50 protein-coding genes and 3 tRNA genes (1 of these 53 running past the window's edge) are annotated in these 57,671 nt (G+C 68.0%); 38 read left to right on the top strand and 15 right to left on the bottom strand.

Features of this window, described 5'->3' with window-relative positions; all coding sequences use genetic code 11:
* Window positions 1-26 precede the first annotated feature (26 nt).
* Window positions 27-932, bottom strand: coding sequence for an NAD(P)/FAD-dependent oxidoreductase (locus L687_RS27285; RefSeq protein WP_021198975.1), 906 nt, complete (start codon window positions 930-932; stop codon window positions 27-29).
* A gap of 57 nt (window positions 933-989) precedes the next feature.
* Between L687_RS27285 and L687_RS27290 the strand changes: the two genes are divergently transcribed.
* From L687_RS27290 to ccsB, 5 genes are all read left to right on the top strand, one after another.
* Window positions 990-1,394, top strand: coding sequence for a MerR family transcriptional regulator (locus L687_RS27290; protein ID WP_031206901.1), 405 nt, complete (start codon window positions 990-992; stop codon window positions 1,392-1,394).
* A gap of 63 nt (window positions 1,395-1,457) precedes the next feature.
* A complete protein-coding gene (locus L687_RS27295; protein WP_021198977.1) occupies window positions 1,458-2,108 on the top strand; it encodes a TlpA family protein disulfide reductase in 651 nt (216 codons plus the stop codon).
* Between the two features lie 16 nt (window positions 2,109-2,124).
* Window positions 2,125-2,910: a cytochrome c biogenesis CcdA family protein gene (locus L687_RS27300; RefSeq protein ID WP_021198978.1), complete on the top strand. Its 786-nt coding sequence runs from the start codon at window positions 2,125-2,127 to the stop codon at window positions 2,908-2,910.
* A 52-nt stretch (window positions 2,911-2,962) separates the two neighbouring features.
* Window positions 2,963-4,747 carry a cytochrome c biogenesis protein ResB gene (gene resB, locus L687_RS27305; RefSeq protein ID WP_021198979.1) on the top strand — a complete coding sequence of 595 codons (1,785 nt, stop codon included), beginning with the start codon at window positions 2,963-2,965 and terminating at the stop codon, window positions 4,745-4,747.
* Window positions 4,748-4,751: 4 nt separating this feature from the next.
* Window positions 4,752-5,726, top strand: coding sequence for a c-type cytochrome biogenesis protein CcsB (gene ccsB / locus L687_RS27310; RefSeq protein WP_021198980.1), 975 nt, complete (start codon window positions 4,752-4,754; stop codon window positions 5,724-5,726).
* Window positions 5,727-5,846: 120 nt separating this feature from the next.
* Here the strand turns inward: ccsB and L687_RS27315 are convergent, their stop codons facing one another.
* The 3 genes from L687_RS27315 to L687_RS27325 form a co-directional block, all read right to left on the bottom strand.
* Complete coding sequence (locus L687_RS27315) at window positions 5,847-6,437, bottom strand: 2'-5' RNA ligase family protein (RefSeq protein WP_021198981.1); 591 nt, start codon at window positions 6,435-6,437, stop codon at window positions 5,847-5,849.
* A 131-nt stretch (window positions 6,438-6,568) separates the two neighbouring features.
* Window positions 6,569-8,449, bottom strand: coding sequence for a YhgE/Pip domain-containing protein (locus L687_RS27320; RefSeq protein WP_021198982.1), 1,881 nt, complete (start codon window positions 8,447-8,449; stop codon window positions 6,569-6,571).
* Window positions 8,446-11,247: an MMPL family transporter gene (locus tag L687_RS27325; protein ID WP_021198983.1), complete on the bottom strand. Its 2,802-nt coding sequence runs from the start codon at window positions 11,245-11,247 to the stop codon at window positions 8,446-8,448. Before L687_RS27325 ends, L687_RS27320 begins: the two co-directional genes overlap by 4 nt.
* A 131-nt stretch (window positions 11,248-11,378) precedes the next feature.
* Between L687_RS27325 and L687_RS27330 the strand changes: the two genes are divergently transcribed.
* Complete coding sequence (locus tag L687_RS27330) at window positions 11,379-12,002, top strand: TetR/AcrR family transcriptional regulator (protein ID WP_021198984.1); 624 nt, start codon at window positions 11,379-11,381, stop codon at window positions 12,000-12,002.
* A 42-nt stretch (window positions 12,003-12,044) separates the two neighbouring features.
* On the opposite strand, the gene L687_RS27335 is transcribed toward L687_RS27330, so the two are convergent.
* Window positions 12,045-13,028 carry an o-succinylbenzoate synthase gene (locus tag L687_RS27335; protein ID WP_021198985.1) on the bottom strand — a complete coding sequence of 328 codons (984 nt, stop codon included), beginning with the start codon at window positions 13,026-13,028 and terminating at the stop codon, window positions 12,045-12,047.
* Between the two features lie 40 nt (window positions 13,029-13,068).
* Window positions 13,069-14,088: a GNAT family N-acetyltransferase gene (locus L687_RS27340; RefSeq protein WP_021198986.1), complete on the bottom strand. Its 1,020-nt coding sequence runs from the start codon at window positions 14,086-14,088 to the stop codon at window positions 13,069-13,071.
* Between the two features lie 119 nt (window positions 14,089-14,207).
* Between L687_RS27340 and L687_RS27345 the strand changes: the two genes are divergently transcribed.
* The 11 genes from L687_RS27345 (at window position 14,208) to L687_RS27395 (ending at window position 23,974) form a co-directional block, all read left to right on the top strand.
* Window positions 14,208-14,540 (top strand): PadR family transcriptional regulator, encoded by a 333-nt coding sequence (locus tag L687_RS27345; RefSeq protein ID WP_031206907.1) that lies wholly within the window; start codon window positions 14,208-14,210, stop codon window positions 14,538-14,540.
* Window position 14,541: 1 nt separating this feature from the next.
* On the top strand, window positions 14,542-15,546 hold the full coding sequence (locus L687_RS27350; RefSeq protein WP_021198988.1) for a permease prefix domain 1-containing protein: 1,005 nt from the start codon (window positions 14,542-14,544) through the stop codon (window positions 15,544-15,546).
* Window positions 15,547-15,556: 10 nt separating this feature from the next.
* Window positions 15,557-16,477, top strand: a complete 921-nt coding sequence (locus tag L687_RS27355; RefSeq protein ID WP_021198989.1) for a 1,4-dihydroxy-2-naphthoyl-CoA synthase — start codon at window positions 15,557-15,559, stop codon at window positions 16,475-16,477.
* Between the two features lie 28 nt (window positions 16,478-16,505).
* A complete protein-coding gene (locus tag L687_RS27360; RefSeq protein ID WP_021198990.1) occupies window positions 16,506-17,660 on the top strand; it encodes an AMP-binding protein in 1,155 nt (384 codons plus the stop codon).
* Window positions 17,661-17,686: 26 nt separating this feature from the next.
* On the top strand, window positions 17,687-18,478 hold the full coding sequence (locus tag L687_RS27365) for a class I SAM-dependent methyltransferase (protein ID WP_021198991.1): 792 nt from the start codon (window positions 17,687-17,689) through the stop codon (window positions 18,476-18,478).
* 61 nt (window positions 18,479-18,539) lie between these two features.
* A complete protein-coding gene (locus L687_RS27370; protein ID WP_021198992.1) occupies window positions 18,540-19,718 on the top strand; it encodes a sensor histidine kinase in 1,179 nt (392 codons plus the stop codon).
* Window positions 19,715-20,350, top strand: coding sequence for a response regulator (locus L687_RS27375; protein WP_021198993.1), 636 nt, complete (start codon window positions 19,715-19,717; stop codon window positions 20,348-20,350). The genes L687_RS27370 and L687_RS27375 overlap by 4 nt, the downstream gene beginning before the upstream one ends.
* A 103-nt stretch (window positions 20,351-20,453) precedes the next feature.
* Entirely contained in the window at window positions 20,454-21,215 is a 762-nt protein-coding gene (locus L687_RS27380; protein WP_021198994.1) for an ABC transporter ATP-binding protein, read from the top strand.
* Window positions 21,212-22,672, top strand: coding sequence for an ABC transporter permease (locus L687_RS27385; protein ID WP_021198995.1), 1,461 nt, complete (start codon window positions 21,212-21,214; stop codon window positions 22,670-22,672). The genes L687_RS27380 and L687_RS27385 overlap by 4 nt, the downstream gene beginning before the upstream one ends.
* A gap of 18 nt (window positions 22,673-22,690) precedes the next feature.
* A complete protein-coding gene (locus L687_RS27390; RefSeq protein ID WP_021198996.1) occupies window positions 22,691-23,350 on the top strand; it encodes a 2-phosphosulfolactate phosphatase in 660 nt (219 codons plus the stop codon).
* Between the two features lie 138 nt (window positions 23,351-23,488).
* On the top strand, window positions 23,489-23,974 hold the full coding sequence (locus L687_RS27395) for a DUF3054 domain-containing protein (RefSeq protein ID WP_021198997.1): 486 nt from the start codon (window positions 23,489-23,491) through the stop codon (window positions 23,972-23,974).
* 7 nt (window positions 23,975-23,981) lie between these two features.
* Here the strand turns inward: L687_RS27395 and L687_RS27400 are convergent, their stop codons facing one another.
* The 4 genes from L687_RS27400 to L687_RS27415 form a co-directional block, all read right to left on the bottom strand.
* Window positions 23,982-24,470: a SprT-like domain-containing protein gene (locus L687_RS27400; RefSeq protein ID WP_021198998.1), complete on the bottom strand. Its 489-nt coding sequence runs from the start codon at window positions 24,468-24,470 to the stop codon at window positions 23,982-23,984.
* A 46-nt stretch (window positions 24,471-24,516) separates the two neighbouring features.
* A complete protein-coding gene (locus tag L687_RS27405; protein WP_021198999.1) occupies window positions 24,517-25,044 on the bottom strand; it encodes a hypothetical protein in 528 nt (175 codons plus the stop codon).
* Between the two features lie 157 nt (window positions 25,045-25,201).
* Window positions 25,202-26,062 carry a spermidine synthase gene (locus L687_RS27410; RefSeq protein WP_021199000.1) on the bottom strand — a complete coding sequence of 287 codons (861 nt, stop codon included), beginning with the start codon at window positions 26,060-26,062 and terminating at the stop codon, window positions 25,202-25,204.
* A 30-nt stretch (window positions 26,063-26,092) separates the two neighbouring features.
* Window positions 26,093-27,379: an LCP family protein gene (locus L687_RS27415; protein ID WP_021199001.1), complete on the bottom strand. Its 1,287-nt coding sequence runs from the start codon at window positions 27,377-27,379 to the stop codon at window positions 26,093-26,095.
* 150 nt (window positions 27,380-27,529) lie between these two features.
* Here L687_RS27415 and L687_RS27420 point away from each other — a divergent pair, with 150 nt between their 5' ends.
* From L687_RS27420 to L687_RS27440, 5 genes are read left to right on the top strand one after another with little or no spacing between them, the layout of a single operon-like run.
* Window positions 27,530-28,819 (top strand): sugar ABC transporter substrate-binding protein, encoded by a 1,290-nt coding sequence (locus L687_RS27420; protein WP_021199002.1) that lies wholly within the window; start codon window positions 27,530-27,532, stop codon window positions 28,817-28,819.
* A gap of 15 nt (window positions 28,820-28,834) precedes the next feature.
* On the top strand, window positions 28,835-29,809 hold the full coding sequence (locus tag L687_RS27425) for a carbohydrate ABC transporter permease (RefSeq protein ID WP_021199003.1): 975 nt from the start codon (window positions 28,835-28,837) through the stop codon (window positions 29,807-29,809).
* A complete protein-coding gene (locus tag L687_RS27430; RefSeq protein ID WP_017828171.1) occupies window positions 29,806-30,639 on the top strand; it encodes a carbohydrate ABC transporter permease in 834 nt (277 codons plus the stop codon). The genes L687_RS27425 and L687_RS27430 overlap by 4 nt, the downstream gene beginning before the upstream one ends.
* On the top strand, window positions 30,636-32,147 hold the full coding sequence (locus L687_RS27435; RefSeq protein WP_021199004.1) for a glycoside hydrolase family 3 N-terminal domain-containing protein: 1,512 nt from the start codon (window positions 30,636-30,638) through the stop codon (window positions 32,145-32,147). Before L687_RS27430 ends, L687_RS27435 begins: the two co-directional genes overlap by 4 nt.
* Before the next feature lie 15 nt (window positions 32,148-32,162).
* Entirely contained in the window at window positions 32,163-33,029 is an 867-nt protein-coding gene (locus L687_RS27440; protein ID WP_021199005.1) for a MurR/RpiR family transcriptional regulator, read from the top strand.
* Between the two features lie 102 nt (window positions 33,030-33,131).
* Here L687_RS27440 and L687_RS27445 read toward each other — a convergent pair whose 3' ends face one another.
* Window positions 33,132-34,052: a sugar kinase gene (locus L687_RS27445; RefSeq protein ID WP_021199006.1), complete on the bottom strand. Its 921-nt coding sequence runs from the start codon at window positions 34,050-34,052 to the stop codon at window positions 33,132-33,134.
* A 163-nt stretch (window positions 34,053-34,215) separates the two neighbouring features.
* On the opposite strand from L687_RS27445, the gene L687_RS27450 reads away from it, so the two are divergent.
* The 6 genes from L687_RS27450 to rpoC all read left to right on the top strand — a co-directional run bounded on the left by L687_RS27450 (window position 34,216) and on the right by rpoC (window position 47,401).
* A complete protein-coding gene (locus L687_RS27450; protein WP_021199007.1) occupies window positions 34,216-35,889 on the top strand; it encodes an ABC transporter substrate-binding protein in 1,674 nt (557 codons plus the stop codon).
* An 88-nt stretch (window positions 35,890-35,977) separates the two neighbouring features.
* Window positions 35,978-36,982 (top strand): ABC transporter permease, encoded by a 1,005-nt coding sequence (locus tag L687_RS27455; protein WP_017828176.1) that lies wholly within the window; start codon window positions 35,978-35,980, stop codon window positions 36,980-36,982.
* A 34-nt stretch (window positions 36,983-37,016) separates the two neighbouring features.
* Window positions 37,017-37,982, top strand: a complete 966-nt coding sequence (locus L687_RS27460; RefSeq protein WP_021199008.1) for an ABC transporter permease — start codon at window positions 37,017-37,019, stop codon at window positions 37,980-37,982.
* Complete coding sequence (locus L687_RS27465; protein WP_021199009.1) at window positions 37,979-39,697, top strand: ABC transporter ATP-binding protein; 1,719 nt, start codon at window positions 37,979-37,981, stop codon at window positions 39,695-39,697. The genes L687_RS27460 and L687_RS27465 overlap by 4 nt, the downstream gene beginning before the upstream one ends.
* Before the next feature lie 245 nt (window positions 39,698-39,942).
* On the top strand, window positions 39,943-43,446 hold the full coding sequence (gene rpoB, locus L687_RS27470; protein WP_021199010.1) for a DNA-directed RNA polymerase subunit beta: 3,504 nt from the start codon (window positions 39,943-39,945) through the stop codon (window positions 43,444-43,446).
* A 79-nt stretch (window positions 43,447-43,525) separates the two neighbouring features.
* Window positions 43,526-47,401 (top strand): DNA-directed RNA polymerase subunit beta', encoded by a 3,876-nt coding sequence (rpoC, locus tag L687_RS27475; RefSeq protein ID WP_021199011.1) that lies wholly within the window; start codon window positions 43,526-43,528, stop codon window positions 47,399-47,401.
* Between the two features lie 212 nt (window positions 47,402-47,613).
* Here the strand turns inward: rpoC and L687_RS43235 are convergent, their stop codons facing one another.
* Complete coding sequence (locus tag L687_RS43235; protein WP_268741822.1) at window positions 47,614-47,748, bottom strand: hypothetical protein; 135 nt, start codon at window positions 47,746-47,748, stop codon at window positions 47,614-47,616.
* Window positions 47,749-47,835: 87 nt separating this feature from the next.
* On the opposite strand from L687_RS43235, the gene L687_RS27480 reads away from it, so the two are divergent.
* The 10 genes from L687_RS27480 (at window position 47,836) to L687_RS27515 (ending at window position 54,622) form a co-directional block, all read left to right on the top strand.
* Window positions 47,836-48,765, top strand: a complete 930-nt coding sequence (locus L687_RS27480) for a PfkB family carbohydrate kinase (protein ID WP_021199013.1) — start codon at window positions 47,836-47,838, stop codon at window positions 48,763-48,765.
* An 86-nt stretch (window positions 48,766-48,851) separates the two neighbouring features.
* Window positions 48,852-48,936 (top strand) — tRNA-Tyr (locus L687_RS27485).
* A gap of 150 nt (window positions 48,937-49,086) precedes the next feature.
* On the top strand, window positions 49,087-49,722 hold the full coding sequence (locus L687_RS41790) for a DUF2510 domain-containing protein (protein ID WP_021199014.1): 636 nt from the start codon (window positions 49,087-49,089) through the stop codon (window positions 49,720-49,722).
* A 39-nt stretch (window positions 49,723-49,761) separates the two neighbouring features.
* Window positions 49,762-50,253 carry an FBP domain-containing protein gene (locus L687_RS27490; RefSeq protein ID WP_021199015.1) on the top strand — a complete coding sequence of 164 codons (492 nt, stop codon included), beginning with the start codon at window positions 49,762-49,764 and terminating at the stop codon, window positions 50,251-50,253.
* 46 nt (window positions 50,254-50,299) lie between these two features.
* Entirely contained in the window at window positions 50,300-51,100 is an 801-nt protein-coding gene (locus L687_RS27495) for an enoyl-CoA hydratase/isomerase family protein (RefSeq protein WP_021199016.1), read from the top strand.
* Window positions 51,101-51,217: 117 nt separating this feature from the next.
* Window positions 51,218-52,252: a hypothetical protein gene (locus L687_RS0121215; RefSeq protein ID WP_052514684.1), complete on the top strand. Its 1,035-nt coding sequence runs from the start codon at window positions 51,218-51,220 to the stop codon at window positions 52,250-52,252.
* Entirely contained in the window at window positions 52,249-53,043 is a 795-nt protein-coding gene (locus L687_RS27500) for an inositol monophosphatase family protein (RefSeq protein ID WP_021199017.1), read from the top strand. Before L687_RS0121215 ends, L687_RS27500 begins: the two co-directional genes overlap by 4 nt.
* 121 nt (window positions 53,044-53,164) lie before the next feature.
* On the top strand, window positions 53,165-54,373 hold the full coding sequence (locus L687_RS27505) for a M23 family metallopeptidase (RefSeq protein ID WP_021199018.1): 1,209 nt from the start codon (window positions 53,165-53,167) through the stop codon (window positions 54,371-54,373).
* A gap of 68 nt (window positions 54,374-54,441) precedes the next feature.
* Window positions 54,442-54,513: transfer RNA gene (locus tag L687_RS27510), tRNA-Thr, on the top strand.
* 35 nt (window positions 54,514-54,548) lie between these two features.
* Window positions 54,549-54,622: transfer RNA gene (locus L687_RS27515), tRNA-Met, on the top strand.
* 313 nt (window positions 54,623-54,935) lie between these two features.
* Here the strand turns inward: L687_RS27515 and L687_RS27520 are convergent.
* From L687_RS27520 to L687_RS42115, 3 genes are all read right to left on the bottom strand, one after another.
* Window positions 54,936-55,202: a hypothetical protein gene (locus L687_RS27520; RefSeq protein ID WP_021199019.1), complete on the bottom strand. Its 267-nt coding sequence runs from the start codon at window positions 55,200-55,202 to the stop codon at window positions 54,936-54,938.
* 979 nt (window positions 55,203-56,181) lie between these two features.
* Window positions 56,182-56,886, bottom strand: coding sequence for a DUF7662 domain-containing protein (locus tag L687_RS41795; RefSeq protein WP_021199020.1), 705 nt, complete (start codon window positions 56,884-56,886; stop codon window positions 56,182-56,184).
* Window positions 56,886-57,671, bottom strand: the 3' portion of a protein-coding gene (locus tag L687_RS42115; protein WP_084487267.1) for a tyrosine-type recombinase/integrase. 327 nt of this gene lie beyond the right edge of the window; only the last 786 of its 1,113 coding nucleotides appear in the window; its start codon lies beyond the right edge, outside the window; it ends in the stop codon at window positions 56,886-56,888. The genes L687_RS41795 and L687_RS42115 overlap by 1 nt, the downstream gene beginning before the upstream one ends.

Raw genomic sequence — 57,671 nt, forward strand, 5'->3', positions numbered from 1 at the left:
GCGCCCTTCGCGCGATTCGAGCGCGGTCAGTGCTCAGCGGCCAGCAGCGACTGGATGATGCCGACCGCCGCGAGCTGACCGGCAGCCGCGGCCAGCAGCACTGAGGCCATGGGCCCGGGAAGGGTCGCGCGGTGCGCGAGGTCGCCTGCAGCGAAGACGCCGGGGCGCGAGGTGCGTCCGAACTCGTCGATCTCGATGCACCCGGAGTCGAGCATTCCCAGTCCGAGCTGGGCGGCGAACGGCGACCGCTGGCGCATCTCCCCGGCGGAGATGAAGACGCCGTCGACGACGCTCTCGTCGGTGTCCGTGTGAACGCGGACACCTCCGTCGACCTTCTCGACGGAGGTGACCGGCGTGCGGCGCACCTGCGCGCCTTTCGCCTCGAGAGTTCGGACCTCGTCGTCTGCGAACTCCTCCCCGACGGGTACGACGGTGATGTTCCCGGCGATCCGACCCAACAGGCCGATGAGGTGCTCGGCCCGAGGTGCGGCGCCGATGATGGCGATGTCCCTGCCGGCATGCTCGTGTCCGTCGCAGAACGGGCAGCTGAAGGCGAATGTGCCCCACAGGTCGTGCAGCCCCGGGACATCGGGAAGATCGTCGGCGACGCCCGTGGCGAGGACGACCCGACGGCCCTCCGCGACGGTGCCGTCGGACACGCCCACGACGAACGCGCCCTCGACGCCCGAGACGCTCGTTGCCGCCGCGTCGCGGATCTCCACGTCGTCGTACTCCGCGAGCTCGGCGCGGGCGGTCGCGCGCAGCTCCGACGGTGGCATCCCGTCCGCGCCGATCATGTTGTGCATGTGCAGGACGGTGCCGTTGCGGTACTCGCCCGAATCCAGGAGCAGAGTCGAGCGGTGCATCCGTCCGAGGGTCAGGGCGGCCTGGAGTCCTGCCGGTCCTGCGCCGATCACGATGGCGTCGTACATGGGGGTCCTTCCGGTGGCGGGGTTGCTTTCCCCGTCAGTCTGTGACTTCATGTCAACATGAAGTCAAGCGATGCGCACCCCTGGTCCGTCGGCGATGTGGCCGAGCGCTTCGAGCTGCCGACGAACGTGCTGCGGCACTGGGAGTCGGTGGGGCTGCTCACTCCTCCGCGCGACTCCTCAGGGCGGCGGCGCTACGGCGAGGATGAGGTCGTGCGCATCGCCGTGATCCAGCGCAGCAAGGCAGCGGGGATGAGCCTCGAACAGATCGCGGTGCTGCTCGACGACGGGAGCGCCGGGCGGCACCAGGTGTTGCAGCAGCACCTGGACGACATCGATCGCCGTATGGAGGAGATGCGTCGATCGCGCGAGATGACCGAGCACGCGATGGGCTGCCGCGCGCACGACATCGCCACCTGCCCGCGTTTCCGCGCGGGTGTGGACGACGTCCTGGCGCGCTTCTGATGGGCCTCCGAAGGGTGCTCGTTTCCGGCTCGCGCATAGGAAGCTCTGCGTAAACTCGGAGTCGTGCCAAGCGAATCGACGGTCCGTCCGATCCGCAGCGGCCGCTCCTCCCGCACACGGCGCTCGCGCCGTGCGGTCGGTGCCGCGCTCGCTGCGGTGCTCGCCATCGGTCTGAGCGCCTGCGCTCCCGATCCGGTCAGCGAATCGTTCCTGAACGGCGAGAACACCGGTTATGTCGCCGCTGACGGCGCGATCGTCGAGATCCCGGTCTCCGAGCGCGGTGAACCCGTCGTCTTCAGCGGAGTGACCGAGAAGGGCGAGGAGTTCGACAGCGCCGACATCGCCGGACAGGTCGCGGTCGTCAACTTCTGGTACGCCGGCTGCGCGCCGTGCCGCCTCGAAGCAGCCGATCTGGAAGGTGTCTGGCAGGACTTCCGCGATCAGGACGTCGCGTTCATCGGCATCAACACCCGTGACCAGGCGGACACGGCAGTGGCCTTCGCGAACGAGTACGGCGTCACGTACCCGAGCCTGATCGACGTCGACACCGCCCAGGCCAAGCTCGCCTTCGCGAAGGAGACGCCGATCGCCGCGACGCCGACGACCCTCGTGCTCGACAAGCAGGGCCGGGTCGCCGCGCGCATCATCGGCCCGATCGACGGCAAGTCGATCCTCTCCACGCTCGTCAAGGACGCCCTCGCGGAGACGTCGTGACCACCCGGGGAACGTCGTGAATCCCGAAGCGATCATCGGATCCGGGGCCCTCTGGATCGCGATCCCGGTGGCGATGCTCGCGGGACTCGTCTCGTTCCTCTCCCCGTGCGTGCTGCCTCTCGTCCCCGGTTACCTCGGCTTCCTCGGCGGTGCCGTCGCTCCTCGGTCGACCGCTGCTGCCGGTGCGGAAGGTCAGACGACGACGCAGACCACCGAAACCGCGACGCGGGGGCGACTCGTCGGGGGCGTGCTGCTGTTCATCCTCGGGTTCACGATCGTCTTCATCCTCTACACCGTGCTCGGCGGAACGGCCGGGGTCTTCCTGCTGCAGTGGGGCGACCTCATCACCCGCATCCTGGGCGTGGTCATCATCGGGATGGGCCTCGTGTTCCTCGGCCTCTTCGGCTTCGCGCAGAAGGAGTTCCGCTTCCACGTCGACTCCAAGGCGGGGATCGTCGGTGCGCCGCTCCTCGGGGTGGCGCTCGGGATCGGCTGGGCACCGTGCATGGGGCCGACGCTCGCGGCCATCCTCGCCCTCTCCTTCAACGCCGGCGATCCGGTGCGCGCAGGTTTCCTCGGCCTGGCCTATTCGCTGGGCCTCGGGATCCCGTTCCTGCTCGTCGCCCTCGGCTTCGGCTGGGCGACGAAAGCGGTCGGCTTCCTCCGCCGCCACGTCCGGGTCGTCAACATCGTCGGCGGCGTGATGCTGATCCTGCTGGGCATCCTGATGGTGACCGGCCTCTGGACCGACATCATGTCGCGCCTGACGGCGGTGATCGGAAGTGTCATCCTCCCGCTCTGATCGCTCCACGACGTCCACCAGCTCCGACAAGAACCCCCGCACTGAGAAGGCCATGACCAAGAACAAGGGTGCCGCGAACAGCGACTCCAGCGATCCGCTCCGCCCGTCCGACCACGTCGACGGCGACGACTCGATCACCCAGCCGCGGCTGGGGTTCGTCGGCTGGCTGCGCTGGGGTTGGCGTCAGCTGACCTCGATGCGCACGGCGCTCGTCCTGCTGCTCGTGCTCGCGATCGCCGCGATCCCCGGCTCGATCTTCCCGCAGCGGATGGCCGACCCGAACGGCGTCACGCAGTGGGAGCGCGACAACCCCGACCTCTTCCCGGTGCTCGACGGGCTGAAGCTGTTCGATGTGTACCTGTCGCCGTGGTTCTCGGCGATCTACCTGCTGCTGTTCGCCTCGCTCGTCGGGTGTGTGATCCCGCGCATCAAGCACCACGCCAAGGCACTGCGCGCGCGTCCGCCGCGCACTCCCGCTCGACTGCAGCGACTCGAGGACTACCGTGCCGTCACGCGCGATCCCGCTGTGGACTCCGGAACCAAGACGGGTGATGCGGAAGCGGAGGCGGTCGCGTCCATCGACGTCGCGACGAAACAGCTGAAGGCCCTCGGTTACCGGGTGGAGCGCTACGACCGCGGACGCACGTTCTCAGTCTCCGCCGAGCGCGGCTACTGGCGCGAGACCGGCAACCTGATCTTCCACCTCGCCCTCGTGGGCGTGCTCGTCACGGTCGGCATCGGCGGCGGCTTCTCGTACACCGGTCAGCGCGTGCTGGTGGAGGGGGAGACGTTCGCCAACACGCTCCTCGACTACGACTCGATGAACCGCGGTCGCTTCGTGGGTGACGATGCGTTCGCCCCGTACTCGATGCGCCTCGACTCGTTCGATGTGACGTATCAGCCGTTCGGCGAGCCCGGCTCCGGACAGGCCGGCGACTTCTCCGCCAACGTCACGGTGCAGGAGAACGGGGAGGAGCGCACGGGGTCCGTCAAGGTCAACGAGCCGCTCGGGGTGGCCGATGACGACGTCTTCCTGCTCGGCAACGGCTACGCGCCGACCGTGACCGTGCGCGACCCCGAAGGCAATGTGGTGTTCACGAACAGCACCCCGTTCCTCCCTCAGGACAACAACATGACCTCGCTGGGCGTGCTCAAGGTGCCGGACGGGCTGGCCGAGCAGGTCGGCCTGGTCGGGTTCTTCTACCCGACGACGGGTGTGCTCGAGAGCGGCGCGTTCTTCTCCGCGTACGGCGACCTCACGAACCCGACGCTCACGCTCGACGTGTACACGGGCGACCTCGGCATCAACGAGGGCGTGCCGCGCTCGGTCTACGTGCTCGACACCACCGGGATGACAAAGCTCACCGGCCGCACCACCGACGTGAAGTCGATCGAGCTCGCCCCCGGACAGACCGCGCAGCTGCCCAACGGCCTCGGCTCGGTGACCTTCGAGGACGAGTCGCCGGCCGGCGCGACGGATGCCTCTGAGTCGGTGAAGCGTTTCGCCTCGCTGCAGATCCACCGCGACGAGTCCGGAGTGTGGGTGCTCGGCTTCGCGCTGCTCGCCCTCGGCGGCCTCATGATCGCGCTGTTCGTTCCGCGCCGACGCGTGTGGGTCAAGGCCACGGCGCACGATGGCGAGATCGCCCTCGAGTACGCGGCCCTCGCGCGAGGGGAAGACCCGACGCTCGCGGCAGCCGTGGAAGACCTCGTCGCCGGTCACGCCCGACTGCTCGATGCGGCCGGGGGCACCACGGCGCGCCCACCGATCGATGATCCCGCGGACGAGTCCGCCGAGCCGGAAGCCCCGGCAACCGACACCCGGAAAGTAGACTGACACCATGCTCGAGCTCAACGTGATCTCGCCGGTCCTGCTCTGGACGGCGATCGCGATCTACGCGGCGGCCTTCGTGGCGTACGCCTTCGATCTCGCGCGGCGCTCGCAGGCGACGGCCGATGCGCAGAACGTGCGCGAGTCGGTGCTCGTCGGGGCCGGTGGCGGCAGCATCACCGCATCCACCGGCGCTCCCGTGGCAGACGCCGCTCCGCAGCGATACGTGATGGCCCGGATCGGCACCTCCCTGACCGTGCTCGGTTTCCTCTTCCACCTCGCCGCCGCGGTCACCCGTGGCATCGCGGCAGGCCGGGTGCCGTGGGCCAACCTGTACGAGTTCGCGATGATGGGCACGCTGCTCATCATCGCGGTGTACCTCGTCGTGCTCACTCGCATCGACCTGCGCTTCCTCGGTACCTTCATCACCGGCCTCGTCGTGGTGCTGCTCGGCCTCGGTGCGACGAACTTCTACGTCGATGTCTCGCCGCTGATGGACCCGCTGAAGAGTGTGTGGCTCGTCATCCACGTGTTCGTGGCCTCGGTCGCGACGGCGTTCTTCGCCCTCGCATTCGCCCTGTCGGTGATCCAGCTGATGCAGTCGCGACGTGAGCGACTTCTCGGCGAAGGCGCGAAGAAGACCGGGCCCGGCTTCCTCCGTACCTTCCCGAACGCCGTGCGCCTGGAGAGCCTGGCGTACATGTTCACCATCATCGGCTTCATCCTCTGGACCTTCACGCTCATCGCGGGGTCCATCTGGGCCTACTACGCCTGGAGCCGCTTCTGGGGCTTCGACGTCAAGGAGACCTGGACCTTCGTGATCTGGGTCATCTACGCCGGATACATCCACGCCCGTGCGACGCGCGGCTGGCGCGGCAACCCCTCGGCCTGGCTGGCGATCGTCGGGTTCTCCGCTGTGATCTTCAACTTCACGATCGTGAACGTCTTCTTCAAGGGCCTGCACGCCTACTCCGGCCTGAGCTGAGCCTGCCTCCGGCTGCGAAAACGGAGACCTCCCGGCTCCGTCCCGGCGCGTCTGAACAAGACACGCGGGGCGGGGTGCGGGAGGTCTCTGTTTTGGCCGAGGGGCGAGCTGGGCCGAGGATCAGCCGCCGAGAGGGAGGACCTCGGCGTGCTCGATGCCGTCTTCGTACCAGACCAGCTCTGCTTCGGCGATGACCTCGGTGGGCGCGGATGAGAGCGGGCGGACCTCGGCTTTCGCGAATCGCGACCAGTCGGCCGCGTCGAGAGTCTTGCCGTAGAGCACCGACAGGTGGAACGTCCAGTCGGCCAGCGGGAGTTCGCCGAGGCGGCGGTAGTCCGTGGCGTCCAGCGCGGCAGTCAGGGTCGAGTACGCCGAGACGAGCGAGGCACTCCGGGCGAGGCGCACGATCAGGATCTGCCAGGGCAGGGGGAACTCGTCGACGGCCTCGGCGCTCACCTCGATCGGTTCCTGCCGTGCCGCCCAGGTGCGGATCAGCGCGGTGAGTTCCTCGCGCCGCTCGGGCTCAAAGAACCCCCGGAGCGTGACGTGTCCGGTGTGCGGACGCCGCGCCGGGATGACGAGGCGATCGAGCGCGGTCTCCTGGATCTCCCGATAGACCTCGGCGACCGCACCGGTGGGCCGGAGCACGAGGTACTGCTGCCCCTCGAGGCTCGCGAGTTGGTCGGGGGTGTCCATGAACGGTCGACGCATGTCAGGATCCTAGGTCGCGGGCGACGCATGCCGAAACGGAGACGGTCACAGGCGCGGCCCGGCGCGTCATGCGTCGACGCGCCGGGCCGGGCACTGGTGGTCTCCGTTTTGGCAGGGAGGTGCGGACGACGTCAGGCCGTGGCGAGGACCGCCTTGGCCGAGGTCGTGCGTCGCAACGTCACCGCGAGCGTCGTGGCCACGAGCGACAGGACGCCCCAGACCACGAGTGCCGCGACCGCGGAACCGCTCGGCGTGATCAGACCCGCGAAGGCCGGAGCCGTCGGGAGGGCGGCCCCGATGCCAGCCAGCCAGTCCGGCACGGTCGAGATCAGGCCGGTCGCGACCGCGAGCACTCCGACGAGGGCGGAGATCCAGCGTCCGACGCCCCCGAACAGGGCGACGAGGGCCTGGTTCACGGCGGCGAACACCACACCGGCGAGCACGGCCGTGCCCGCGAACGCCCACCAGGTGCCGGCGTCATAGCTCGCCACGATCTGCACGATCAGCGACACCAGGAGGCCCTGAGCCGCACCGACCAGCGCGGCCGGGGCGAAGGCCCGCAGCGCGAGAGTAGCGGATGACCGGCGCGAGGTGAGGGTGCGAGCGGTGTGCGCACGCATCACCACGAACGACGCGAGACCGCCGAACCAGAGCACGACCGCCGCGAGCAGCGGGATCGCCGTCGGGCCGAAGATGGTGTTCATCGACGAGTTCGACGACACCGGGTCGGCGATCACCGAGGCGAGCGACTTCGACTCGGTGTCGCTGAACGAGGGCAGGGAATCGGATGCCGTGCGCAGCCCGCCTGCGAGGTCACCTGTGCCGGTCGCCAGGGTGTCGAGCCCGGTGGTCAGTTCGGTGGCTCCGTCGGCGAGGGCGGTCGCTCCGCCGGAGAGCTGGGTCGCGCCGGAGGCGAGGCCGCGGGCGCCGGTGGCCGACGCTCCGATGCCCTGGTCGGCGAGCTGGGTGAGTCCGGACGACAGCTGTGTGGCGCCGGCGCCGGCCTGGGCCATCTGGGGTGCGATGGCTCCGGGGAGCGCTGAGAGCTGCCGAACACCGGCATCGGTCTTCGCTGCCCCCGTTGCCAAGGCAGTCAACTGGTCGCAGTATGCCGCGGTCATGACCAGAGGATCGCAGTTGTCCGCAAGCGCTTTGATCCCTGCCGCGAGCTGCGTGGTGCCATCCGCGAGTGCGAGCGCACCAGGCGCTTGCTTCTGCAACTCCACCGCACCGGCCGTCAGCCCCGATCCGATCTGCGCCGCGCCGGCCGCAGCCTCACGCGTCTTGCCCGCGATCGTGTCGAGCCCGGAGGCGAGCGACGATGCACCCGTCCCGAGCTCACCCGCACCGGAGGCCAGCTTCGTGGCACCCTCCGGGATCGCTGCCGCTCCGGTGGCGGCATCGCGCGCGCCGTTCGCGAGCTTCACGGCGCCGTCTGCCGCCTCGCCGATCTGGTCGCCGATCGTGGTGAATCCGACGAGGATGTTCTCGGTCGTCGCCTCGGAGAGCATCGTGCCCATGGTCGAGGCGGCGACGTTCGCGATCTGGCCCGTGATGAGGTCGTCGGCGACGAGGCCGTCTTCCGGCGTGGTCACTTCGATGGTGGCCTGCTCGGCCTTTCCTCCGCCGTCGGAGATCGCGGTACCGGCCGAGGTGGCGGCGGACGAGAAGTCTTCCGGGATCGTGATGACGGCCTGGTAGGAGCCGTCGGCGAGACCGTCGGCAGCGTCGTCCTTGTTCGAGATCACCCACGTGAGGTTCGAATCGAGGTCGTCCGACCCCTCCACGAGACCCGAAGCGAGCTGGCGTCCGAGGGGAGTCATCTGACCGTCGATGGTCACGGGCTCGTCGAGGTTGACGATGGCCGCGGTCATCGAGTCCAGGCGTTCGGTCGGGTTCTGCAGCGCCGCGACGAGGATGCCGCCGACCGCAGCCGGCAGCAGCAGTACGCCGAGGATGGTCAGCCAGGTGATGGGCTTGCGGGAGCGCGCGCGCTCGATGGGGAGGGTCATGCGGTCACCTCGGTGCAATCTGCGGTACTCCGGCGAGGAGCACGCGTGTCGAGAGTCTGGGGGTCGGGCCATCCGGCCTCGGCGAGGACGGCCCGTGCCGAGTCGGCATCGGAGGCGGTGGCGAACACCGCGAGCGTGCGGGAGGCCGCGGCATCGCGCAGCATGGCCGTCGCCTGGTCGCGCTGGCCACCTGCCAGGCGGTCGAGTCCGTCGATCACGACGATCTGCGACTTCCCACGGAGCGCTTCGGAGAGGTCGCCGAGTGCGGCATCCGCGTCGTCGACCAGCACGCAGCCGACGTGCGCGCGCACCCAGGCCGCACGACCGGGGAGCAGGTGTCCCGCGACGCGGAGCTTCCCGTCCGTCGGCACGAGGCGTCCGGCGACCGTGAGGGCCAGGGCCCGACGAGCCCGCAGATCGCCGCCCGTCGCGATGACCGCACCGCCCTCGGCGATGCGCATCGACAGGCCCTCGACGAGCGGCGCATCTGCGCTGATCTCGAGGTCGTCGGCCGCGACGACCGATCCGTCGCCGGGCCAGGCGGCCAGGTGGCGTTCGCGTTCGACCGCCTCGCCTTCGACGTCGACGCGGGGGAGGATCTTCTCCAGCCAACGCGGGAGCTCCCAGGCACGCTCGCCCAGGATCGCCATGAGGGCGGGGATCAGCGTCATGCGCACCAGGAAGGCGTCGAATGCGATACCGGCGGCGAGGCCGAGTGCGATCGGTTTGAGCGAGGAGTCGCCCTCGGGGACGAACGCGACGAAGACCGCGAACATGATGAGCCCGGCCGCGGTGACGACCTTCGCCGAGCCGGTGAAGCCGCTGCGCACGGCCCGGAGCGCGGCGGCCCGCCGGGTGGCACGGTTCGGGCTCGTCGCGTCCTTGTCATGCACGAAGTCCTCGCGCATGCGGGAGACCAGGAACACCTGGTAGTCCATCGCGAGACCGAACAGCACGCCCATCAGGATGATCGGCATGAAGCTGATGATCGGCCCGACCTTGGCGACGTGCAACAGATCGGCGAACCAGCCCCACTCGAACACCGCCCCCACCACGCCGAAGGCGGCGACGATCGACAGCAGGTAGCCCACGGCGGCGGTGATCGGCACCCAGAGCGAGCGGAACACGATGGTCAGCAGGATCAGCGAGAGGCCGATCACGAAGATGCCGAACGGCAGGAGCGCGTTCCCGAGCTGGTCGGAGATGTCGATGCCGACGGCTGTGAACCCGGTGACCTTGAGGTCGATGCCGAACTCGTCGAGCCATTCGTCGTGATGGCTGCGCAGCTCGCGCACGAGATCGGCGGTCGCCGGGTCGTCGGGGGCGGTCTCCGGGATGATCTGCACGATACCGGTGTCGGCCGTCTCGTTCGGCGTCGCGAGGGCGACCTCCTTGACGCCGGGGACCTTCGCCACGGCGTCGCCGAGATCTTCCATCAGGGTGAGCGGATCGGTGGAGGTGACGATCGTGCCGGTGAGGATCAGTGGACCGTTGAAGCCGGGGCCGAACTGCTCCCCGACGAGGTCGTAGTTCTGGCGGGCCTCGGAGTCCTTCGGGAGCACACCGGCATTCGGCAGCGCGAGGTCGAGGCTCAGCGCGGGAACGGCCACGATCCCGAGTCCCAGGACGACGGCGAGAGAAACCAGCACGGGGTGCTTCATGACGCCGCCGACCCAGCGGGCGCTGCCCTTCACCGGGGCGACGACGTCCTTCGGCTCCTCCGACGCGTCGGAGGCGGTGCTCTTCTTCGCCTTCGACGCCTTGACCTTCTTCGGGCGGCCGACGACCCTGCCCTTCATGAAGCCGAGCAGAGCCGGGGTGAGGGTCACGGCGATCGCCACGGCGACGGCGACCGCGGCGGAGGCGGCGATGCCCATCGTGGTCAGGAACGGGATACCCGCGAAGCCGAGGCCGATCAGCGCGATGAGCACAGTGACGCCCGCGAACACGACAGCGGAGCCTGCGGTTCCGACGGCGCGCGAGGCGGACTCCTCCGGGTCCACGCCCGCGCGCACCTGATCCTGATGTCGAGCCATGATGAACAGCGCGTAGTCGATGCCGACCGCGAGCCCGAGCATGAGCGCCAGCAGCGGGGTGGTCGAGGAGACGGTCGCGAACGCGGTCGCGGTGAAGATGCCGGCCATCGAGATGCCGACGCCGAGGATCGCGGTGAGCAGGGGGAGGCCCGCCACCACGAATGAGCGGAACGTGACGATCAGCACGAGCAGGGCGATGAGCAGTCCGACCGCTTCGGTGAGGGTGACGCCGGGGATGGAGATCGCGAAGAGGTCGCCGCCGAGGGAGGTCTGCGAGCCCGCGGGGAGCTCGGCGTCGAGGTCGCTCACGACCGAACGCAGCGCATCCTTCGTCTCGTCCGAGACGTCGGTGGACTCGCCGTCGAACTGCACGCGCACGATGGCGGCGGTGTCGTCGTCGTTGATCATGCCCTTGACCATCTCGTCGTACGGCGAGGTGGCCGCGAGAACACCGTCGAGGTCGCTCAGCTCGTCGACCGCGCCCTCGATGTCGTCCCGGTACTCGTCATCCGTGATCTTGTCGCCGTCGGCCGCGACCACGATGAACTGCGCGTTCGTGCCGCTCACCTGCGGGAACGAGCGGGAGAGCTGCTCGAGCCCCGCCTGCGACTCCGTACCGGGGATGGAGAACGTGTTGTCGGTTCCCGCGCCCAGCACGAGCGCTCCGGCGCCGGCGATGCCGAGCGCGAGCAGCCAGGACACGAGGACCCGCCACGGGTGCCGGAAGGACCAGCGTCCGAGCGAGGACAGGAGTGTGGACACGCGTTCCTCCGAGGGGTGCGGGGTGGATACACAGGTGTATCCAATACATAGATGTATCGTAAGGTGACCCGCCCGGCCAAGCCTGTGTGCGGGGTGTGAATCATGCGAGAGTGAAGGGTCAGGAGGTTTCGATGTCGACACCCGCAACCCGCAGCCGCGAGAACACGCGAGCCCGCCTGCTCGAGGCGGCGGCGCAGGTCTTCGCCGAAGTCGGGCTCGATGGAGCGTCGGTGGAGGCCGTCTGCGAGCGTGCCGGTTTCACCCGCGGTGCGTTCTACTCGAACTTCGAGTCCAAGGACGAGCTGTTTCTCATGCTCGCCGCCAGCGTCTCCGAGGTGCGCGTGAACGCGGTGCGCACCCGCGTGGAGGAGCTGACGGCCGCCGGTGCCCTGGTCGAGGGGTGCGATCCGATCGACCTCGTGCAGCAGATCATGGAGCTCGGCGGAGACGATCGTCTCGGTGTCATGCTGCTCAGCGAGATCCGTATCCGTGCACTGCGCGACGCGAGGTTCGGCGAGGCCTACCTCACGCAGGAGCGCGAGATGGTCTCGAGCATCGCGCAGATCGTCGACGACATCGTCACCGCCGGCCTGCTGCGCCTTCGCCTGCCGGCCGAGACGGCTGCCCGCATGCTCATGATCATCTGGGAGGGCATGACCGTGCGCGGCGCCATGGCGGGCCAGGATGACGCCCAGCTGCGGCACTCCGGTGGCGAAGAGCTCGGTCGTCTGGTGCAGCTGCTCATCGAGCAGTAGTCCGCAGGTTCGCCGGGGTGGAGGTGGAGGGGTCCACCCCGCTCAGCGCGCGCTGTTCGAGAGCTCGTAGTGGCAGCGGGCGAGTCGGGCGAACCACCACTCGCGACGCTCGTCCGAGGCGGCGAGACGGTTGAGGGACTCGGCATCGGGCGTCACGCGGCGGACCGGGATCGTGCCGTCGACGGGACGCAGGTCCGCCACGTCGTCGAGGAAGAGCGACGCCGTGCCGAGCCCGCAGTCGTAGTCGAGCGACGGGAGCGCGGCAGCGAGTGCGGCCCCCTGTGACAGGCCGACCGCCGTGTCCAGCGCACTGGAGACCACGACGGGCAACCCCGCGGCGGTGACGATCTGCAGGGCGTGGGTGATGCCGCCCAGCGGCTGGGCCTTGATCACGAGCAGATCCGCAGCAGAGGCACGTGCGACCGCGAGCGGGTCGGTCGACTTGCGCACGCTCTCGTCGGCCGCCACCGGGATGCCCATGTACTTCACGCGCCGGCGCAGTTCCGCCAGCTCCGGCACCGTCGCGCACGGCTGTTCCACGTACTCCAGGTCGTATTCGCCGAGCGCGTGCACCGCGTGCTCGGCCTCGTCGACGTTCCACGCGCCGTTCGCGTCGACGCGGACGCGTCCCTCCGGCCCCATGACCTCCCGCACGGCGCGCACTCGCGCCACGTCGTCGGCCAGGGTCTGGCCCGGTTCGGCGACCTTGACCTTGGCCGTGCGGCATCCGGGGAACCGTGCCAGCAGCTCGGGCACGCGCGCCGCATCGATCGCCGGCACCGTGGCGTTCACGCCGACCCGGTCGCGCAGCGGCTCCGGCTGCGCACGCCACGCATAGTCGATCGCGGCGGCGAGCCACGTCGCCGCCTCCGCATCCTCGTACTCCACGAACGGGGAGAACTCCGCCCACCCTTCCGGCCCCTCGAAGAGCAGGGCCTCCCGCACGTCCACGCCACGGAAGCGGCTGTGCATCGGGAGGGCGACGACCCTGGCCGAGTCGAGCAGGTCTGCGAGTGGCGGGATCATGTGCCCATTCTGTCCCCGCGGAGTCTCTGAGCGCCGCACGTCAGGCCAGGTGTTTCTGCAACTCGCCCATCCGCTCGGTGGGGGCGAACCCGAGCAGGGTGTTGACGGCGAGCATGTGGGCGTTCGACTCGGCGTTGTAGGTGTAGACCGCCCGTGCCTGCGGCGCCGCGTGCTGCAGCAGGCGGAGATTGGCGATCTTCACCGCGGTGCCGAGGCGGTGGCCGCGATCCGAGCGACGTACGAGTGTTCCCCACTGGTAGGCGTTGCCGTCGTCCCCCGACACGACCAGCTGGGTGTAGGCGACCGCCTCGCCCTGTGGGTCGAGGGCGATCGTGCCGATCGACAGACGGTTCTGCCGGATGAGGAGGTCCTCGTGCTCGCGGATGCTCTCCACATCGGGCTTCGCGGGTTCGATGTCGAGATCGCCGCTGGGCGCTTCGGTGTCGATCGAGGCATCGAGGATCGCCCAGCCTTCGACGACATCATCCGGTACCGGCCCGACCCAGCTGCGGATCGTGTAGCCCTGGATCGCGGCGGCGATGTCGGCGTCGATGCCGTCGAGCACTGTCGGCGCGACAGGAAGTGCGAGCCTGTTCTGCACATCGCCGAGCGCGAGCGCGTAGCCGTGTCGACGAGCGAACTCCCGGCCAGGGTCGCCGGAACCGTCGGAGCCGAGCTCGTACCGCCACGAGGTGTCGCCCTGCGCGGTGGTGCGTCCGGCGGCCGCGGCTTCGCTTTCGAGGAACGCGAGGGCGGCGGACCCGACTCCGCGCCGTCGGTGCGCGAGGGGCACATCGATGTCGACGTAGGCGACGTGCGTGTTGTCCTTCAGTGGGAGGGTGAGGCCCGCGGCACCCACGACGAGGCCGTCGTCGTGCAGCAGGAAGGCGCGCCGCTCGTTGACCCGTGACTCCTGCTGCAGCTCGCTGCGGGTCTCCTCCCGGGACCAGACGGGGATGTCGTCCCCGCGGTCTGCGCGCTCGGCGGACGCATAGGCGTCCCACCAGGCATCCACCGCAGCGGCGTCGAACGGGTCGATGCGCGTGATCTCGAGCGTCATGTCTCCACGGTACTTTCCCGCCTCGACACTCTCCCGTCTCGATGCTCTCTCGTCTCGCCTTGGATCGCGCATAAATGTGTGATTGACAATGGTGTGTGACGCACAGTAATGTGATCGTCATGAACGAGACGCTCGACACGCACCTGCAGGAACTGCGGCGCGGCACCGTGGTGCTCGCCTGCCTGCAGCTGCTGCGCACGCCGGGGTACGGCTATTCGCTGCTCGAGCAGCTCGAGCAGCGCGGCTTCGCTACCGACGCGAACACCCTCTATCCGCTGCTCCGCCGCCTGGAGAAGCAGGAGTACCTCACGAGCGAGTGGAACACCGACGAGGCGCGGCCCCGCAAGTTCTACCGCACCTCCGACGCCGGCATCCGCCTCGCCGACACCCTCACCGACGAATGGCGATCACTCACCATCGCGATCGCGTCCCTCACCGCAGAGGAGAACTGACATGACCACGACGTTCACACTCACCGAGCGCTACATCAGCGCGACGATCCGCAGTCTGCGCCCCGACGCCCAAGCCGACGTCCGCGCTGAGCTCGAGGCCTCCATCGCCGACGCGATCGAGGCCAGGGTCGAGCAGGGGGAAGCGCCGGAGTCGGCAGAGCGCGCAGTGCTCACCGAACTCGGCGACCCGGGAATCCTGGCCGCAGGCTACGCGGATCGCCCGCTCTACCTCATCGGGCCGCGCTTCTACTTGACCTGGTGGCGGCTGCTCAAGCTGCTGCTGATGATCGTTCCCGTCTGCGTTCTGGGCGGCGTCGCGCTGGGACAGACCATCTCCAACGCCCCCGTCGGGGAGATCATCTCGACCTCGATCCTCGCGACCGGTGGTGCGATCCTGCACATCTGCTTCTGGACCACGCTCGTGTTCGTCATCCTCGAGCGCTCGAACAGCACGACCGCGATCGAGAAGTGGGATCTGGATCAGCTGCCGGAGCCGACAGAGAAGGGAGTGGGGCGGAGTGAGCTGATCGCCTCGCTCGTCTTCCTCGGCATCGCGATCGGTGCTCTCCTCTGGGATCGCTTCCGTGGTTTCGTCCACGTCGACGGCGGGGCGTTGCCGATCTTGAATCCGCAGTTGTGGCCGTGGGGGATCGGCGTCCTGTTACTGCTCATCGTCGCGGAGGCGGTGTTCGCCGTCGTCCTCTACCGCAGGGGACGCTGGAGCACCGGACTGGCCGTGGTGAACACGGTGCTCGCCGTCGCGTTCCTCGCCTGGGTTCTCGTCCTGCTGCTGACCGGTGACCTGGTGAATCCGGAGTTCCTCGCGCAGATCACCGCAGCAGGCGGGGAGGAGTTCGCGTCAGGGCAGGCGGAGTCGGCCGACGAAGGCGGGGTGTTCCGCATCCTCGCCGTCCTGTTGGGGTTCGGCATCGCGGTGGGCGTCGGTTGGGACATCGTCGACGGCTGGATGAAGACCTGGCGGGCGCGGCGTGGGCGCGAGGAATAGGCTGGATGCCGTGACCACCGCCTTCGTCTCCGATCTGTTCGACCCGGCCGAATGGGTGCTCGCGCCCGGGGCGGAGGACTACACCGACATCACCGCTCACGTCTCGCGAGACGGCGGTGTCGCACGCATCGCGTTCAACCGGCCGGAGGTGCGCAACGCCTTCCGTCCGCACACCGTCGACGAGCTCTATCGCGCACTCGACATCGCCCGGCAGGATGCGCGCATCGGCGCGGTGCTGCTCACGGGAAACGGACCGAGCCCGAAGGACGGCGGCTGGGCGTTCTGCTCCGGCGGCGACCAGCGCATCCGCGGTCGTGACGGGTACAAGTACTCCGACGCGGAGACGGCGATCGTCGACGGGGCGAGCCGCGCAGCGGTCGGCCGCCTGCACATCCTCGAAGTGCAGCGCCTCATCCGCTTCATGCCCAAGGTCGTCATCGCGGTGGTACCGGGATGGGCTGCCGGTGGCGGACATTCCCTGCACGTGGTGTGCGATCTCACCATCGCCTCGGCCGAAGAGGCGCGCTTCAAGCAGACCGATGCGGATGTCGGCAGCTTCGACGCCGGCTACGGCTCGGCGTACATGGCCCGTCAGACCGGTCAGAAGTTCGCCCGTGAGGTGTTCTTCCTCGCCGAGGAGTACTCGGCGCAGCGTGCCTACGAGATGGGCGCCGTGAACCGGGTGGTGCCGCATGCCGAGCTCGAGCGCGAGGCGCTGAAGATGGCGCGCACCGTACTCACGAAATCTCCCACGGCGATCCGCATGTTGAAGTTCGCCTTCAACGCGGTCGACGACGGATTGGTCGGCCAGCAGGTCTTCGCGGGGGAGGCCACCCGCCTCGCCTACGGCACCGACGAAGCCGTCGAGGGCCGCGACTCGTTCCTCGAGAAGCGCGACCCGGACTGGTCGTCCTTCCCCTGGCACTACTGACCAGGGCAGCCCAGAGTCGGAGACGCGCATGACCGCCCTGATCCCCACGGATGCCGAAGATCCGGTTCGCCTGCGAGAGGCCCTGCAGCGCGCGCTCGACGGCGGTCCGGCGCTGGGGCTCGGGATGGTGACCGGCGCCCCGGAGGACGTGGCGGACGGCCTCGCCGCCGTGATCGCGACCTCGGGGTCGAGTGGGGTGCCGAAGCGGGTCGCGCTCAGCGGGGAGGCCCTGCGGGCGAGCGCCGAGGCCACGGCCGCGCGGATCGGGAGCGGTCGCTGGCTGCTCGCCCTTCCCGCCGGCTACGTGGCGGGACTGCAGGTGCTGGTCCGCTCGATCCTCGCGGACACGCAGCCCGCGCGGATCGAGGGCCGCTTCTCGCCGACATCGTTCGCCGAGGCGACCCTCGAGATGCTGCGGCCATCGCCAGGGGCCGGGGTCCCGGAGCTGTTCACGTCGCTCGTCCCGGCGCAGGTCGCGACTCTGCTCGACGCCGCGGACGACACCGCCGTCCGTGCCGCATTGACGGCCTACCGGGCGATCCTGGTGGGCGGGCAATCGCTCCCCGAACCGTTGCGCGAGCGTGCCGCCGATCTGGGGGTGCGTCTGGTGCGCACCTACGGTTCGACCGAGACCAGCGGCGGCTGCGTCTACGACGGCGTTCCTCTCGACACGGTCGGCGTGCGCACGGTCGACGGCGAGCTGCGTATCGCGGGCCCCATGCTCGCCGAGGGATACCTCGGTGACGGATCGCTGACCGCGCGTACGTTCGTGCGCGACGAGCACGGCATCCGCTGGTACCGGACCGGGGATCTCGGTCTCGTCGAAGACGGTGTCGTCCGGGTGCACGGCCGTGCCGACAACGTGATCGTGTCCGGAGGGATCAACATCTCGCTCGATCGTGTCGAGCGGGTCGTCCGCCGGATCGCGGGGCTGCACGAGGCGGTGGTGGTCGGCGTGGAGGACGAGCGCTGGGGCGAGGCGTCCGTGATCGTCGCGGCCCGGGGCGAGGTGCTGCGTCGCAGCGAGTCGGAGCAGCTCGCGCAGGCGCGCGACGCGGTCGAGGACGAACTCGGCAAGCATGCCCGACCGGCTCGTCTGATCATGGTGGACGAGATCGAGGTGCTGTCCTCCGGCAAACCCGACCGCGAGGCCATCCGCCGCATGGTCGCGCAGCTGCACTGAGGGCGGGCTCTGCCAGACTGAACCGCATGGCCTCGTACACGCATGGACATCACGAATCCGTCCTCCGCTCGCACAACGTGCGCGACATCGCGAACTCGGCCGCGTACCTCCGCCCCCACCTCACGTCCACGACCCGCCTTCTCGATGTCGGCGCGGGCCCCGGCAGCATCACGGTCGACTTCGCCGGCATCGTCGCGCACGTGACCGCGACCGAGATCGACGAGGATGCGCTGTCGCTCTCCCAGGGACTCGCGGCCGACCGGGGCCTGACGAATCTCGACTTCTCGGTCGAGGACGTGCACGCACTGGGCTTCGCCGACGACTCCTTCGACGTCGTGCACGCACATCAGGTGCTGCAGCACGTCGGCGACCCGGTGCAGGCATTTCGGGAGATGCGCCGCGTCACTGTTCCCGGCGGGATCGTCGCCGCGCGCGATGCCGACTACGCGGGCTTCCTCTGGTTCCCCGTGCTGCCCGAGCTCGACCGCTGGCTGGCGCTGTACCGTGCGGCCGCACGAGCCAACGGCGGCGAGCCGGATGCCGGTCGCCGTCTGCTGTCCTGGGCGCGGGCCGCAGGCTTCACCGATATCACCGCGACGGCCTCCACCTGGTGCTACGCGTCACCCGCCGAGCGCGCCTGGTGGGGTGGGATGTGGGCCGACCGCATCCTCGAATCCGCCCTCGCGCGGCAGCTCGTCGACAGCGACATGGCCACGCGCGCCGATCTGCAGGAGATCAGCGATGCGTGGAGGCGCTGGGCCGACGACGGCGACGGCTGGTATCTGGTGCCGCACGGCGAGATCCTCGCCCGCGCCTGACGGACGCGGATACATCCCACGACGGATGCCGGCGCGAGGGCCCCTCGCGTAGCGTGGGGGAGTGATCCGCCCGCTCTCTCGTACGGCGCTGACCCTCGACATCGTCGGGGCGGCGCTGCTCTTCCTCGTGCTCGTGCCGATGTCGCTGGTGTTCTACGGGCCCGGAACGGGGAACACCGCGATCGGGGGAGCAGCGGTCGCTGGCATCGTCATCGCGAGCGTCCTGATGTCGGGCGGCGTCGCCATCGGCCGGCTCGCCCCCGGGTGGGCGCTCGTTGCCGCATGGGCCGGCGCCGTGCTGCAGATGCTCTCCGGGTTCGGACCGTTGCCGATCGACATCGCGATCCTGCTCGTGCTGTACGCCACCTCCGCCTGGGGCACACGCCGCGTGCTCTGGTGGGGATTCGGTTCGGCGCTGTTCGGCGGCCTGGTCGCTGCCGTGTTCATGGTCATCGTCAACGGCGTCGCCTTCGGCACGGGCAGCGGGTGGGAGAAGGTCAGCGCGGGCACACTGCTGCTCGTCGTCTCCGTCATGGCGCTCGGGTTCGCCTGGGTGTGCGGGCTGCTGTGGCGCGTCGTCCTGCGCGCTCGCCGCACCCGGTCGGCCCAGCTGCAGGCGGAGTCGCTCGCCGCGGAGGAGCAGGAGCGGGTGCGGATCGCGCGCGACATGCACGATGTGGTCGCCCACTCGCTCGCGGTGGTGATCGCGCAGGCCGACGGGGCCAGGTACGCGGCCGCGGTGAAGCCCGAACTCGCGACCGAGGCGCTCGGCACCATCGCCCAGACGGCGCGTGGCGCCTTGAGCGACGTGCGGATGCTGCTCACACAGCTACGGCACCGGCAGGGCGACGGCCCGCAGCCCACGCTCGCCGACCTCGAAGCGCTGTTCTCGCAGGTGCGGCAGGCCGGAATCGAACCGCGGGTCACCGTCGACCCGATGCCGCCGGGGGAGCCGCCGGCGGCCATCCAGCTCGCGGTCTACCGCATCCTGCAGGAAGCGCTCACGAACGCGATCCGGCATGGGGACGGCGCGGTCGACGTGCACCTCGCCTGGCTCGCGGACCGCGTCGACGTCGATGTGCGCAACACCGTCACGGGGGAAGCGACGGTGTCTCCCGGCGGGCACGGTGTCATCGGCATGCGCGAGCGTGCGCAGCTCGTCGGCGGTAGTCTGCAAGCCGAGCGCCGAGGGGCACAGTTCGTCGTCCACGCCACGCTCCCGATCGGAGTCTCCGAATGATCAGAGTCGTGCTCGTCGACGACCAGGCGCTCTTCCGTGCCGGGATCCGCATGCTCGTCGCCTCCCAGCCCGACCTCGAAGTCGTCGGAGAAGCCGGCGACGGCAAGGAGGCGCTCGAGGTCGTCCGCACGACCCGGCCCGACGTGGTGCTGATGGACATCCGGATGCCGGTCATGGACGGGCTCACGGCGACCGCCGAGATCCTGGCACGCCCGGAACCGCCGCGCGTCGTCATGCTCACGACGTTCGACCTCGACGAAGCGGCGGCACGGGCCATCCGGCAGGGCGCGAGCGGCTTCCTCCTCAAGGATGCCGATCCGGAGTTCCTGCTCGCCGCGATCCGCACGGTGCACTCGGGCTCGAGCGTGATCGCCGCCGCCGCGACACGCGACCTGTTCGAGCACTTCGCCGAAGCACCCAAGCCCGTGCCGCCGCAGTACGCCGACCTCACGGACCGCGAGCGGGAGATCTTCGCGCTCGCCGCCCGGGGGCTCTCGAACGCCGAGATCGCCGGCCGGGAGTACCTGAGCGAGGCGACCGTGAAGACCCACATCAGCCGCATCCTCAGCAAGCTCGCGCTGCGCGACCGCGTACAGCTGGTGGTCTTCGCGTTCGAGCACGGCCTCGCCTGAACGCCGTTCCGCGGGCGGAGTCCGCGGATCATCCTTGCGATGTATGCGGAAGGGTCCCCGGGAGCGATGACCGGCGAGGTACCGCGGAAATAGCGTCGGATGCATGGAGATCACGACCACCGACCTGGGGCTCGCCGCCCGCGTCCAGCACCTGAAGAAGACCTACGGCTCCGGTGAGGGCACCGTCCATGCGCTGGACGACGTCAGCGTCGGCATCCGCCGCGGACAGTTCACCGCCATCATGGGGCCATCGGGCTCCGGCAAGTCCACCCTGATGCACATCATGGCGGGGCTCGACAGCCCCACCGAGGGACGGGCCTGGATCGGTGACACCGAGATCACAGGTCTCGGCGACATCGATCTGACGATCCTCCGGCGTCGACGGGTCGGCTTCATCTTCCAGGCCTTCAACCTCGTGCCGACGCTCGACGCTCTCGGCAACATCATGCTGCCGTTCGAGCTCGACGGTCGTCGTCCGAGCGCGATCGAGAGGGCGCGCATCGACGGACTGATCGAGACGCTCGGGCTCGGCTCGCGTCTCTCTCACCGCCCGCATCAGCTGTCCGGCGGGCAGCAGCAGCGTGTGGCGATCGCCCGAGCCCTGGCCACGGCACCGGATCTGGTGTTCGCGGACGAGCCCACGGGCAACCTCGACTCGAAGACCGGACGCGAGGTGCTGCGTCTGCTCGCCACCGCGAGCCGTGAGCACGGCCAGTCCATCGCGATGGTCACGCACGACGCGATCGCCGCGAGTCATGCCGACCGCGTGCTCTACCTCGGTGACGGGCGCATCGTCGCCGACCACCCGCGTCAGACCGCAGAAGAGATCTCGGCCTACATGCTCGCCGCCGAGGTGGCAGCGTGACCGCCGTCGCCACGGTCGTCCCCGAGACCCGCGCGACCGGTCCTCGACTGGCCTGGCTGCGAGACCGGGGGATGGGCGCGAGCGTCCTGGTCGCCGCGCTGTCCGCCGCGTTCGGAGTGCTCCTGGTCGAGATCACGGCCTACATCGGCGCCGTGCTGCAGGCCGATCCCTTCATCGGCGACAGCGGGACGCTCGCCTTCGTCGTCGCACTGCTGTCGGTACTGCTGACGGTCGTCGCGATGTACGTCGCCGCGATCGTCACCGCGAACACCTTCTCGACGATCATCGCCGGACGCACCCGTCAGATCGCGCTCATGCGTCTGATCGGGGCGACCGCGCGCTCGCAGCGGGCTCAGGTCGGGAAGCAGGGGCTCGTCGTCGGGCTTCTCGGCGCGGCGGTCGGCATGCTCGCGGGTCTCGTGCTCGCGGTCGTCGGGGTGCAGGTCGGCGGGCAGCTGATCGCCAACGCCCCGACCGACTTCTCCCTCGCGCAGCCGTTCGTGGCGCTGCCGGCGATCGGCGTCGCCCTCACGACCTGGGCGGCGGCATGGGCGGGTTCCCGCCGTGTGCTGTCGGTCACGCCTCTGCAGGCGCTCGGCGGGTCTGTCGAGCGCACGCACGATGATGTCTCCGGCACGCCGGGTCGGCACATCGGCGCCTGGGTGCTGCTCGTCGCCGGTGCCGCGCTCCTCGTGGGCGGGGTGCTGATCGGTCTCGTCACGCCGCTCGGGGTCGTCGTCGCCTTCTTCGGCGGTGTGCTCTCCTTCACGGGGCTCGCGCTCGGATCCGTTCTGTTCATGCCGCCGGTGCTGCGCCTGGTGGGGCGGATGTTCGGATCGAGCGCGACGGCTCGTCTCGCGGCCGAGAATGCGCTGCGCTACCCGGAACGCTCGTCGAGGATGGCGATCGGCGTGGTCATGGGCGTGACCTTGGTGACGATGTTCGCCGTGGCCCTCGAGTCGGCCAAGCGGCTGATGATGAGCCAGACCACCGGAGAGGTTCCTGCGGCGTTCTTCGCCCCGATGGACGCTTTCGCGGCGGTGATGATGGTGCTGGTCGCCGTCTCGGCCGTGATCGCGGCGGTCGGGCTCGTGAACCTGCTCACTATCGGCGTGGTGCAGCGTCGTCGCGAACTGGGGCTGCTGCGCTCGATCGGGCTGTCCAATCGCCAGGTGCGACGGATGGTGCTGCTCGAGGCGACCCACATCACGGTCGCCGCGACGCTGACGGGACTCGTGCTGGGCGTGGTGTACGGCTGGATCGCCGCGCAGTCGCTGCTCGGATCGGTGCCGACCCTGCCGGACTTCGTTCCCGCGGGACTCATCGCTCCGCAGATCCCGTGGATCCCCGTCGCCATCATCGTCGTCGCGACGGCGGTGCTGACGCTGGTGGCGGCGGCGACGCCCACCCGACTGGCGACCAGGGTGGCCCCGGTCGAGGCGCTCGCGGCGGACTGACGCCTCTAGGCTTGTCGGATGCCGTCGCCGTTCGATCAGTCCACCTACCAGGTCCGCCTCGACTGGGGCACCGCGGGTCTCGCCCGCCTCGCCGATGCCGACGTCGTCGTGGTCGTCGATGTGCTGCGGTTCTCCTCCACGGTCATCGATGCCACGGCGTCCGGCTCTGCGGTCGCGCTCGCGGAGGCGGAGGGGTGGTCGCGGAACGGGGCGGCCGTCGTCGCTGCGGCTCCCTCCGAGGCGACGGTGCTCGTCGGCGGCATCCGCAACGCGGCGGCCGTCGCACGGGCCGTGCAGACCATCCAGGAGCGACGGCAGGCACGCACCTCTGTCGCGGTGATCGCGGCCGGCGAGCTGGATGAGGCGGGTGCGCTGCGGTTCGCCGTCGAGGATCAGCTCGGGGCCGGTGCGATCGTCTCGGCGCTCTCGGATCGGGGTATCGATCACACGGCTCCGGACGCCGCGGTCGCCGCCGAGGGCTTCCACGCCCTGCGCGGCGCGGTGCGGCACATGATCGGTGCGAGCGGATCCGGCCGTGAGCTCGCCGCCGGCGTCGTCGCGACCGCCCGCATCGAAGCATCGGGTCTGATTCCGACCTCCGTGGCGGATGCCGCCGTCCTCGATGCGGTCGACGTCGTCCCGGTGCTCCACGAGGGATCGTTCGTCCGCTTCGACTGATGCGCATGCCCACCCCGTTCGGAGGATTTCTCCCCGACGGGCGGACGCGCGGCCGCAGGACATCCTCCCGACACGGAGATCTCCGCCGGTCACCGCGGGGCAGGCGCCGACACGGCCGTGGGCACGTAGGGTCGTGGCATGAGGTACCTTCCCGCTGTCGTCGTCGATGTCGTGCTCGTGCTGATCTTCGCCGCGATCGGTCGCGCGTCCCACGATGAGAACCCTGCGGGTTTCCTGCTCACGGCATGGCCGTTCCTGATCGCTCTGCTCGTGGGCCATCTCCTCGCCGCGCTGCTGCCCGGCCGACCCCGTCGTCCCTGGTCGCTGCCATGGGGCGCAGTGGTGTGGGTCGTCACGGTCGCGGGTGGGATGCTCATCCGTGTGCTCAGCGGCGACACGGCGGAGCTGCCGTTCATCATCGTGGCGACGCTCGTGCTCGGGGCGTTCCTGGTCGGTTGGCGCGCGATCGCAGCCCTGCTGCGTCGTCGGCGCAGCGCTGCCGATGTGACCGTGGAATCCGGCGCGGCGGTCGATTCCGGCGCAGTGGTCGATTCCGGCGCGGCCGTCGAACCCGGCGCAGCACTGACGACCGATGCGGAGAGCCGCGACGAGCCGAAGGGCTGAGCCGCGGTCAGCGCGGCATCTGCGCGGCGAGGCGCACGTCGGTCGAGATCTCCCGTCGGGTCCAGGCGAAGAGATGGCGGGAGTCGAATGTGCGCGAGCACCGGGCGCACGATGTCGGTCTCGTCGGGCGGCGGTGCCGGTAGGTGACGTGACCTGCGGGGCAGCTGCCCACCCAGGGAGCGAGCTCCTCGGCCGTCTCACCGTGGTGGGTGGTTCCCCCGACGTAGCCGAGATCACGGGCGACGCGCTTCCACGCGGGACCATGCGCAGCGGCGTGACCGGCGAGGGCGTGCGCGACCTCATGCAGCAGCACCTGATGGATGTCGTCGTCTTCGAAGCGTGCGGCGAGATAGCGGGACACGGTGATGCGCTTCTTCGTGTAGTCGCACTGCCCGGCCCGCCGCTTGGCGTTGTCGAAGCCGAACGACCAGCTGTCGTCGAGGTGCAGCGTGATCAGTGCTTCGCCCCAGACGCGCACACGGTCGAGTTCCGCCATGCGATCAGGCTAAGCCATGCCGCCGACATCGCGGTGGCACGAAGACTCAGCCCGCGATGAGCTGCGGCGGGCGGCGCCGCTCGACAGCCTCGATGGCCAGGAGCGCCGTCTCGAGCTCGCGGTCTTCCGCACCCGACTCACGCCGGAGGAACAACGACTGCTTGAAGCTCTCCCTGGCGGTCTCGTAGTCGCCTGCGTCGTAGGCGTTCTTGCCGTGGTGCTGGTACGCGAACGCGGCGATCGACAGCCAGCGCTGCCCCTCCGCCTCGGTCGCGCAGGTCGAGAGCTCCTGTTCGGCTGCGGCGTGCGCGCCCCGATACTGCAGGATCGTGGCGTGCAGCACGCGGGCGCGCAGAACGTCCTTCCGGGTGCCGGCCATGCGCGCCTGACGCACCGTCTCATCGGCCAGCGCGAGCGCCTCGTCGAGGCGGTCGAGCACTTTCAGCAGCCACACGCGCTCCAGCAGAGCGGGCAGACTGCGCTGCGAATCGATCTCCGCGAGTCGTGCCTCGCACTCATCGAGATCGACCTTCTCGCGGAGGGTGTCCTGGTCGTATCCCCGGATCAAACTCATTGCTCTCCTTCCGCAGCGTCCCCCACCAGTCTGCCTTCCGGTGACGGGGTCGTCGGGGCGGCGCGCCCTGGTCTCCGCATCCTCTCTGCGACACACGGCGCCCCGGCGCTGCTGTCACCGATCGTGCCTCTCCTCGGACGCCGGAGACGCTCGTGGCTCAGCGCAGGAAGAGCGAGGCGTCGGGTCGCGGGGAGGCGATGGCGTCGGCGTCGGTCACGATCCGCGCCCCGTGGAGGAAGGCGTCCGCCTCGGCGCCCTGCGCGATCTTCGCGGGGTGGGGACCGGCGGCCAGGATGCGCGGCAGCCATTCCGTCGGCAGGGGAGCGGCCGAGGCCGCGACGACGAGGTTGCCGAACCGCCGGCCCTTGAGCACCTGTGTGTCGGCGAGGATGCCGATCTCGGGGAGCACGTCTGCGATGGTCGCGGCCTGTCGGCGGGCGAAGGCGAGACCGGGGCCGTCGGCGACGTTGACGAGGAGCACGCCGCCGGGCGCGAGCAGCTCCGCGAGCTCACGGTAGAACTCGACGCTGGTGAGGTGGGCGGGCGTCTGGGCTCCGGAGTACACGTCGGAGACGACGAGGTCGCAGCTGGCCTGCAGTCCGCTCGGCAGCTTCGCCACGCCTTCGCGGGCATCGCCGATCCTGATCCGGATCGGCGCGCCCTTCGGCAGGGGAAGGTGCTCCCGCACCAGCTGAGCCAGCGGGGCCTCGAGCTCGATCACCTGCTGGCGCGAACCGGGACGCGTGCTCTCGATATAGCGCGGGATCGTCAGGGCGCCGGCTCCGAGGTGCACGGCGGTCAGCGGGCCGGGCGGCAGCTGGTCGATCACCGCCCCCATGCGCACGATGTACTCGAAGTGCAGGTGCGTCGGGTCGTCCAGATCGACGTGCGACTGCGGCGTGCCGTCGACGATCAGCTCGAAGCCGCTCGTGAACTCCGACGGGATGATGCTGGCGATTCCGCCGTGATCCAACCGGACCTGGGGATGCTCGGTGTCGCGCGATCTCGTCCGGCCCATGGGCACGAGCCTACGCGCTGGCGATGCGGCTCAGCGCTGCTTGCCGTTCGCGCACGTCTCCTGCTCCGCCGTCTGGCCGGAGATGGCCGAGTCGAGCGTCGCACGGGGCGCCGGGGCGTCGGTCGCCGGGGCGTCGGTGGTCGGGGCGTCGGTGGTCGGAGGGTCGGTCGCGGGAACCTCGGGGGCGGTTCCCGGCGCGGGCTCCACGAGCTCGACGCCTCCGTTGTTGCTGACGTCCCCGGTGAGCTGCACGGGCTGCCCGGCCTTCAACGCGTCCCAGATGCTGGCCGCGGCGTCCCGGTTCGGGACGACGCGGTCGGAGTCGTCTGGATCGGCGAACACCGGATACTGCAGGAAGACGAATTCGGAGAACGGCACGTCCTTGATCGAGAGGGCGAGCTGTGCGAGTCGGACGGGGTTGCCCAACTCGTCGCTGGGGTCGATGTTGTCGACGATCGTGTCAGCGAGCCCGAGCACCTTCCCCGGGTCGGAGAGCACCTCGTCGCTCATGATCTTCTTCACCAGGCGCGACATGTACTGCTGCTGGTTCGACACGCGCGCCATGTCGCTCTCGTCACCCACGCCGTGCCGTGTGCGGATGAACTGCAGTGCCTCGTAGCCGGAGACCGTGCGCAGTCCCGGCTCCCAGTCGATCGACGTGTGCTCGTCGCGGATGCCCTCGCCGCCGATGCACACCTCGACCCCGCCGATGGCGTCGGTGACCTCCATCACCCCGTCGAAGTCGATCTTCGCGGCGAAGGGGATCTCGATGCCGGTGAGCTCGGTGACGCTCTTCGCCACACACGACATCCCGGCGTTCTGATAGATCGAGTTGATCTGCGACTTGCTCGTCTCCGAGGCGACTGATCCGTCTTCCCTGGTGCACTCGGGTGTGGGGATCATGAGGTCGCGCGGGAGCGAGACGACCGTGACGTTGCGGGGCTCGGCCGACACGTGCACGAGCAGGTTCACGTCGTTGAGGATCCCCCCGTCGGCCTCCGAGCATCGCGCGGCGAGGAGCCCTGTCGACACCTCACCGCACTCGTCGGTCCCGATGATGAGCATGCTGAACTCGCCGGGGTACGCGCTGATCGAGGGCGGCTCGACCTCGGGCGCCCCTTCCAGGGTGACGGCGCCCTCATTGAAGCGGTTGAAGTAGTCGGTCACGACGAAGGCAGCGACCGCGATCGCGGAGACGAGCACGATGCCCAGGGTGATGCCGGCGATCTTCAGGATTCCTCTGGCGGGCCGGCGGGAGGGGAGCGTCGCGTGGCGGGCGACCGTCGAACGGTCCTTGTCAGGGGTGCGGCGAACCATCCGGGGAGCCTACCGGGAGAAGCTGATGTTACGGCCGCATGACGATTGTGAGAGGAACTTGCAGGTAATTAGTTAGTCGTGGATACTTTTTCCTAACCCCCGGTGAGTACCCGATGCTTGCCAGGACTTTTCAAAGAGGAGATCCCCGCAATGCACAAGCGCATTCTCTCGGCCGTGGCGCTCGGCGCCGTGGCCACGCTCGCCCTCGCCGGTTGCGCCGGCGGCAGCGACACCGGCTCCACCGACGGCAAGGGTCAGGAACTCACCGTCTGGATCATGAAGGGCACGAACCCCGATGCCTCCGCCTTCTACGACAAGGTGTCCGACGCCTTCGAGAAGGAGACCGGCGCGACGGTCAAGATCGAGGAGATCCAGTGGGCTGACGCCCACGACCGCTTCGTGACCTCCATCGCCGGCGACACGACCCCCGACATCGCCGAGACCGGCACCACCTGGACCGCCGAGTTCGCCGACGCTGGTGCGCTCGAGCCGCTCGACGAGTACGTCGATGCCGAGAAGGGCCTCCGCGACGACCTCGTCGAGGGCCTCGAGGTCGCCGGCACCTACGACGGCGAGCTGTACGGCATGCCGTGGTACGCGGGCGTCCGCTCGCTCGTCTACCGCGCCGACGTGTTCGAGGAGCTCGGACTCGAGGCTCCGAAGACGTGGGACGACATCGTGGCTGCGGGCGACGCCATCAAGGCCGCCAAGCCCGACATGCTCCCCTTCCCGGTCCCGGGCGACGCCGAATTCCAGGTCTACCCCTGGGTCTGGGGCGCCGGCGGCGAGATCGCGACGAAGGACGGCAAGACCTGGACCAGCGAGCTGGACAGCACGGAGTCGCAGGCCGGCATCGAGTTCTACACCGGCCTGGCCACCGAGCACGGCTTCTCCTCCGCGGGTGCGACCACCTGGAAGGAGACCGACCTCCGTGACGCGTTCACCCAGGGCAACGTCGCCATGATGCTCTCGGGTTCGTGGACGCCGAAGTCGCTCGTCGAGGCGAACCCCGACCTCGAGGGCAAGATCGGCGCGGCCGTCATCCCGGGCGAAGACGGTGGCATCGCTCCGTCCGTGCTCGGCGGATCGCACCTCTCGGTCTTCAACACGACCAAGAACGCCGACCTGGCGTGGGAGTTCGTCAAGCTCATGACCACCGGCGAGTTCGCCGAGCAGTGGTCGAACGAGACCGGCTACTTCCCGGGCGTCCAGTCCGCGATGGAAGAGGCACTGGCCTCGACCGACCCGCTGGTCGCACCGTTCGCCGAGCAGATGGTCGACGGCGGAGCATCCGTTCCGGTCACCCCGAACTTCGGCGCCGTGCAGGCGAAGAAGACGACCAACTCCATGATCCAGGCCATCCTCAGCGGACAGAAGGACGTCGCGACCGCGACGAAGGACGCCGCCGCCGAGATGACCGAACTCCTCAACCAGAAGTAAGGAAGCATCCCTTCCATGTCGATGGTGCAAGCGCCACTGCCGGCCACGAAGGCGGAGTCCACCTCCGCCTCCGTGGCCGGCGGCCGGAAGCGACGCGGTCTCTCGATCGTCGCGGCCCGCCCCTGGCTCCTTCTCGCGCCCGGGCTGGCCATCCTCGCGGTGCTCATGCTCTGGCCGCTCGTCCAGGTGTTCATCTACTCGCTGCAGGACTACGGTCTGCGCGAGATCAACACCGGTGAGAACAACTGGATCGGTCTCGACAACTACGTCGAGGCGCTCACCAACCCGACCCTCTGGACGGTGGTGCTGCCCAACACCGTCGGGTTCGCCGCCGTGGCCGTATTCGTCACGGTCGCCGTCGGCACGCTCGTCGCACTCCTGCTCGCACGCCTCGGCACCACCTGGCGCGTCATCGTCTCCAGCTGCATCATGGTCGCCTGGGCGATGCCCGCCGTGACCGGAACCTATGTCTGGACCTTCATCTTCGACGCCGACCGCGGCATCTTCAACACGGTGCTGCGTGACCTCGGTCTCATGGACGACCCGGTGAACTGGTTCACCAACCAGTGGTCGTTCTACGCCATCGTGCTCCTCAACGTGGTGCACCACGGCTTCCCGTTCGTCGCCATCACGGTGCTGGCCGGCCTGCTCGGTGTCTCGAAGGAGATGCTCGAGGCCGCCGCTCTCGACGGTGCCGGCGCCTGGCGTCGATTCTGGAAGATCATCTTCCCCACGCTCAAGCCCGTCTTCTCGGTCGTGATCATCCTGTCGACCATCTGGGACTTCAAGGTCTTCGCGCAGGTGTACCTGATGCCCGGCGGTGGGGGTGGCAACCGTCAGGTGCTCAACCTCGGCGTCTGGTCGTATGTGGAGTCCTTCGGCCAGAACCGCTATGGCTTCGGTGCGGCGCTCGCCGTGCTGCTCACGCTGGTGCTGATCGGCATCACGATCGTCTACATCCGCTCCCTCATGAAGGAGGACGAGCTGTGAACCCGCGCCCGAGGCTCCGCTCCCGCATCGGAATCGGGATCGCGGTCGCCGCCGTCCTGATCTTCACGCTGTTCCCCGTCTACTGGATGGTCTCCAGCGCATTCGACGGCAAGGCGTCCAGCGGTGGCCAGTCACTGCTCCCGCAGGAGTTCACGTGGGACAACTTCGCCTTCGTGCTCACCGACGGCGGATTCGGCACCTACCTGCGCAACTCGGCGATCGTGGCGCTCGTCACGGTCCTCGTGAGCGCGCTCGTGTGCCTGCTCGCCGCGGTCGCGGTCGCGCGCTTCAAGTTCAAGTTCCGCACCACGATCCTGATGATGATCCTGATCGTGCAGATGGTGCCGCTCGAGGCGCTCGTCATCCCGCTCTTCCTCCAGGTGAAGAGCCTCGGTCTGCTCAACAGCATCCTCGGCCTGATGGTCGTGTACGTCGCACTGTCGCTCGCGTTCGGCATCTGGATGCTCCGCGGCTTCGTCGCCGCCGTCCCGGTCGAGCTCGAGGAGGCCGCGTACATCGACGGCGCGAGCTGGTGGCGCATGTTCCGATCGGTGCTGCTGCCGCTGGTGATGCCCGGCCTCGTGGCGACCAGCATCTTCAGCTTCATCACCGCGTGGAACGAGTTCATCTTCGCGATGACCATCCTGGGCGCGCAGACCGACCAGTACACGGTCTCCATCGGTCTGAAGTCGTTCTTCGGCCTGCACTCCAACGACTGGGGCAGCATCATGGCCGCGTCGACGATCATCACCGTGCCCGTCATGATCTTCTTCGTGCTGGTGCAGCGCAAGCTCGCCTCCGGCATGGTGGCGGGAGCGGTGAAGGGATGACCGACGACCTCGAACGCCTCGCGAACGGCGTGCTGTGGCCGGGCTTCTTCGGCACGGAAGCCCCGGAGTGGCTCCGCGACGAGCTGCGCGACGGACTGGCCGGGGTCGTGTACTTCGGTCAGAACGTCGGCGCGGGTCTTCCCGCCCTCAGCGCCGCGATCCTCGACGCGAACCCCGACGCCCTGATCGGCATCGACGAGGAGGGCGGCAGCGTCACCCGGCTCGAGTCCGCCACGGGCTCGACGGTTCCGGGTGCCGCCCAGCTCGGTCTGCTCGACGACCTCGTCGCGTCGGAGAAGACCGGCGCCGAACTCGCGCGTCGGGTGCGCGCCGTCGGGGCCAACGTGGTGCTCGGTCCGGTCGCCGACGTCAACACCGATCCTCGCAACCCGGTGATCGGCGTGCGGGCCTTCGGCGCTGACGAGGCGCTCGTCTCACGGCACGTGGTGGCGACGATCGACGGCATCCAGGACGGGGCGGTGGCCGCCTGCGTCAAGCATTTCCCGGGCCACGGCGACACCCACATGGACTCGCACCACGCGCTCCCCGAGATCACTCTGGATCTCGACGAGTTCGAACGGGTGCACCTCGAACCGTTCCGCGCTGCGGTCGATGCCGGCGTCGACGCGGTCATGACCGCGCACATCGTGGTTCCGGCGTGGGGCGAGCAGCCCGCCACCCTCAACCCGCGCGTGCTCGGCATGCTGCGCGACTGGGGCTACGACGGCGTCATCATCACGGACGCCCTCGACATGGCCGCGATTCGTGAGACGGTCGGACTCGGCGGGGGAGCAGCCCAGGCGCTCGCTGCCGGCGCAGACCTCCTCTGCATCGGCAACCCGACGAATCCGGGCGATGCCGCTCTTCCCGACCAGGACGAGCAGGACTTCCGCGCCGCCAGAGACGGGATCGTCGCCGCGCTGCGCGACGGTTCGCTCTCGCGGGCGCGTGTCGAGGAGGCGGCAGCCAGGGTCGCATCCCTCGCCGCCAGGCTCCGCGTCGCTGCGGAGCAGACGCACGAGCCGATCGAGCCCTTCGACGCGGCGGAGATCGTGCGCCGCGTGGTGACCGTCTCCGGCGACGCCCCGCAGGCGACGTCCGAACTCGCCGTCATCGACGCACGTCGACGCTCGACGCTCGCCGTCGACAGCGCGGGGTCGTACGTCGCGAGTGCGCTGGCCGGAGATGGCCTGCGGGTGCGCCTCGACGTGGCATCCGCCCCGGTCTCCGAACAGGACCGCGTGATCGACGAGGTCTCCGCAGCCGCAGGCACGACGGTGCTGCTGATCGATCGTCCCGACACGGACGCCGCGCAGCGTGCACTCGTCGAGCGTGCCGCTGTGCGTGATCCTCGTGCGGTGGTCGTCAACGTCGGCCTCCCCACGGCGAATCCGCTGCCGCTGCCGACGATCGAGGTCGCCGCAGCCAGTAGGCTCGGTGCGCAGACGGCGCGTGAAGCACTCCTGGGGCGGTTCCCGGTGCAGCAGAGGATGACCAGCGCCGGCTGAGACGGGATTCCCTCCATGGACGACGACGTTCTCGCTCGGGTGCGGCGCTCACTTCCCAAGGTGAGCGCCGCCGAAGCGCGCGTCGCGGAGACGATCCTGGGAGACCCGACACTCGTCGTCGACCTGGCGATCAACGATCTCGCCCAGCTCTGCCGCACGTCGCTGTCGACGGTCGCCCGGTACGCCCAGGCGCTCGGATACAGCGGGTACCGGGAGCTCAGGGTCGCAGTCGCCCGCGCGGTCACCCTGGAACAGGCGCAGCAGGCCCGGTTCGGTCTGGACACCACGGCGATCGATCCCGACGACGGTCCAGCGGCGATCGCCGCCAAGCTCGCTGCGCAGGAGATCGACGCCATCGAGAAGACCGCCCTGGCGCTCGACCCCCTCGCCCTCGATCGGGTCGCCCGCGCCGTGGTCGACGCGCGGCACATCGACCTCTTCGGTCAGGCGGCGTCGTCGCTGACGGCGCAGGACCTGCAATTGAAGCTGTCACGTATCGGATGCTCCGTGTCGCACTCGGCGGACCCGCATCTCGCGGTCACGACGGCTTCGCTGCGGACTGCCGACGATGTGGCGATCGCGTTCTCCCACGGCGGAGAGACCGCGGAGACGCTGCGTGCCCTCGAAGTCGCGCGCGATGCCGGAGCCCTCACCGTGGCGGTCACCAGCGCACCGGACTCGCCGCTGGCGCTCGCAGCCGATGTCGTGCTGCTCACGCACGCGCACGAATCGCCGTTCCGGATGGCCGCGATGTCGAGCCGCATCGCTCAGCTCGCGCTCGTCGACGTGCTGTTCGTGCGTGTCGTGCAGCACCGCGGCGAACCGGTTGCGGTCTCGCTTCAGCGGACCCACGACGCCGTTCCCACACGACGCCGCACCTGATGATCGGTATCCGCCTCGTCGGGCGGAGGCCGCTGCGTGAGGCGGAGTTGTGGGCGTAGCTGTTCCTCCCCGCGGGGATCTCTCCGTCCGCGGCGACGCGCCTCAGTCCACGTGATCGCGCGTGCTCACCAGGGCACGCGTCGCGATGCGGTGCCCTCGGGCGACGCTCCCCGCCAGCGACAGGCCGGTGAGGATCCCGGCGAGGAAGCCGGCCGCGAAGGCATCTCCGGCCCCGATGGTCTCCACCACGGGTGCGTCCAGCGCGTCGCTCTCGGCGGTCTCCGTGCGGTCGAACGCCACGGCCCCGCTCGAATCGGTGACGAGCAGATACCGCGGCTCAGGGAAGAGTGCTCGCAGCTGCTGCGGATCGCTCGTCCCGAACACGGCTTCCGCGTCGGGCCTGGTGCAGAACACGACGTCGGCCCGGCGTGCGAAGTCGGAGACGATCCTCCTGCCCTCCGCCTCGCGGCCGCGCCAGAGCGCCGGTCGCCAGTTCAGGTCGAAGCTGAGCAGCCGGTCGGATCGTCGATCCGCGAACAGGGCCTCCTGGGCCGCGAGCGCCGAGGCAGAGAGCGCCGGCGTGATGCCCGAGGTATGCACGAGTGCGGCATCGGCGAGGAGGGCGGATGCCGCCGGTGTGGTCAGCGTCTGCGGTGAGAGGGCTGCGGCGGCGGAGCCGGCACGGTAATAGTGCATGGTGCCGTCGACCGCTCCGTCGTCACGGGCCGAGAGTTCTTTCACGTAGAGGCCGGTGGGCGCGTCGCCGTCGACTTCGACCGCGGAGGCGTCGACGTCATGGGCGTGCAACTCGGCGAGGAGGAAGCGTCCGAATCCGTCGTCGCCCACACGGGAGAGGACCGAGGTGCGAATGCCCGCCGAGGCCAGGGCGATCGCGGTGTTCCACTCGGCGCCCGCGAGGGAGCGGTGGAAGGTCCGGCAGTCCTCGAGCGGACCGGCGGTGGCGGCGACGAGGGCGACCATGCCCTCGCCGAAGCAGACGGCGAGCGGGGTGGTGTCTGGCACGATCTGGACACTACCGGATCGGTGCGGGCTGCGCCGATATCGGATTGCAACATGGATGCGTTTGGCATCTGAGGATCTGCTGGGTACCGTCGAGTCATCACCGTCCCCGAGGCGAAGAAGCCTCGGGACGCGCAACGAAGCGCCCGACAGGGAAGGTCACACAATGCACCAATCAGTCAAGCGTCGGCGAGGACTCATCGCCGTAACCGGAGCCACGATCGCTGCGCTCGCCCTCGCGGGCTGTGTCGCCAGCGAGCGTGGTGACGAAGGGTCTGAAGGTTCCGGCGACGTCGACGGCACGTTCGTCTTCGCCGCCTCCTCCGACCCGGCGAGTCTCGACCCCGCCTTCGCGCAGGACGGCGAGAGCTTCCGCGTCTCGCGTCAGATCTTCGAAGGTCTCGTCGGCACCGAGCCCGGTACCGCCGACCCGGCACCGCTCCTCGCCGAGTCGTGGGAGTCGTCCGAGGACGGCATGTCCCATACCTTCGAGCTGAAGAAAGACGTCACGTTCCAGGACGGCACGCCGTTCAACGCCGAGGCCGTCTGCGTGAACTTCGACCGCTGGTTCAACTGGACAGGGCTCGCCGCGTCCGAGGCCTTCGGCTACTACTACAACAAGCTCTTCAAGGGGTACGCCTCGAACGCGGCGGATGCCGTGTACAAGTCCTGCACCCCCGACGGCGAGAACTCGGTCACGATCGAGCTGAACAAGCCGTTCGCCGGCTTCGTCGCCTCGCTCTCGCTGCCGGCCTTCGCCATGCAGAGCCCCTCGGCGATGCAGGAGTTCGGCGCGGATGAGGTCAGCGGCTCCGCCGAGGCCCCGCAGCTCTCCGAGTATGCGATGGGTCACCCCGTCGGCACCGGGCCCTACGCCTTCGAGGAATGGGCACCGGGCGAGCAGGTCACGCTCAAGTCCTATGACGGGTACTGGGGAGACAAGGGACAGGTCGACGAGATCATCTTCCGCACGATCGACGACCCGACCGCTCGCCGCCAGGCGCTCGAGTCCGGATCGATCGACGGCTACGACCTGGTCGGCCCCGCTGATACCAAGGCGCTCGAGGACGACGGCTTCACCATGGTGTCGCGTCCGCCGTTCACGATCCTCTACCTCGCCTTCAACCAGGCGGTCCCGGAGCTGCAGGACCCGAAGGTCCGTGAGGCCCTCTCGTACGCGGTCGACAAGGATGCGCTGATCAGCCAGGTGCTGCCGGAGGGCACGCAGAAGGCGATCGAGTTCGTGCCCGAGGTCGTCAACGGCTACAACCCCGATGTCACGACCTACGACTACGACCCCGAGAAGGCGAAGTCGCTGCTGGCCGAGGCGGGCTACACCGAGGCGAACCCGTTGAAGCTCACCTTCAACTACCCGGTCAACGTCTCGCGTCCCTACATGCCGGACCCCGAGCAGATCTTCACGGTGCTGTCGTCCCAGCTCTCCGAGGTCGGCGTCGAGACCACCCCGGTCTCGGAGGAGTGGGTCGAGTACCTCGACCGCACCACCGGCACCTCGGACCACGGCATCCATCTGCTCGGTTGGACCGGCGACTACAACGACACCGACAACTTCGTCGGCGTCTTCTTCGGCCAGCAGAGCTCCGAGTGGGGCTTCGACAACCCCGAGCTGTTCCAGAAGTTGAACGAGGCGCGCGGCGTCTCCAACCTCGAGGACCAGACGGCGCTCTACGAGGAGATCAACGAGATGGTCGCCCAGTTCATCCCGGGCGTCCCGCTCGCGCACCCGGCGCCGACCCTGGCGTTCGACCCGCGCGTGAAGAGCTATCCCGCCAGCCCGGTGAACGACGAGGTCTTCACGGACATCGTCCTCACCAAGTAGGCCTGACCACCTGATACGACGCTCTCCCGGTCCCGCGCATTCAGCGGGACCGGGGGAACGGCGTACCTTCTGATCGACGGAGATCTTCGTGCTGCGCACCATCGGCAGGCGACTGCTGTTCCTCATCCCCACCCTGTTCGGGCTCAGCATCCTGCTGTTCGCCTGGGTCAGGGCCCTCCCCGGCGGCCCCGCGGTCGCCCTGCTCGGCGAGAAGGCCACACCCGAGGCCGTCGCGAGAGTCAACGAGCTCTACGGCTTCGACAAGCCCCTCATCGAGCAGTACTTCATCTGGATCGGACGCCTCCTGCAGGGAGACTTCGGCACCTCCATCCAGACCAACCGACCGGTGACGGAGGAGTTCCTCCGCCGGTTCCCCGCGACGCTGGAGCTGAGCGTCATGGCGCTCATCTTCGCGGTGGGCATCGGCATCCCGCTGGGGTACTGGGCCGCCCGCCGCCACGGGAAGTTCACCGACCACGCGTCGGTGGTGCTGAGCCTGATCGGCATCACCATCCCGGTGTTCTTCCTCGCGTTCATCCTGAAGTACGTCTTCGCGGTGCAATTGGGATGGCTGCCGTCGGACGGGCGCCAGAATCCACGAATAGACGCGACCCATCCCACCGGGTTCTATGTGTGGGACGGCATCATCACCGGCGAGTTCGATGCCGCATGGGATGCGATCCTGCACCTGATCCTCCCGGCGCTCGCGCTCGGCACCATCCCGCTCGCGATCATCGTCCGCATCACCAGGGCCAGCGTCCTGGAAGTGCAGAACGCCGACTACGTGCGCACCGGCCGCGCGAAGGGTGTCGGATCGCCGACGTTGCGGAACCGCTTCATCCTGCGCAACGCCATGCTCCCGGTGATCACCACGATCGGCCTGCAGACCGGGCTCCTGATCTCGGGGGCGGTGCTCACCGAGACGGTGTTCGCCTTCCCCGGAATCGGCTCGTTCCTGGCGAGAGCGATCTTCACCAGGGACTTCCCGGTCCTCCAGGGTTTCATCATCTTCATCGCGATCGCGTACGCGCTGATCAACCTGGCGGTCGATGTCTCCTACAGCTTCATCGACCCGAGAGTGAGGGTGCAGTGATGTCCCTCCCCATCGTCCGAAAGGAGGCGGTCGCATGACCATCGCGCTCCCGCCCGCCCAGGGCCCCTCCGCGGAGAGCGGCGGCAGCATCGACACCGTCGCCATCGCCCAGGCCGATCTGAAGAACGGCTCCGGCGGCTTCTGGCGGGACGTGTTCCGCCGCCTCCGCCGAAACCCGACGGCATGGATCGGCGCGGCCATCGTGGTGGCGTTCCTGCTCATCGCCGCGCTCGCGCCCCTGATCGCTCCCTACCCGGAGACGGCGCTGCCGGGTGCGAAGTACATCACGCCGACCTACATCCCGGGACCGGGGGAGCTGCCGCAGTTCCCGCTGGGCCTCGACCGCTTCGGCGGCGACGTGCTGTCCAAGCTCATCTGGGGCGCGCAGGCGTCTCTTATGATCGGGGTCATCTCCACGGCGATGGGCCTGGTCGGCGGCATGATCCTCGGCCTGCTCGCCGGCACGTTCGGCGGCTGGGTCGACACGCTCATCATGCGCATCGTCGACATCATCCTCTCGGTGCCGAACCTGCTGCTGGCGGTGTCGATCGCCGCGATCCTCGGGCAGACCCCGTTCGCCATCATGATCGCGATCGGGGCCTCCCAGGTGCCGATCTTCGCCCGGCTGCTGCGCGCCTCCATGCTGCAGCAGCGCTCCAGCGACTACGTGCTCTCGGCGCAGACGCTCGGTCTGGGTCGCGGCAAGATCACCATGTCGCACGTGCTGCCGAACGCGATCGGACCCGTGATCGTTCAGGGCACCCTGACGCTCGCCACCGCGGTCATCGATGCGGCGGCGCTGTCGTTCCTCGGCCTCGGCGGCGGACGGCCCGAGACGGCGGAGTGGGGGCGCATGCTCACCTACGCGCAGGCCGAGCTCGCCATCGCGCCCTGGCTCGCCTTCCTCCCCGGTATCTGCATCGCCGTCACGGCGCTCGGCTTCACCCTGCTGGGTGAAGCGCTGCGCGAGGCGATGGACCCCCGGACGAGGGCGCGATGAACGCGCGGGACGACGGTGCCGTGAGCGCCGCGAAGGAGAAGCAGATGTCGACCGAACCGTTGCTGTCGGTCCAGGGACTGGCCGTGGACTTCGCCACCATGGACGGCGTCGTGCACGCCGTCGAAGGCGTCGACCTCGAGATCCGTCCCGGCGAGACCGTCGCGATCGTGGGGGAGTCCGGCTCGGGCAAGTCCACCACCGCGATGGCCATCATCGGACTGCTCGCCGGGGGAGGCCGGATCGCGTCCGGCAGCATCCGGCTCGACGGCAAGGAGATCTCGCGGTCACCCGAGCACGAACTGCGCACGATCCGCGGTCGTGACATCGGTCTCGTGCCGCAGGACCCGATGTCGAACCTGAACCCGGTGGCGAAGATCGGCACGCAGGTGGCGGAGACGCTGCTCGCGCATGGCCTCGCCACCCGACAGAACGTGCAGGCGAAGGTGGTCGAGGCGCTGACCGCCGCGGGCCTTCCCGATCCGGCGCGGCGGGCGAAGCAGTACCCGCACGAGTTCTCCGGCGGCATGCGCCAGCGTGCGCTCATCGCGATCGGTCTGGCGTGCAAGCCGCGACTGCTGATCGCCGACGAGCCCACCAGCGCGCTCGACGTCACGGTGCAGCAGACGATCCTCGATCAGATCGGGCAGATGACGCGCGAGCTGGGCACGGCGGTGCTGCTCATCACGCACGACCTGGGCCTCGCCGCCGAGCGTGCGGAGCGGGTGATCGTGATGCACCGCGGCAAGGTGGTGGAGCAGGGCGATGCGCGCCAGATCCTGGAGGACCCGCAGCATCCGTACACGCAGTCGCTCGTGAAGGCGGCCCCGTCCGTCGCGGCGGCACGCCTGCGACCCGAGGCCTTCCGGACCCGGGAACGGGCGGCCGATGCCGTCGCTGCTGCCGATGCCGTCGTCGAGGCGGCCCCCGCGGACAACATCGTCGAGATCGAGAATCTCACCAAGGTGTACCCGGTGCGGGGCCGCGGCGAGGATTTCGTGGCCGTCGACGACGTGTCGCTGGTGATCCCGCGCGGGGAGACGGTCGCGATCGTGGGCGAGTCGGGTTCCGGCAAGACCACGACCGCGCGGATGCTGCTGAAGGTGATCGAGCCGACGAGCGGGCTGATCCGCTACGAGGGCAAGGACATCGCGTCGCTGAGCCGGGCGGAGACGAAGGAGTTCCGGCAGCAGGTGCAGCCGATCTTCCAGGATCCGTACTCGAGCCTGAACCCGATGTTCACGATCGAGCGCCTGATCGCCGAGCCGCTGGAGTTCTACAAGCGGGGGAGCGGCGCCGATCGGCGCAAGCGCGTGCGGCAGCTGCTCGACGACGTGGCCCTGCCGCAGTCGATGCTGCGGCGGTATCCGTCCGAGCTGTCCGGCGGCCAGCGACAGCGTGTCGCGATCGCACGGGCTCTCGCCCTCTCGCCGGATCTGATCGTCTGCGACGAGCCGGTGTCGGCGCTGGACGTGCTGGTGCAAGACCAGATCCTGAAGCTGCTCGGCGACCTGCAGCGGGAGTACGGCCTGAGCTACCTGTTCATCTCGCACGACCTCGCGGTGGTGCGGCTGATCAGCGACTACGTGTGCGTCATGAAGGACGGCAGGCTCGTGGAGGCGGCGACGTCGGAGGAGATCTTCACGAATCCCCGTGACCCGTACACGCGGCGTCTGCTGGCGTCGATCCCCGGCAACGAGCTGGGCATCGCGTCCTGAGATCACCTCCTCCGATCGCCGGGCCGCATGTGTTCCGGTCCGGCGATCGGAGACTCATACCGCAGCTTCCGAGATTGGTCAAGGACTGCGCTTGCCATGTCGCATAATCGTGCGTATAGTTAGTAGTTGCGCTCGTTTCTCCCTGCCCTCATATGGTGGTCGGCATCTGTCGAGTTCCCGGGCGCACACTCCACCTGACGACAAAGGAATCGAGAAGCCCTGCGGGGCTCACGGAGGTTATTCCCTTGGCTGCTGCTCGCAACGCATCCACATCCACCACCACCAAGAACGGACGCGGAGCTTCCCGTCTTTCGTTCGCCAAGATCTCCGACACGCTGACGGTCCCTGACCTTCTCGCCCTGCAGACCGAGTCCTTCGGTTGGCTGGTCGGCAACGACGCCTGGAAGGCGCGCGTGGCCGAGGCCAAGAAGCAGGGTCGCACCGACGTCAACGAGAACAGCGGTCTGGGCGAGATCTTCGAGGAGATCTCTCCGATCGAGGACCTCGGCGAGACGATGCAGCTGTCGTTCACGAACCCCTACCTCGAGCCGGAGAAGTACTCGATCGAGGAGTGCAAGGAGCGTGGCAAGACCTACGCCGCTCCGCTGTACGTCGAGGCCGAGTTCATGAACCACCTCACGGGTGAGATCAAGACCCAGACGGTCTTCATGGGCGACTTCCCGCTGCAGACCGACAAGGGCACGTTCATCATCAACGGCTCCGAGCGCGTCGTCGTGTCGCAGCTCGTGCGTTCGCCGGGTGTCTACTTCGACAAGACCCCCGACAAGACGTCCGACAAGGACATCGTGTCGGCGCGCGTCATCCCGAGCCGTGGTGCATGGCTCGAGTTCGAGATCGACAAGCGCGACCAGGTGGGCGTGCGCGTCGACCGCAAGCGCAAGCAGTCGGTCACCGTCTTCCTCAAGGCACTGGGCATGACCAGCGAGGAGATCCTCGCCGAGTTCGCCGGCTACACCTCGATCGAGGAGACGCTCGCGAAGGACACGATCGTCACCAAGGAAGATGCGCTCCGCGACATCTACCGCAAGCTCCGTCCGGGCGAGCAGGTCGCCGCCGAGGCCGCCCGCGCGCTCCTGGACAACTTCTACTTCAACCCGAAGCGCTACGACCTGGCCAAGGTCGGTCGTTACAAGATCAACCACAAGCTGGGCCTGGACCAGCCGCTGACCTCCTCGGTGCTGACCGTCGAGGACATCGTGGCCACGATCAAGTACCTGGTGCGCCTGCACGCCGGCACCGAGGAGACCTTCACGGGCATCCGCGGCGGCAAGAAGGCCGAGATCCGTCTCGCGACCGACGACATCGACAACTTCGGCAACCGTCGCATCCGCGCGGTCGGCGAGCTGATCCAGAACCAGGTCCGCACCGGTCTGTCCCGCATGGAGCGCGTCGTCCGCGAGCGCATGACCACGCAGGACATCGAGGCGATCACCCCGCAGACCCTGATCAACGTGCGCCCCGTCGTCGCCGCGATCAAGGAGTTCTTCGGAACGTCGCAGCTGTCGCAGTTCATGGACCAGAACAACCCGCTCGCCGGTCTGACGAACAAGCGTCGTCTCTCCGCGCTGGGCCCGGGTGGTCTCTCCCGTGACCGCGCCGGCGTCGAGGTCCGTGACGTCCACCCCTCGCACTACGGCCGCATGTGCCCGATCGAGACGCCTGAAGGCCCGAACATCGGTCTGATCGGTGCTCTCGCGACCTTCGCGCGCATCAACTCGTTCGGTTTCATCGAGACCCCGTACCGCAAGGTCGAGGGTGGCGTCGTCACCGAGCACATCGACTACCTCACGGCTTCCGAAGAGGTCGACTTCAACATCGCGCAGGCCAACGCCCCGCTCGATGCCAAGGGTCGCTTCATCGAGAGCCACGTGCTGGCCCGCCCCAAGGGCGGCAGCGGCGAGGTCGACATGTTCCTCCCGGAGGACATCGGCTACATCGACGTCTCCCCGCGCCAGATGGTGTCGGTCGCGACCTCGCTCGTGCCGTTCCTCGAGCACGACGACGCACAGCGCGCCCTCATGGGTGCCAACATGCAGCGTCAGGCTGTGCCGCTGCTGCGCAGCGACTCGCCGCTCGTCGGAACCGGTATGGAGGGCTACACGGCCATCGACGCCGGTGACGTGCTCACCGCCGACAAGGCCGGTGTCGTCTCCGAGGTCTCCGCAGACCGCGTCGTCGTCATGCTCGACGAGGGCGGGACGCAGGAGTACCACCTCCGCAAGTTCGACCGCTCCAACCAGGGCACGTCGTACAACCAGAAGGTCGTCGTCAACGCCGGTGAGCGCGTCGAGGTCGGAGAGGTCATCGCCGATGGCCCCGCCACCGAGAACGGCGAGCTGGCCCTCGGAAAGAACCTCCTCGTCGCCTTCATGACGTGGGAGGGTTACAACTTCGAGGACGCGATCATCCTGAGCCAGGACCTGGTGAAGGACGACACCCTCTCCTCGATCCACATCGAGGAGTACGAGGTCGATGCCCGCGACACCAAGCTCGGCAAGGAGGAGATCACTCGTGACCTCCCCAACGTCAGCCCGGAGCTGCTGAAGGACCTCGACGAGCGCGGCATCATCCGCATCGGCGCCGAGGTCCGCCCCGGCGACATCCTCGTCGGAAAGGTCACGCCGAAGGGTGAGACCGAGCTGTCGGCCGAGGAGCGTCTGCTCCGCGCGATCTTCAACGAGAAGAGCCGCGAGGTCCGCGACACGTCCCTGAAGGTGCCTCACGGCGAGCAGGGCACGATCATCGCGGTCAAGGAGTTCAACGCCGAGGACGGCGACGACGAGCTCGGCTCCGGCGTCAACCGCCGCGTCGTGGTCTACATCGCCCAGAAGCGCAAGATCACCGAGGGTGACAAGCTCGCCGGCCGTCACGGCAACAAGGGTGTCATCGCGAAGATCCTCCCGATCGAGGACATGCCGTTCATGGCGGACGGCACCCCGGTCGACATCGTCCTGAACCCGCTCGGCATCCCCGGTCGAATGAACTTCGGCCAGGTCCTCGAGACCCACCTCGGGTGGATCGCGAAGCAGGGCTGGAAGGTCGAAGGCACTCCGGAGTGGGCAGCCCGTCTGCCGGAGCAGGCATTCGAGGCCGCTCCCGGCACGAAGGTCGCCACCCCGGTGTTCGACGGTGCGAGCGAGGAGGAGATCGCCGGTCTCCTCGACGCGACCATCCCGACGCGCGACGGTGTCCGTCTGATCGACTCCAGCGGAAAGGCCCAGATGTTCGACGGCCGCTCCGGCGAGCCGTTCCCGGCCCCGATCTCGGTCGGCTACATGTACATCCTGAAGCTGCACCACCTGGTCGACGACAAGATCCACGCACGTTCCACGGGTCCGTACTCGATGATCACCCAGCAGCCGCTCGGTGGTAAGGCGCAGTTCGGTGGACAGCGCTTCGGTGAGATGGAGGTGTGGGCCCTCGAGGCCTACGGCGCCGCATACGCGCTCCAGGAGCTCCTCACGATCAAGTCCGACGACATCCTCGGCCGCGTCAAGGTGTACGAGGCGATCGTCAAGGGCGAGAACATCCAGGAGCCCGGCATCCCCGAGTCCTTCAAGGTGCTCATGAAGGAGATGCAGTCGCTCTGCCTGAACGTCGAGGTCCTCTCGGCCGACGGCACGCTGGTGAACCTCCGCGACACCGACGATGAGGCGTTCCGCGCCGCAGAAGAGCTCGGTATCAACATCTCCAGCCGCTTCGAGGCCGCCTCGATCGACGAGATCTAATCCTTCGGGGGCCCGGGACACGCGTTCCGGGCCCACCGAAGCAGACTTCTCAAAAAGAATTTCCGACACAGGAGAACTAGTGCTCGAGTCCACAACTTTCGATGAGCTTCGCATCGGCCTGGCGACCGCAGACCACATCCGCGCGTGGTCCTACGGCGAGGTCAAGAAGCCCGAAACCATCAACTACCGCACCCTGAAGCCGGAGAAGGATGGTCTCTTCGGAGAGCAGATCTTCGGCCCGTCCCGCGACTGGGAGTGCGCCTGCGGCAAGTACAAGCGCGTCCGCTTCAAGGGCATCGTCTGCGAGCGCTGCGGCGTGGAGGTCACCAAGAGCTCCGTCCGTCGTGAGCGCATGGGTCACATCGAGCTCGCCGCTCCCGTCACCCACATCTGGTACTTCAAGGGCGTGCCCTCGCGTCTGGGCTACCTGCTCGACATGGCGCCGAAGGACCTCGAGAAGGTCATCTACTTCGCCGCCTACATGGTCATCTCGGTCGACGAGGAAGCTCGTCACCGCGACCTGGGCACGCAGGAGAACAACATCCGCCTCGAGCTGAAGACGCTCGGCGACCGCCGCGATGCCAAGATCGCGGAGCGCCTGGCCAAACTGGAGGAGGAGCTCGCTGCCCTCGAGGCAGAGGGTGCCAAGGCCGACGCCAAGAAGAAGGTCAAGGACGCCGCCGAGAAGGAGATGTCGCTCATCCGCAAGGGTGCCGACGAGGCGATCCTGAAGCTGGAGCGCGTGTGGGAGGACTTCCGCACCCTCGAGGTCGGTGCTCTGCGCCCGGAGGACGACGTCTTCCACGAGCTGCAGGACCGCTTCGGCCAGTACTTCGAGGCCTACATGGGCGCCGAGTCGATCCAGCGTCGCCTCGCGGCGTTCGACCTCGTCGCCGAGGCGGAGAACCTGCGTCTGCAGATCTCCGAGGGCAAGGGCCAGCGCAAGATCCGTGCGATCAAGCGCCTCAAGGTCGTCAGCTCGTTCCTCGAGACCGGCATGAGCCCGGCCGCGATGGTCCTCGACGTCGTCCCGGTGATCCCGCCGGAGCTGCGCCCGATGGTCCAGCTCGACGGTGGCCGCTTCGCGACCTCCGACCTGAACGACCTGTACCGCCGTGTGATCAACCGCAACAACCGTCTTCGTCGTCTGATCGACCTCGGTGCCCCCGAGATCATCGTCAACAACGAGAAGCGCATGCTGCAGGAGGCCGTCGACGCACTGTTCGACAACGGTCGCCGTGGTCGTCCCGTCACCGGTACCGGCAACCGTGCCCTGAAGTCCCTCAGCGACATGCTGAAGGGTAAGCAGGGTCGTTTCCGCCAGAACCTGCTCGGAAAGCGTGTCGACTACTCGGGCCGTTCGGTCATCATCGTCGGCCCGCAGCTGAAGCTGCACCAGTGCGGTCTGCCCAAGCAGATGGCTCTGGAGCTCTTCAAGCCGTTCGTGATCAAGCGCCTGATCGACCTCGGTCACTCGCAGAACATCAAGGCGGCCAAGCGCGCCGTCGAGCGCACCCGTCCTGAGGTCTGGGACGTGCTCGAGGAGATCATCCGCGAGCGTCCGGTGCTGCTCAACCGTGCACCCACCCTGCACCGTCTGGGCATCCAGGCGTTCGAGCCTCAGCTCGTCGAGGGCAAGGCCATCCAGCTGCACCCGCTCGTCTGCGCGGCGTTCAACGCCGACTTCGACGGCGACCAGATGGCTGTCCACCTGCCGCTGTCGGTCGAGGCTCAGGCCGAGGCCCGCGTGCTGATGCTCGCGTCGAACAACATCCTGAAGCCGTCTGACGGCCGTCCGGTCACCCTGCCTTCGCAGGACATGATCATCGGTCTGCACCACCTGACCACGGTCAAGGAGGGCGCAGCCGGTGAGGGCCGTGCGTTCGGTTCCGTGGGCGAGGCGATCCTGGCCAAGGACGAGGGTTCCCTCGACCTGCAGGCGAAGATCCGCATCCGCATCCCCGGTCTGACCTTCCTCGAGGGCGAAGCTCCCGAGGGCTACGAGCGTCACGGTCTCGTCGACGCCTCGCTGGGTCAGGCGATCTTCAACGACACGCTGCCCAAGGGCTACCCGTTCGTCCGCGAGCAGGCCGACAAGAACAAGCTGTCGCAGATCGTCAACAAGCTGGCCGAGGAGTACCCCAAGGTCGAGACGGCTGCCTCGCTGGACCGCATCAAGGACGCCGGTTTCTACTGGGCAACGCGCTCCGGTGTGACCGTCGCCCTCAGCGACATCCTCACCCCGCCGAACAAGGCGGAGATCGTCGCCGGCTACGAGAAGCAGGCCGCGAAGGTCCAGTCGCAGTACGAGAAGGGTCTGACGACCGACTCCGAGCGTCGCCAGGAGCTCATCAAGATCTGGACCGAGGCCACCGACGAGGTCCAGGCCGCCATGAAGGCGAACTTCCCCGAGGACAACACCATCAACCGCATGGTGTCGTCGGGTGCTCGTGGTAACTGGCTGCAGATCCGGAACATCGCCGGTATGCGTGGTCTGGTGAACAACCCCAAGGGTGAGATCATCCCGCGTCCGATCATCTCCTCGTACCGCGAGGGTCTGTCGGTTGCGGAGTACTTCATCGCGACGCACGGTACCCGCAAGGGTCTGGCCGACACCGCTCTGCGTACCGCCGACTCGGGTTACCTGACCCGTCGTCTGGTGGATGTCTCGCAGGACGTCATCATCCGCGAAGAGGACTGCGGCACGTCGAAGGGCCTCGAGCTCCCGATCGCCGCACCGAACTCGCAGGGTGAGCTCGTGCGCGACGCGAACGTCGAGAACTCGGTGTTCGCTCGTACGCTGGCCTCCGATGTCGTGAGCGAGTCGGGCGAGGTTCTCGCCTCGGCCGGTGACGACGTGGGTGACGTGCTGATCGACAAGCTCGTCGGGCTCGGTGTCGAGAGCATCAAGGTGCGCTCGGTCCTGACCTGCGACTCCGCCGTCGGTGTCTGCGCGCAGTGCTACGGCCGTTCGCTCGCGACCGGCAAGACCGTCGACATCGGCGAGGCCGTCGGCATCATCGCGGCCCAGTCGATCGGTGAGCCTGGTACCCAGCTGACGATGCGTACCTTCCACACGGGTGGTTCGGCATCGGCGGATGACATCACGCAGGGTCTTCCCCGTGTGCAGGAGCTCTTCGAGGCGCGTACCCCCAAGGGCGCGTCGCCGATCGCCGAGGCCGATGGCCGCATCGCGATCGACGAGACCGACAAGGGCAAGAAGGTCATCCTCACGCCCGACAGCGGTGACGAGCCGGTCATCTACCCGGTGCTGAAGCGCGCGACGCTTCTCGTCGAGGACGGGCAGCACGTCACGGTCGGTCAGCCGATCCTGGTGGGCACGCTCGACCCCAAGGAGATCATGCGTGTCATGGGTGCTCGCGAGGTGCAGCGTTACCTCGTCGGCGGCGTCCAGGGCGTGTACCGCTCGCAGGGTGTGCCGATCCACGACAAGCACATCGAGGTCATCGTCCGTCAGATGCTCCGCAAGGTCACCGTCGTCGATCACGCCGACACGACCCTGCTCCCGGGTGAGATGGTCGACCTCAAGCGCTACCAGTCGATCAACCGCGAGGCTGTGGCAGAGGGCAAGCGTCCCGCGTCCGGCCGTCCGGAGCTGATGGGTATCACGAAGGCGTCGCTCGCGACCGAATCGTGGCTGTCGGCCGCCTCCTTCCAGGAGACGACCCGCGTGCTCACCGAGGCTGCGATGCAGGGCAAGCGCGACCCGCTGGTCGGTCTCAAGGAGAACGTCATCATCGGTAAGCTCATCCCCGCCGGAACCGGTCTCTCGAAGTACCGCGACGTCACGGTCGAGGCCACCGAGGAAGCCAAGAGCGAGCGCTACCCGAACCGGATCTTCGCATCCGACGGTGCGTACGCCGACGGTGACTTCGGCTACGTCGACTTCGACGCGTTCTCGACGGACGACATCACCCCCGGTACTTACAACTGATCGAGGCGAGAGCCGCAGTACTGAGTACTGAATGACGCAGAAGGCCCCAGGCGACTCGCCTGGGGCCTTCTGCGTGCCCGGCGGTGTGCGACGTGGCGCGAGTGCACGGGAAGCTGCCGAGCGCACGGGTGACGTGTGTCGCCGAGCCGTGCACTCGTCGAGAAGCCGTGCAGTCGGCGGAGGATCCTGACACGCGCGGAGCGCGTTGGACGTCAGCCGAAGATGTGCTCCACGATGCTCGAGGTGTAACCGGTCGGCGCGAGGTTCGTGTAGCGCGTGTCGATGAGCACATCGCGAACGACGAGGAGGAGGAACGCGGCGGCAGCGCCGGCGAGTCGGGGCTTCATGTCCACACCGTACTGCTCGTCGGCGGCGCGACGGGAGAGGAACGCGATGCAGCCCGTCGGTGCACGGCGCCACGATAGTGTCGGCGGGTGAGCAATCAGACTTCTTCCGCCGGTTCCGTTGTCGTGATCGGCGATGCCTTGATCGATGAGATCCGCGACGATTCCGGCGTCCGCGAGCTCGTGGGCGGTGCGGCACTCAACGTCGCCGTCGGACTGCGGCGGCTGGGAGTCGAGACGACGCTGATCGCCATGGTCGGGGAGGACGAGGCAGGCGCGCACATCCGCGAGTACCTGTCCGACCACGGTGTGCGCCTGATAGGGAGTGAGGCCCCCCTCGGCTCGTCCCGCGCGATCGTGCAGCGGGCGGCCGACGGCGAACCGCAGTACGTCTTCAACGAGGCCGCCCAGAGACGCAGCATCCGATACTCCGACGACGCTCGTCAGGCGATCGCCGACGCCGGGCTCGTCGCGATCAGCTGCTTCCCCTTCGATGAGCCGGCGGAGGTCGACGCACTGCGCGATGCCCTGGGAGACGCACGCGTCGCGATCGATCCCAACCCGCGCGCCGGGATGCTCAGCGACCGGGAGGAGTTCGTCCGCGGATTCGAACAGCTCGTGGCTTCGGCTGCCATCGTCAAGGTCGGTGCGGATGATGCGGCGATCCTCTACGACGGTGACCTCGACGCGCTGCGTGCGCGCCTGCGGGACCTCGGTGCTGCGGCTGTCCTCGCGACCGCGGGTGCCGACGGCGCCACGATCGACGCGGATGCCGGCATCGTCTCCGCCCCCATCGCGCAGCTTCCCGGCGCGGTGATCGACACCGTCGGCGCGGGGGATGCGACTCTCGCCGCCGTCGCAGAGGGCCTGGTCACAGCGTCTCCGTCCGACCTGGGGGAGTGGCGCGCACTGCTGCTGCGCGCGATGGATGTCGCCGCCGCGACCTGTCGCGCAGAGGGCGGACTCCTGCGGACGCCCGAGTCGCTGGAGGCGTCCGGTCGCGGCGTGAGCGGCAGCTGACGGTCCGATTTCTTGCACCCGCCTCCGACAGGTATGCTTGTCTCTCGTGCCCCCGGTTGGCTGTCGAAGTCGGACGGGTGCGCTCTGGCGAGTTACCCAAGCGGCCAAAGGGATCTGACTGTAAATCAGACTGCTCTGCATTCGGGGGTTCGAATCCCTCACTCGCCACCATCACCTCCGCGGAAGACTGCGGAAATCCGAGGGCCCACGCGATCACCGCGGGGGCCTTCTCTCATCCCCGCCTCCCGGATGTCGCCACCATGAATATGGTGGTCACATGCTCCAGACGATCCGCGCCCGCGTCGACCTCGGAGAGCGACCATGAGCGCCCCCGCCGGGTGGTACACCGATGACCAGGGTGCGACGCGATGGTGGGACGGATCCCGATGGGATGGCGAGGCGCCGACCCCCGTGACGTCGGGAGAGTCCCCGTCGGTCCCGGAGGGAACGAGCGCGAACACCGTATGGGTGTGGCTGATCGTGCTCCTCCCGGTGCTCAGCGCGATCGCCGCCATCGGATACCTGGTGCAGATGCAGCAGGGGATGTTCGACATGCTCGCCGTCGTCCCGCTGGACGGCTCGTCGTCTCTCGACGTGGAGAGATTCATCGCCGCGGAGATCAACGCCTTCCTCACGCCGTGGTACCTGGTCCTGACGCTGTCGGGCTGGACGATCTACGGGCTCTCCGTCTGGTTCGCCGCCCTCGATGCCCGCGAGCTCGCCGGCCGAGGGTTCTCCCGACCTTTCCCCTGGGCGTGGACCTTCTTGTCCTCTCTCGTCTACGTGATCGGTCGTCATGTCGTGGTCCGTCGACGGGGAGGACGGGGGTCGACACCGCTGATCGTGATGATCGCCATCCAGGTCGTCTTTCTTCTCGCGGCGTCCGTCTGGGCATCGGTGTTCGCGGCTCAGCTGTTCGAGACGGTCTTCTCGATGGTCACGATGCGGCGGATGTGACGTGGCCCCGCGAGTGCGAACGGTTCATAGACTGGACTGATGCGACCGCTCACCGAAGCCGAAGTCCGGGCCTCGTTCGTCAATGCGGATGCCGACGAACTGCGCCTCATGGAGATGCCGCACGACTTCCTCCTCGTCGACTGGGACTATCTCGACTTCTTCGCCTGGCAGGATCCCGGCGCGAGTCGCCGTGGCTATGTGCTGATCCCGCACGACGAGGAGATCGTCGGTATCGTGCTGCGCGCGACGGATCCCGGACGTGCGCGTTCGGGCATGTGCAACATCTGTCACACGATGCAGCCCGGCAATCAGGTCGCGCTCCTCTCCGCACGTCGGGCGGGGGAGGCGGGGAAGCGCGGCGACTCGTTCGGCACCTACATGTGCGCCGACCTCTCCTGCCACGAGAACGTGCGTCTCGCCCACCCGCTCGCACCGAACGAGGTCAGGACTCCGGGGCAGGTCGACTTCCGCCTCGACGGCACGCGTCGCCGAATGGAGAGCTTCGTCTCGCAGGTCTGGGAGCGGGTCTGATCGCGGTTACGCTGGTCCCACACGTCCTGCGCTCGAAGGAGAAGCCATGAGTGATGCCATCCTGTTCGCCGTCGAAGAGGGAATGGCACGGCTGACGCTGAACCGCCCCGCTCGCCTCAACGCCTTCAACGCCGACCTCGCACACGCCTGGAAGGACGCGACGGCCGAGGCGACGTCGAGATCCGATGTGAAGGCGATCCTGATCGATGCCGTCGGCCCCGCTTTCTGCGCCGGGGGCGATGTGATCGACATGGCGACGACGATGGGGGCTTCCGGCGCAGAGATCACCGCTCTCGCCGAGGTCATCAACACCGGCATCCGCTCGTTGACGGAATCGGCGGTGCCTGTCGTCGCCGCTGCCCACGGCACCACGGCCGGCGGTGGTCTGGGGATTCTGCTGTGCAGCGACTATGCCGTGGTCGGCTCGCGATCGAAGCTCGGCAGCCTCTACGCGAACATCGGTCTGACTCCGGATCTGTCAGTCTCCGCTCAGCTCGCCCGTGCCGTCGGTCAGCGCCGTGCCCTGCAGCTCGTGCTGCAGGATCGACTGCTGTCGTCGGTGGAGGCTGTGGAGTGGGGTCTCGTCGCCGAGGCCGTCGAAGGTGCGGACGCCGTCTCCGAGGCGGAACTGGTGCGTGCTCGCGGCGAGGTGATCGCGCGATTCTGGTTGGCGGGCGCTGCAGACGCCTACGGCCAGGCGAAGCGGCTGGTGCGATCGCAGCCGGAGCGCACGTTCGTCGAGCAGCTGAGTGAAGAGGCGCGTTCGATCGGAGCAGCCCTGGAGACGCCGGATGCGCAGGCCAGAGTCGCAGCCTTCGCCGCAGCATCGGCGAAGAAGGCCGGCTGACCTCTCCTCCACAGAGGCAGAGATCGAGAAAGGTCTTTGGCGACGAGGGCGGCGCCCGTGGCATCTGCGGGCGCGCGTGGCAGGATGAAGGCATCGCCGCACGACGAGAGGATCGCCATGTCCCAGCCGGACATCACCACGCATCAGACGCAGGGTGAGAAGAAGAACATGTCGCTGCTCATCAGGGGTTCCCTGTGGATCGCCATCGGGGCCCTGATCGCCGCGGCGCTCGTGTGCGTCATCTGGGTGCTCATCGGCGATCAAGATGGTCTGATCGGCCGGGCGTTCCTCACGATCCTGCTGCTCGCAGCGTTCGCCGGCATCGCGATCCTCGAAGCCGGTCTCGCGCCGAACCGTCCCGACTGGCTCCAGTTGGCGAGCATGGTGAGCTGGATCGTCGCGCTCCTCGTCGGAGCCGTGAAGATCTGGCTGCCGGAAGACGGCTTCTACTTCGGTGCCGAGCGCTTCTTCCAGCTGCTCCTCGTGATCGGCATCCTTCAGCTCGCCCTGCTGCACGTGCGCCTGTTCACTCCCGCGGCGCAGCGATACGTCACAACATTCACGCGGGTCATCTACATCGTCACGATCACGTTCCTCGCTGGCCTCGTCGGCATGCTCGTGTTCTTCCTGGCCTTCCCGAACACGTTCCACTACGGCGAGCTCTACTGGCGCATCGTGGTCGCGCTGACGATCCTGGTGGCCGTCGGCACGACGCTGATCCCACTGCTGAACGCGCTCTTCGCTCCCAAGAAGAAGACGCCCGCCGATCGCGCTGTGGCATCGCCGCCGTCCTGGCCCACCTACGCAGACGGCATCACCCCGCTCCCGGCGCTTCCCGACGCATCGCCCGACTGGAACGCCTACTACACGGGGCACCCGACCGTCGTGCCGCCGCAGCAGGCGCTCGCCGCAGCACCGGTCTCGAGTTTTCCGGTCGCGCCCCAGCCCACATCGCCACAGCCCACATCGCCACAGCCCACATCGCCACAGCCCGCTGCTCCGCAGTTCACGCAACCGGTCGCCTCGCCGCAGGTGGCTCCGGGAGAGCATCCGGTGCCACCGGCGCCGGCCGCGCAGCCGACGGCTCCTCCGCAGGAGACCTTGCCGGCCTTCCCGCCGCCTCCCCCCGCCCCGCAGCGGCCTGCCCAGTGACACTCGAACTCGAGCTCCTCGAGCTCGCGAGCGAGATCGCGGAAGAAGCCGGACGGCTCGCGCGCACGCGTCGACAGGAGGGGGTGCGTCTGGCGGCCACCAAGTCGTCGCTGGCCGATATCGTCACCGAAGCCGATCGAGAGGTCGAGGCGCTCATCCGCGAACGCCTTCGGGCTGCGAGGGCCGACGACGGTTTCCTGGGGGAGGAGACCGGTGCCGAGGTCGGCAGCAGCGGGATTACGTGGGTCGTCGATCCGATCGACGGCACCGTCAACTATGCATACGGCATCCCGGCGTACAACGTGAGCATCGCCGCCGTCCGCGGCGATCCCGATCCGGAGACCTGGGAAGCACTCGCCGGTGCGGTCAACGCCCCCGCGCTCGGCGAGATGTTCACGGCCGCCCGCGGCCAGGGCGCATGGTCGAACGGCGACCGTCTCGAGGTGACCGGAGAGACCCCGGCCGGAGCGCTGCTCGCCACGGGGTTCGGCTACGACCCGACCACGCACGAGGGTGACATCGCCACCGTGGGGCGGGTGATGCCGATGGCCCGGGATCTGAGACGCATGGGAGCCGCAGCACTCGACCTCGCCTTCGTCGCGGCGGGGCGACTGGACGGATACTTCGAGCGGGGGCTTCGTCCGTGGGACTTCGCCGCCGGTGCCCTCCTCGTCGAAGAAGCGGGTGGTGTGGTGTCGCGCATCGACATCGACTCCCCACGTCCGATGCTGCTCGCGGGCGGGGTGGAAGTGCACTCGCGACTGCGCGCCATCCTCGACCAGAAACATTGAACGATTCATGGCATTCCCAGACTGATCAAGATATGGTTTATGCGATCGTTACTTTCGCCACCCGAAGGTGAAAGTCAAAGTTTGCGCCCCCCGAGCTTGACGCACGACCGAGAGAACCGCTTTGCCCTTCGAGACTTCCCAGGCTGCCTCTGCGCCCACGCGCCGGTCCAGCCGACTCCGCACTGCGGCCTCTGAGGCCCCCGCGGCGGGACCGACGGCACCCATCTCTGCCGCCGAATCCGCCGCCGCGCCCACTGCCGCCGCCCCCACTGCCGCGGTCGACGCCACAGCCGTCGCCCTGGCTGCTGTCGCCCCGCTTTCCCGGCGTGCCGCCCGCCAGCGCCCCACGGCCGACGATGTCGCCGCCGAGCCGCTGGTCGAGCCCTTCATCGCTCCGAACCCGGAGCCGATCATCGCCGATGTTCCCGATGTGCCCGGCGACGACGCCGACGCGTTCGAGCGTGCGTCCCGCGCGTTCCGTGCGACCGGTCCCGTTCCCACCGTCTCCGCAGCCGACCGTGCGCGGGCGCAGTCGGCGCGCGCCTCCGACGACGAGCCCGTCGCCTCCGTGCATGTGGCCGCCCGTCGTCCCCGCAACATCCGCAAGGCTGTGACTCTCAGCGCGACTGTCGGGGTGATGAGCCTCGCCGGTCTCCTCGCGGTGTCCATGACGCTCCCCGCCGAGGCGGTCGCCGGCGTGCAGGGTGCTTCGGCGGCATCGATGTCGCTGGTGTCGTCCTCCGCCGAAGAAGCGAAGGACACGGCCGAGGGTGAGATCCAGGCGTTCGTCGCGCCATCCGGTGTCGAGAGCGAGGCGCTCACCCGCGCCGATGACTTCAGCACGGTCTCGCTCGCCGAGGTCGCCGCGGAGCAGGGCATCAACTATTCGGGCGAGATCTTCACGAACGACCCCGACGCCGCGATCCAGTGGCCGTTCCTCGTCGGCGTGGGCATGAGCTACGGCTACGGCATGCGCAGCGGCCGCCTCCATGAGGGCATCGACTTCGTGCCGGGCAACGGCGCGCCGATCCAGGCCATCGCCGACGGCACGGTCCGCATCGCGACCGAACAGGGCGGTGCCTTCGGTGTCACGGTCTACATCGACCACGTCATCGATGGCCAGGTCATCACGAGCCACTACTCGCACATGCAGTACGGGTCTCTGAACGTCAAGGCCGGCGACACGGTGACGGTCGGCACTGTCGTCGGCAAGACCGGAAACACGGGCCGTTCCTACGGCGCCCACCTGCACTTCGAGCTCATCGTCAACGGATCGACCATCGACCCGATGCCGTGGCTCAAGGAGAACGCGGGTCGAACGTCGTACTGACCGGCTCGATTTCATGAGGACGCCACAGTGATGGTATTCTCGTACGGTTGCCCCGCGAGGGGCAGCACGCCCCGATAGCTCAGTGGCAGAGCACTTCCATGGTAAGGAAGGGGTCGTCAGTTCAATCCTGACTCGGGGCTCGCAAGCATTCTTCTCACGCGGACGGATGCCTCGCGGCAGGGTAGCTCAGCTGGTTAGAGCGCACGACTCATAATCGTGAGGTCGCGGGTTCAAGCCCCGCTCCTGCTACAGATCAAGACCCTCGGATTTCCGGGGGTTTTGTCGTATCCGGGGCGATGGCTGGCGCAGCGCAGGGGAGGGCTGTGCCGGTTTTGTGCCGGTAGCAGTCGCGATGAGGGGTGCAACCCCGTCCGAATCTAGGGATGCAGCTCGTTCCGCCCACCGAGAGAAAACCCTCATCATCGGCGTTACCGATTGAATATCACACAACGCCGATAGGCTACGAGTGCCCAGCGAGGAAGCTGGTAGGAGCGGGGTCGATATGTCGTCAGCAGTACAACAGCTACTACCCGAACACAACAGCTCATGCGAGCGAGCGCGGTTATCCGCCTGCAACTGCTTCTGTCACGGCGCTGGTCATCAACTTGACCTCATCAAGCGGGCAGTGACTTGCACCTCCACTGGTGAAAACAACATCGGCCAGCTCCTCGCTGATCTTGAAGGTGTGTACGGCGGGTTTCATTCCAGTCTGCGTGACGGAGTCCCTGAAGCTCGACGAAAAGTTCCAGAAGATCTTGCACAGCTCGACCTCAATCGCGGTCGCGGCGCAACATGGGTAGAGACGCTGATTCTCGATGAGGCACTTCACGCTGCGTTTGTCGGTGTGGCTCGGGCTAGCGTCTCGCTAAGCAACTCTGAGCGGGAGAGTCGGAAGGCGTTCGTGATTCGGCTATACGAAGGCGCACTCCCTATCGTGGGTGGAGATGTGGAAACACACAATATCTGCGATGGACATCTCTGGTGCAGCGTGCTTGCAGAAGCGAACGACCCCCGTGCGCAGACTGCTACGCCGAGCGGGAACCAAGCCCCTCCTCATGGTCGAATCGCGTACCCTCGTAGCCGTCAAGCGCGTATTCCACTGCGATTGGCCGCGGTGAGATCACGCGGTCTGGCCCATGTTAGGTCAGCGGTCGGTTCGAGTACACCGGTTCCGGGTGCGAGTGAGATCGTTCACCTGCTGGGCACAGCCACTTGCCCCGACCTTTGGCATCACCCCGCTGCCGTGCGTCATTCATTGCTCTCCTTCGTTGCGGCATCTACCTGGGCGCCCGCGGGCACAACGACCCTCGCATCTCGGTCTCAACTTGGCGTTCTTGAAGAACGGTGGGAGAAGCGTGGAAACTGGTGAACTTGGCTCGGAGAGGCGCAGGGGACGGCTGCTCCGCTAGTAGTAGGTGAGGAAGCTGCGCAGACGGACGAATCTACGGGCTGTCAGCGGCGTGGACGTCGGGGCAGTCCGCGAGACAGCATCCGCAGATCGGGTGTTCGTGCGTCCCCATGTCGGCCTCGTTCGGGCACTCGCAGTCCGGGCATGCGCAGCGAGTGCCCAGCGCTGGATGTCCGAGTTTGGCGCGCTCGGCATCAGTGAGGTCGGCGCTGACCACCACGAGGTGCGTCTCGCCGTCGAGCGTGACGTAGGTAGCTTCTTGATTTGGCATAACGGATCAGGATACGCGATGTCGTCGCGGTGCAGAGGGAGAAAGCTGTTTTTGCCGATAGCTCCCGATAGTTCGCTTCATTTATCGGCAACTATATGGACCGTCAGTCCTCGTACGGCGGCGAAGTCGTCAGGCCCAGGCTCCTCGATACGCGATCGGAAGCTCATCGTTTAGGGACTTGAGTATCTCGCGGAACGGCGGCAGCGAGACACTATCGCTCCAGAACTCGGTTGCTCCCGCCCACTGCGCGATCCAGAGAGGCGGCTCTGCGCGGGCTGCATCGACCCGGACGAGACATTCGCTTTCGAGCAGCCGCGCAAGGGTCCGGTTCTTCACTCGGACCGTGTCAAGGACGATGCCGCCAGCTTGCGCCAGTGCTTGGGGGCGGCTTGTCGATGCTTTCGAGATGCCGACCTTGTACAGTCCCGGCTCCTCAAAATGTATGAGGTAGACGACGCACTCCTGGTTATCCTCGACCTCGAAGTCCAACATGTCCCACGCATGCCGAAGGTACATCTTGATCTGTCGCGATTGATCTTCCGAGGAAGGCTTCGTGAGTTGACCCGTCCGGCGAAAGGCAACGGACAGATCGTCGTATCGAGGATCGGGGCGACGCCACGCCGCGAGCCAACTCCTTGCCTGGAGCCTTGTGGGATGTCCCGACCACCAACCTTCTCCGGGCGTGCGTGCGGCGTCGGGGAGGGCGCACCCGAGGATGGCTTCGATCTCGACGAAGCTCAGCAAGACCTCCTCCGCTTCCTCGTGGGTACGCAGGTAGTCGTACAGCGGCGCGTATGGCCCCATCTGCACCTCGTGGTGATCTCGCAGCGCCATCACTCTGTTCCCATCAGTTTGTCGAGCGCGCCGTTCGCGCGGACCGCTGCATCAGATCTTGCCCGGCTGTATCGCTCCGTGACCTGCATCGAGGAATGCCCGAGGATCGCCTGGACGTCGTTCGCAGCAGCGCCAGCATCGAAGAGCAGGGTCGCGAGTGTGTGGCGAAGGTCATGGATGCGCAGATCAGGGCGATCGAGTCGATTCCTCAGCTCGTCCCAGTCGACGGCCCGGCGAACATTCGATGTGTTGAGCCGGCCGCCGTTCGGGCCTGTGAACACCAGCTCGTTCCGTCCGAGACTTGCAACCCTGCGAACGATGATCGAGCGCAGAGCGGAGGGCAGCGGCACAGTACGTTCCTTGTGACTCTTTGGCGATTGTTCGCGCACTCTGCCACCGCCAGCAGGCGAGAAGCTACGCCGGACATGGATAACACCGTGCGCCAGATCGACGTCGCCCACCCTCAACGCGCTTGCCTCGCCGGCACGCATGCCCGTGTACACCAAGGCCGCCAGATAGTCGCGGTGAGGCCCCTCATCGACAGAGTCGAGCATCGTTGCAACCTCGGACAGCGTCAGTGCCCGTGAACGAAAGCTGGACGGGCGTTCGCCTCGTGGACGCCTCGCCAACCGCACCGGATTCACTCCGATGATCTCTGCACGCGCAGCGCCCTCGAGTAGCCGACTGAGCACAGCCAGGGCGTCATTGCGGGTGGACGCCGATCCGCTCCATCCCGTTATCGCGTCGTCCACATCACTCACCCCGATGGACTCGATCTTTCGATG

Origin of the sequence: Microbacterium maritypicum MF109 (genome assembly GCF_000455825.1) — a bacterium.
GTDB classification, from domain to species: domain Bacteria; phylum Actinomycetota; class Actinomycetes; order Actinomycetales; family Microbacteriaceae; genus Microbacterium; species Microbacterium maritypicum_A.

Excerpts from the sequence above, each read along its gene's own strand:
- L687_RS27285 (WP_021198975.1), bottom strand. The coding sequence starts at position 932 with ATGTACGACGCCATCGTGATCGGCGCAGGACCGGCAGGACTCCAGGCC.
- L687_RS27290 (WP_031206901.1), top strand. The coding sequence starts at position 990 with ATGAAGTCAAGCGATGCGCACCCCTGGTCCGTCGGCGATGTGGCCGAG.
- resB (WP_021198979.1), top strand. The coding sequence starts at position 2,963 with ATGACCAAGAACAAGGGTGCCGCGAACAGCGACTCCAGCGATCCGCTC.
- ccsB (WP_021198980.1), top strand. The coding sequence starts at position 4,752 with ATGCTCGAGCTCAACGTGATCTCGCCGGTCCTGCTCTGGACGGCGATC.
- L687_RS27315 (WP_021198981.1), bottom strand. The coding sequence starts at position 6,437 with ATGCGTCGACCGTTCATGGACACCCCCGACCAACTCGCGAGCCTCGAG.
- L687_RS27320 (WP_021198982.1), bottom strand. The coding sequence starts at position 8,449 with ATGACCCTCCCCATCGAGCGCGCGCGCTCCCGCAAGCCCATCACCTGG.
- L687_RS27330 (WP_021198984.1), top strand. The coding sequence starts at position 11,379 with ATGTCGACACCCGCAACCCGCAGCCGCGAGAACACGCGAGCCCGCCTG.
- L687_RS27335 (WP_021198985.1), bottom strand. The coding sequence starts at position 13,028 with ATGATCCCGCCACTCGCAGACCTGCTCGACTCGGCCAGGGTCGTCGCC.
- L687_RS27340 (WP_021198986.1), bottom strand. The coding sequence starts at position 14,088 with ATGACGCTCGAGATCACGCGCATCGACCCGTTCGACGCCGCTGCGGTG.
- L687_RS27345 (WP_031206907.1), top strand. The coding sequence starts at position 14,208 with ATGAACGAGACGCTCGACACGCACCTGCAGGAACTGCGGCGCGGCACC.
- L687_RS27350 (WP_021198988.1), top strand. The coding sequence starts at position 14,542 with ATGACCACGACGTTCACACTCACCGAGCGCTACATCAGCGCGACGATC.
- L687_RS27360 (WP_021198990.1), top strand. The coding sequence starts at position 16,506 with ATGACCGCCCTGATCCCCACGGATGCCGAAGATCCGGTTCGCCTGCGA.
- L687_RS27365 (WP_021198991.1), top strand. The coding sequence starts at position 17,687 with ATGGCCTCGTACACGCATGGACATCACGAATCCGTCCTCCGCTCGCAC.
- L687_RS27375 (WP_021198993.1), top strand. The coding sequence starts at position 19,715 with ATGATCAGAGTCGTGCTCGTCGACGACCAGGCGCTCTTCCGTGCCGGG.
- L687_RS27380 (WP_021198994.1), top strand. The coding sequence starts at position 20,454 with ATGGAGATCACGACCACCGACCTGGGGCTCGCCGCCCGCGTCCAGCAC.
- L687_RS27390 (WP_021198996.1), top strand. The coding sequence starts at position 22,691 with ATGCCGTCGCCGTTCGATCAGTCCACCTACCAGGTCCGCCTCGACTGG.
- L687_RS27395 (WP_021198997.1), top strand. The coding sequence starts at position 23,489 with ATGAGGTACCTTCCCGCTGTCGTCGTCGATGTCGTGCTCGTGCTGATC.
- L687_RS27400 (WP_021198998.1), bottom strand. The coding sequence starts at position 24,470 with ATGGCGGAACTCGACCGTGTGCGCGTCTGGGGCGAAGCACTGATCACG.
- L687_RS27405 (WP_021198999.1), bottom strand. The coding sequence starts at position 25,044 with ATGAGTTTGATCCGGGGATACGACCAGGACACCCTCCGCGAGAAGGTC.
- L687_RS27410 (WP_021199000.1), bottom strand. The coding sequence starts at position 26,062 with ATGGGCCGGACGAGATCGCGCGACACCGAGCATCCCCAGGTCCGGTTG.
- L687_RS27415 (WP_021199001.1), bottom strand. The coding sequence starts at position 27,379 with ATGGTTCGCCGCACCCCTGACAAGGACCGTTCGACGGTCGCCCGCCAC.
- L687_RS27420 (WP_021199002.1), top strand. The coding sequence starts at position 27,530 with ATGCACAAGCGCATTCTCTCGGCCGTGGCGCTCGGCGCCGTGGCCACG.
- L687_RS27425 (WP_021199003.1), top strand. The coding sequence starts at position 28,835 with ATGTCGATGGTGCAAGCGCCACTGCCGGCCACGAAGGCGGAGTCCACC.
- L687_RS27435 (WP_021199004.1), top strand. The coding sequence starts at position 30,636 with ATGACCGACGACCTCGAACGCCTCGCGAACGGCGTGCTGTGGCCGGGC.
- L687_RS27440 (WP_021199005.1), top strand. The coding sequence starts at position 32,163 with ATGGACGACGACGTTCTCGCTCGGGTGCGGCGCTCACTTCCCAAGGTG.
- L687_RS27450 (WP_021199007.1), top strand. The coding sequence starts at position 34,216 with ATGCACCAATCAGTCAAGCGTCGGCGAGGACTCATCGCCGTAACCGGA.
- L687_RS27460 (WP_021199008.1), top strand. The coding sequence starts at position 37,017 with ATGACCATCGCGCTCCCGCCCGCCCAGGGCCCCTCCGCGGAGAGCGGC.
- L687_RS27465 (WP_021199009.1), top strand. The coding sequence starts at position 37,979 with ATGAACGCGCGGGACGACGGTGCCGTGAGCGCCGCGAAGGAGAAGCAG.
- L687_RS43235 (WP_268741822.1), bottom strand. The coding sequence starts at position 47,748 with ATGAAGCCCCGACTCGCCGGCGCTGCCGCCGCGTTCCTCCTCCTCGTC.
- L687_RS41790 (WP_021199014.1), top strand. The coding sequence starts at position 49,087 with ATGAGCGCCCCCGCCGGGTGGTACACCGATGACCAGGGTGCGACGCGA.
- L687_RS27490 (WP_021199015.1), top strand. The coding sequence starts at position 49,762 with ATGCGACCGCTCACCGAAGCCGAAGTCCGGGCCTCGTTCGTCAATGCG.
- L687_RS27495 (WP_021199016.1), top strand. The coding sequence starts at position 50,300 with ATGAGTGATGCCATCCTGTTCGCCGTCGAAGAGGGAATGGCACGGCTG.
- L687_RS0121215 (WP_052514684.1), top strand. The coding sequence starts at position 51,218 with ATGTCCCAGCCGGACATCACCACGCATCAGACGCAGGGTGAGAAGAAG.
- L687_RS41795 (WP_021199020.1), bottom strand. The coding sequence starts at position 56,886 with ATGGCGCTGCGAGATCACCACGAGGTGCAGATGGGGCCATACGCGCCG.